Raw genomic sequence first — 57,671 nt, forward strand, 5'->3', positions numbered from 1 at the left:
TGGCTCTGATTCTGCCCCGCATAGTTTGCAAGCCAAACTCACGCAAGGCGCAGCGGGGATTTTTAGCGCACCAAATCTTTTGGCACAATTAGCAGAATTTTTTGATTCTCGCAACGCGCTAAAAAACTTGCAAGCATTTGTGAGCGACAATGCGATGAAAATCTATGGGCTAGAATCACATTTTACGCATTTGCCACGCAAATGTATCACGCTAGAGAGGGCAAAATCTGCTATCCCAAACGCGGTGCGTATAAGTGAAAGCATAAGCGAGAGAGTAAATGATAATGTGGATTTTGATAGCAAAGATTTTTTGCAAGATTTTGCAAAAGATTGCGTGATACCATTTCGCGCAGGGGAGCAAATCAAATGGCAAGTCCGCAAAATCAAAATCCAAAATCCTAAAATCTAAACAAGTCAAAATCTAACAAGGCACGCGAATGAAAGATAATGTGTTTGCAAAAAACCTCTCTATCTTAAGTCAAATAGACCCCGCACTTTTTTACGCGCTTACAAACTGCAAGCCAAACGAAAAATATGAAGTGTTTATGGATAGCGACCCTGCAAATTATAATATCATCGACAAGGGGGAGAATACGCCCAAAAATATCCCCGATAACGCTACTCCAAATAACAAAACCAAAAATAACCAAAATCTAGCCCAAAATCTAAAAGTGTTTGCTAAAAATCAAAATGACAAAATCAACCAACATCTACATTCCCAAAACCAAACTCCGCAAAATCTAATCTCTAAAATCCCAACGCCAATGTATCTCTCCAAACCCATAGATGAAATAATGCAAAAAAATACCGACTTAGTGGGGTATTCTTACTACCCATTTTTGTATATGTATGGACTTGGCAATGGCGTGCTTTTAAAGCTACTTTTTAATGAGCAACGACAGCGCATAGTTGTTTTTGAGCCAGAATTAGAGATTATTTTTATCGTGCTAAATTTGCTTGATTTTTCAAGCGAGTTGCAAGCACAAAAGCTAGTGATTATCCACTCTCCGCAGGTAAATTATATTCGTATAGATTCCCTTTTTGATAGCAACAAATACGCTAGAATCTTTGTCAAAACTTATGATTTGTTGCTATCTTGCAACTATTATGAAAAATATCAAGATGATATTTTGCGTATCAATGGCTATTTTATCAAAGCCATAGAGCAAGCCGTAGTAAGCGTAGGAAATGATGCGCAAGATTCTCTCATAGGCATTTTGCACCATATTATCAACTTGCCAGATTCTTTGCGCTCGCCAAATGTCGATGAGCTATATCGCGCGCTAAAGGGTAGGGACACTGCTATTATCATTTCCACAGGACCTAGCTTGCATAAGCAACTTCCTTTGCTAAAATCTATCGCACCTTATGCGACATTGCTTTGTATCGATGCGAGCTTCCCCATACTGCATAAACACGGAATCAAACCAGATATTGTCATAAGCCTAGAGCGCGTGAAAGAGAGTGCAAAATTTTACACAGATACGCCAAAGGAAGCGCAAGAGGGCGTGATTTTTTGCCTTACTTCTATCGTGCATAATGACACCAAAAACGCCATAACAAAGGGAGTAAAACAATTTAGTTTCCGTCCGTTTGGTTATACAAGCCTTTTTGGATTCCACGAATATGGCTATCTAGGCATAGGAATGAGTGCTGCAAATATGGCGTATGAAATCGCAATGTGTGCGAAGTTTAAGCGATGTGTGTTTATCGGGCAGGATTTGGCTTTTGGACAAGATGGACGGACACATTCACAAGATGCAATCTATGGCACAAAAGAAAAACAATACAAACAACAGGGCATAATGATACCCAAATACGGCGGTGGAGGCGAGGTAGAAACTAGCAAAGTTTGGAAGCTATTTTTGCATTTTTTTGAAAAAGACATAGCCCGCACAAAAGAAATGGAAGTGATAAATTCCACAGAGGGTGGAGCGCGTATAAATGGCACAAAAGAGATTCCTTTTGCTAAAGTCTGCGAGATGATAAAATCTAATTCCACCCCAAAATCTGCGATAAATTTAGCAACCCCAAGTCAAAAAATGAGCGAAAAAAATATCATTTTGGCTTACAAAAAATGCCTAGACATCATCAAATATGGCAAAAATCAAAAAAAGAAAATCGAAGCTGTGTTTTTGCGGTTGGTAAAAGAGCTAGAGAGGGTAGAAAATCTAAACAAAAAAGGGCAGTTAGAAAAAATAGATTTTGATAAGCTAGGCAAGATAAGCGAACAAATCGAGGGGATAAAATCCCTATTTAGCGAGGTAAAATTTACCAACTATTTTTTAGACGCCATTCAGTCTTATATATTTCATCAAGAGCTAGACATAGCAAAAGTAGTCGCCACATACACAAAAGACGAAGAGGGGTTAAAAGCAAAGCAACTAGAGTGGCTTTATTATCATAAATATTGGCTTTTTTCGCTAGCAGGCGGGATAGAATGTGTGATAGAATCTGTGAAGCGTGGGCTAGGGCAGTGGCAAAAAAGCGATTTAGCAATCATTCAAAACGCAGGAGTGAAAACGCTAGATTTACCTAGCGATTAGCCTTATAGTCCGCCTTAGATTGGATTTATAATTAACTTTTAGCCTTAATAAAGTAGCTTTAAGTTATGATACACACGATGAAAAACAAGTATATCACCACACAATAAAAAAACTTTGCAAGAATTTAAGAGGCTAAGAGAATCAAACACAAGAGAGATTTAAAAAAAGATTCTTAAATATGTTTCTACTTCGCTTACACTCTTAACTTTGCAAGAAGTCTTGATATTGAAGCTGTTAAAATTGCAAAATTAAGCAACATTTCTCGTCAAAGTGTCAATAATCAATCAAATCCGCATTTTAATCGCCAAAGAATGTGAGAAAACTTCTAAAATGCAAGGCGAAATTGAAGTTGATGAAAGCAACCTTTTGATATAGATTTTGGGTGCTAAAAGAGTGAGAGGCAAAAGAGGCAGGGGAGCAGGTAAAAAAACACCCGTATTTGGTATGCTAAAACGAAATAATTGTGTTTATACTCAAATTGTAAAACATTGCTCTGCAGATGAGCTGTTGCCTATAATAAGGGATTTAAGCAATATGAATGAAACAGAATTTTATAGTGATTGTTGGGGGGCTTATGATGGATTAGTAGATTTCGGTGCAAAGGCACATTATCGAGTCAAACACTCAAAAAATGAGTTTGCTTTAGGTAGAAAGCACATAAATGGTATTGAAAATGTTTTTGCTTCGCTAATGCTTGCAACTGCAAGCAAAAGTGGCTATGCAAAGCATAGATTAGCTAAATTAAAGGAATCAAAAAAGAGAATTTTTTGCTTCATTTAAAAGAAACAGAATTTAGGTATAATACTCAAATTAAACAGCAAGATTTGTATAAAATCTTGGCACAAAAATGATAAAAAATCAATCGCTTAAGTTGTCTTGAGTCTTGCTTAAATTCTGTATTATAGGCAAAAGTTCATCTGCAGAGCAATGCTTTACAATTTGAGTATAAACACAATTATTTCGTTTTCACATACCTTTTGCTTGCAGTTGCAAGCAAAATAAAGCAAAAAATACAGAAGTTTTTTTGCCAGCTACTCGCCCTCTTTTGCCTCTTACTATTTTAGCACCCAAAATCTATAATCAAAAGATTGCTTTCATCAACTTCAATTTCGCCTTGCATTTTAGAAGTTTTCTCACATTCTTTGGCGATTAAAATGCGGATTTGCTTAAAGATTTTATTGACACTTTGACGAGAAATGTTGCTTAATTTTGACATTTTAGAAGCCTCAATATCAAGACTTCTTACAAAAGTTAAGAACATAAGCGAAGTAGAAACATATTTAAGAATCTTTTTTTAAATCTATCTTGTTTTTGATTCTCTTAGCCTCTTAAATTCTTGCAAAGGTTTTTATGTGTAGCAATATACTTGTTTTTCATCGGCGCAATCGAAACAATCATAACTTAAGACTCCTTTATGTGGGATTAAGTTGGATTGAGCCAAAAAAAAATCAAAAAGCCTAGCAATGACAATCAAAACAAGTTACTATGATTTTTGCATAAATTAAACTTTTTTTTATGATAGTTTTGCTAAAATCGTGGCTTTTATCTTTTAAAAAAACTTAACAAAAAGGTAGTCAAATGAAAAAAGGTATCCACCCAGAGTATGTCCCCTGCAAAGTAACTTGCGTAACAAGCGGTAAGCAAATCGAAGTGCTAAGCACAAAGCCTGAAATCCGCATAGATATTTCTAGCTTTTGCCACCCTTTCTATACAGGAAGTGATAAAATCGCCGACACCACAGGGCGAGTAGAAAAATTCCGCCAAAAATACAATATGAAATAGCGTTTGTGATATTTGATTAAAGCTAGATTTTAGTGCTTAGATTTATCCCCACTCCGTTAGGGAATCTAAAAGACATTACCCTTAGGAGTTTAGAGCATTTAGCCACTGCGCAAGTTATCTTGTGTGAAGATACGCGAGTGGCAAAAAGCCTCCTAAAGAATCTTTTTGAGAGATTTGAGAGGGATTCTCGCTTGCTTTGTGAGATTTTTTGTGGCACGCTAGATTCTAGCGATTCTCCCCCTACGCTAAATCCTAATTCAAAACGATTTATTTCCCTGCATTCTCATAACCAAAAAGATTTCATCTCCACACTTACGCCAGATTTTTTTGCTAAAGAAGTAGCGTATATAAGCGATGCAGGTATGCCTAGTATCTGCGATCCTGGGGCATTGCTTATCCAATATATGCAAGAGCATAATTTGTGCTATGATGTGCTTGTGGGTGGCTGTGCGCTAAGCGTGGCGTTTTGTTTTAGTGGATTTGCGTTTCAGGGGTTTGTTTTTGGTGGATTTTTGCCACACAAGCCAAAAGAGCGAGCGCACAAACTCCAAGAATGTGCCAACGCAACAATGCCAATTATTTGGTATGAATCCCCGCATAGAATCTTAGATACGCTAAATGACATAGCTAGGATTTTGCCTGCTACACGAGTGTTTGCCATAAAAGAGATTAGCAAAATCTATCAACGGCATTTTTTAGGAAGCGCAGATGAGATTTTATCTATGCTTAGTAAAAATACCACAAAGCAAAAATCTACCAAAAATTATGATGATAAAATCTTGCAGGGCGAATGGGTGGTTATTTTAGAGCCTAGCCAAAATCCAAGCGAGTATTTAAAACTAAGTCAAAATGATATTATCGCCCTAGAGATACCCCCCAAAATCAAAGCTAAAATGCTTTCAAGCCTCACGGGCAAAGACACCAAAGAAATCTACTCAAATCTCATAAAAAAGCAAAATCTTAAAAACAAAATCTAAAAATACGCAAAAAGCAAAACACAATAAAACGCAAAACGAAAAATAAAAGGAACATTTAAAATGCCAACGACAAATCCCGCAACTAGCAAAGAAAACACCAAAGAATCCACAAAAAAAGCCACCCAAAAAACTATCAAAACAATTATCAAAAAATCTAGCCCATATTTTAATAAAGATTTTGCCAAAAATGATTCTACCCACAAAAAAAATAGCCAAACAAAAATTAGCAAAAAAAATGCTAGCCAAAATCATTTTAACCAAAATGATTTTAAAAAAGACGATTCTAGCCAAAAAGATTCTAGCCACCCTAGAGAATCCCTTATCATTTATGGCAAGCAGATTTTGCTTTTTGCCATTGCCCATCACGCTGATAAAATCGAGCAAATCTATCTTTCAAAAGAAGTCGATAAAGCAATGTTTGCCAAACTAAAATCTACTCATAAACCTATCATAAAAATCGACAACAAAAAAGCCCAAGCTCTAGCGCGTGGTGGGAATCATCAGGGATTTTTAGCTAGTATTTATCCACCACGCATTCTTAGCCTAAAACAAATCAAAGCCTTTGATAAAATCCTTGTGCTTTGTGGGCTAAATGATATGGGAAATATCGGCTCGATTTTTCGTAGTGGCTATGCTTTAGGCGTAGATGGGATTATATTAGCGGATAATTTTTTAGATATAGATGATAAAAAAAACGCAACAAAAAATGCTCAAAAATTATCCACCATTTTGCGCTCTTCAGCTGGCGCGGCACTTAGTATGCCTTTTTGCATAGTCTCTAGCGCGCTTAGTATCATAAATGAGCTAAAAGAGGCTGGATTTGCTATCTATGGTAGTGGAACAAAAGGCGAAAACATCACAAACGCACAACATTTAGCAAATAACAAATGGGCGTTATTTCTTGGTGGTGAAGCAAGTGGATTATGCGGAAAAATAACAAAAAAATTTGATAAAATTCTAAGCATAAAAATGCACCGTAGTTTTGACTCGCTAAATGTAAGCGTAGCAGCGGGAATTCTTATATCATATTTACTACATTAAAAGGAGTTAGAATGGATAACAATATCCAAAAACTACAACAAATAGGACTTAAAGAAATTTCTAAGCAGACAAGGATTTCAAACTCTCGCTTAAAAGATATTTTTGAGCAGAATTTTTCAAATTTTAAGCGCGTTCATTTGGTGGGATTTTTGCAGATTTTAGAGCGCGAATATAAGTTGGATTTATCAAGCGTGTTGCAAGCCTATGATAATTTCCACGAAAATGGCGGGATACAATATAGCACTGACAACACGCAAGAATCACAATATGACACCCAAAATCTCACAAATACTTCTACCTCGCAAACACCACGACAAGCACCGCACTCCACACAAGAATCTAACACCAAACAAACAAGCCAAAAAGAGCCTAACATAGATACTTCTTTTGATTTTGGAGTAGGTGCTAGCGAGTCTAAAGCACAGCAAGAAACTCCCAAAAAAGAGATTCCACAAATTGATTTGCGACTTAGCATTGATGAGCCACAAAAGCAAGATGAAAAAGAAAGTCAAGAGCCAAAATCTAGCAAACTAGAATCTAGCGAGTCAAAAAAGCCAAAATCTCAAAAATCCAAAAAAACAATCCAAAATGAAGTAAGTTTTGATACGCAAAAAAGGCGATATGATAGCATTGACACACGCAAGAAAGAAGCCATTTCTAAGCAAAGATTTTACCTTACGATTGTTTGCACGATTATTGCGGTGCTGATATATCTTATTTACCAAAATCTATCTAGCAAAAATGAGGCAAAAAACGAATCAAATTATGATTTTGGGCTACCAGAAGACATCACTAAGCCAAACTATAATGAACAATCACAAAGCCAAGAGGGCGATATGATACAAAGCGAGGGAATGCAAGAAATAAAAGAAGAAAACCCAAGCGATACGCAAACTAGCGAGCAAAATATAGAATCTAACACGCAAGATAGCAACGCCCAACAAAATCTTGTAAATGATATATCCACACAAAGCCAGCTCCAATCCTTGCAACCCACACAATCCACGACAAACGCGCAATCTCAAGCTCCACAAATCGCGGGTAAAATGGTAATCAAAGCTGAAAATATGCTATGGTTTGATATTGTGGATTTGGATACTAATAGACGCAAATATCAAGGCGTTACAAGCGATACTTATTCCATTGACAAAGATGATAATCACAAATGGTTACTTGCATTTGGACATAGTAACTTTAGCCTAAGTATGAATGGCGCAGTTGTCGAAGTCCCAAGACTTGATATTCCGCTGTATTTTATCTATGAGCCAGGAAGCGGTTTTAGACGCATAGATAATGTAACTTATAAACGACTATCTGATCAAGCAAGATAGTTTTGATACATAGATTTTTATAGCGTTTTTAGCCCAAATCCACAAAATCTAGCAAAATCTTATTTATGAGTTATAAGATTTTGCTTTTAGATTTTGGTAAATGCTAAGACGCCTTACAACAAACTTCAAAAAGGCAAAAGATGAAAAAGATTTTATGTTGTTTTTTACTATCTTTAACCGTAAGTGTAGCTGATATAGTCGATGACAAAGTCCAAGAAATCATAGGCGAACAATCCTACAACCAAAACAAAAACTTCATAAACAAAATATTCCAAAACAAAGCCCGCTTTATCATCTCTAGCGCAGGGAGTGAGCGCGTAAATATCGCACTGCTACTAAAAGAGCTAAAAGATAATGGGCTATTACAGTTAAAATTTCCCACACCTTTAGAGCTAAGAGCGAGATTTATCTCTGAGACTTCGCCCGTGCTACTAAGCTATACGCTAAATAATGTTTTATCCTCCATTGGCTATTCATTTTTTATCACTTCAAAATCCGCCAAAGCAAAAAATATGTCTATGATAGAGTTTTCGCTCATCACCGAGCACGCTTTGGATCCTATGATTTTGATAGGCGAGCTACAAAGGAGAGGTTTTCGCTTAAATGAAATGAAAAGACTATCTATAAATGAATGGGAATACCACATAAGCGCGACAAATCCACAGCTTTTTAATGCAAAGCCTATAAGCGTGGGAAATACGCTTAGCCTGCGTGAAGTAAGCGGGCAGTATTGGCTAAATACGATTTCAAAAGGCACGCTCATCATCAATGCAAATGGTAGGTGGATTCCCCGCGTGGTATGCTATGATAAAAATTTGGAGATTATCAACCTTGTAGTTGCTAAATCCCCACAAACAAGGCTAAATCTAAAGATTGACAACAAAACTGCGTTTGTGATGATAACCGATGCACAAAATCCAGCGATGATAAAGCAAATCGACATTGCGTTTTCATTTTAGATTTTATAGATTTTTGATTTTGTTTTATTAGATTTTGTGGATTTTAAGAAAAAAATCTAAATAGTAAATATCCCCAAAAAATAAACGCGCTAATAAGGAGCGCGACATAGCATTTTCTAGAAAAAATCGCGCTAAGGCTTAGTGCCACATAGGCAAGTGTGAGTGGCAAAGATAGATAATAATCAATACTTGGAATCTCCAAATTTATCACCATATCTAGCCATTTATCAGCTATCCCGCCAAATCCAAAAATATGCAAAAAAATAGCCAACGGAAAAAACACCACAAATGCCAAACTAACAGGAATGCTAACAAACTGATAAGGCGAAAAATACGGGAAAAAATAATGCACCAATGGTGTAATGCTAAAAAACACTGCCACATTAAACGCCACCCAATACCACAAAACATAAAATCTACTTTGAAATTTGGGAAAATATTTGACAAACAAAAATATATAAAATACGCCTGCCATTGATAAAATAAAGCCTATATTAAACGCTGCGCTAGGAAAAAATGCGATACAAATGCACCCAACTAATGCTAAAAGTTTGAAATTTAATATTTCTAACCCCCAAAAAAGTAGTAAAAATCCCAAACCCCCCATAACAAGCGCGCGCAAAAAAGACGGAGTAAAATCTAGCAAGACTAAATACGCACACATAAAAAACAAAATTATCGCACCTAAGTCGTATAATTCATTGCGATAGCTAAAAAATCTGCGTTGAGCTAGGCGATAAAAAGGCGCAAAAATAGCAAACAAAAATGCACTTAACACACCCAAATGAAATCCGCTAATAGCGATAATATGGGCTAATCCCAAACGATTTGCCACTTCTCGCCATTGTTTATGCAAAGAATCCGCAAAAAAAAGCGCACTAAAAAGGCTTGCGTGGATTTGGCTATCGTGCTGATTTGCAAAATATTGCTTTAGCGGTGCGCTAAATTCTTTTTTAGGCATTAGCGAAATGCTAAACGCAATAAAAAAACAACTCTTAAAATATTCTACAAAACTGCATTGCGTCTTGGTGTTTGGCTTATTGTTTAGCTTGCCATATACGCGGATAAATCGCCCTTGCAAGTCTTTTAGATTTTCTTTGGAGGTAATATAAAAAATATGCCCATCTGATTCTAGCTTCATCACGGTGTAGGGTTTATCTGGCTTATTTTCTTTTGTTTTTTGGTATTGGAGCAGGACTTGGGCTTGTATCTCTGCTGGATTTTCAAAAGGTAGGGTGCTGTATTTGTGGTATTCATACGCGATTTTTGCTATGCAAAGTAGGCTAAGCAAAGCTATGGCGATACACCATTGTTTTGTGCCATCTAGCAGGGGGATTTGATAAGGGGAAAATCTTGCTTTTTTTGTCATAGACGCGGGCAATGCCTTTTATGCGATAAATGATAGAATCTAAAATGAATAAATGTGGCAAAATGATTATCTACGATACCATTTTGGCGGGTTTGATTCTAGTTTTGTGCCTACAAATACCAAATCTTTTTGGATATTTCTGCGGAGTTTATTACCCCAACTGCTAAGGGTTTTGTTAAATTTTTTGGCATTGTGAAACATTTTGGAAATATTGCGGACTTTTGAAACATTCCAATCGCTAATATCCGCGTTAAAAAACTCATTGCCTTCAAACATTGATTGCATATCTACTACCCTGCTTGTATCCCAATCCTCAATCCCCCTAAAATCCTCCCTACAAGACAAAAACGCTTCATTGCAAGCAAACAAATATCCCATATCTGTGATTTTGCTTGTATCGATTTGGCTAAGTTTTATGCTTTGATTTTGCACGAGTGAGACTAGCTCACTATGGGAGGTTGGCTGATATTTTCTAGGCTTTTTTTGCTCTAGCGGGAAAGGCAACATTTCATCTTCTATGACATCTGCATCGTATGGGCTAAGCCCTTGAGGGAGGGTAAAACTGCCTGCTTGAGATAGAGGGTTTAGCAACATTTCATTTTCTTCATTGGTAGTGGGATTGGCATAAGAAGAAGTGAAAGTAAATTCACGCAAATCAACTTCTTTAGTTTTTGGTTTCCATTGTGTTTTTACTTTTTTTCTAGGTTTATTTCCTATGTGGTTGTCTCTAATCTTTTTAAAAGACACTTTTTGCTTATGTTTTGGCTTTTTTGCATCTTGCCTTACTAATTCATCAAATTTTTCAAAATCAAGCCCCGTCATCTTGCCACAGCCACTCATACACACAGCGACAAAAAATAAACAAAAAAGCCAACACAAAGAAGTCATAGATTTTGTGATAAACGCAGTTTTTGTAATGCTTTTGTAGTAATTGCGGGGAGTGTGAGTAATGTTTATAGCCTGCATTGCTATTCCTTATAAGATTGCGATTTGCTAAAATCTAAAAAGCCAAAATCTAGCATAATGCTAAAAATGCCACAAAAATAAATTTTTATGCTTTGATGAGAGTGTGTCGTTGATTTGGTGTCGCGTTTGTTATAGCGTTTATCATTGTAGCAGAATTTTACGCTTATGCCTCCTCTATTCGTATAATAATAGGCTTAGATAGCACAACTTCTAGGGCTTCTAGCTTGATTATGGCGTTTTGGATAGCGGATTCTGTGGTGGTGTGAGTGGATAGCAAGATTTTGGCTTTTTGGTTTATGTCATTTTTTACATTTTGATTGTCAAAGTCCGCATTTGCAATATCTTCGCCACACTCGCTTGGCTTTTGTAAAAAAGTGCTTATAGAAATATGGTTGCGACTTAGCACAGAGGCGATTTTTTCTAGCACGCCATAAGTGTCGATAGCTAAAATCCGCATATAATAGCTGCTTTGTATTTGCTCTTTTGGGATTATGCTAAGGGGTTGTGAAGTATGAAATCCTAGCATATTGCCGCTATTTCCCTGTGCGATTTTGCCTCGCGCTATTTCGATCAAATCACTTATCACCGAGCTAGCAGTCGCTTCCCCTCCTGCCCCCGCACCATAATACACGCTCTCTCCCACACTATCGCCCACTACGGATATGGCATTCATCACGCCATCGACTTTTGCTAAAAGCATTTGTGATTTTATCATCGCAGGGTGGATTCTAAGCTCGATTTGCTCTCCGCGCTTTTTTGCTATGCCAAGTAGCTTTATGGTATAGCCAAACTCCCGTGCAAACTCAATATCTTCTTTTGCTAGATTTTCTATGCCTTCGATTAAAATCTCTTCAGGGCGAGAATCTATCCCATAAGCAAGGCTAGCTAAAATCAAAAGTTTATGTGCCGCATCTGTGCCATTTATATCAAGTGTGGGGTCTGCTTCGGCATAGCCTAGATTTTGTGCCTGCTTTAGTGCGCGTGTAAAATCCCAGCCCTCATTGCACATTTTGCTTAATATGTAGTTGCTTGTGCCATTTAGGATTCCGCGAATGGCTAAGATATGATTTGCGCTTAGCCCATCTTTTAATGCCTTTATGATAGGGATTCCACCGCATACGCTTGCTTCAAAGCCGATTGGCGTTTTTGCTAGCTGTTCTAGCTCGTAGCGATGATATGCTAGCATTGCTTTATTTGCTGTTACAAACGCTTTGTGTTGGCTTAGGGCGATTTTTGCGATATTATAGGCGTCTTGCACTCCCCCCATTAGCTCGACTATGACATCGATTTCATTATCATACAGGACTTCATCAGCATTATCACTTAGTGGGATTGTCGCGTCTTTGTGCTTGGATAAATTTTTAACGATTCCTTTTTTGATTACGATTTCTACGCCCGTGCGAGCAGTGATGATTTTTTTATTTTGTTGCAAGATTTTAGCAACTGCACCGCCGACTACGCCTACGCCTATAAGCCCGATTTTAAGCTGTTTTTGCATTATTTCCCTTTAGGTTATTTCGCTCTAATATAAAAAATTCCATTACTGCCATTCGCACCGCCACGCCATTTCGCACTTGTTGCAAGACTTTGCACCGAGAATCTTTTAGCAATTCATCTTCTATGTCAATATTATGATGCACGGGTCCGGGGTGCATTATGACTATGTTTTTATCGCCGATTAGATTTCGCGTTAGGCAAAAATTATGCGCATAATCTCTCAAAGAGCCATAATTTTGCTTACTATGTCGCTCCGTTTGCGTGCGTAGCGAGATGATAGCGTCTAAATCTTTTAATGCCTCTTTTAGATTGTGTGTGCTTTTTAAGCGATGATTTCCTAGAAAATGAGGCGGGGCAATCAGTGTCAAATCCACGCCATATCGACTTAAAAGCTCGATATTGCTATTTGCTACGCGAGAGGATTTTATATCGCCTACTATGCCGATTTTTTTGCCCTCTAGTTTGTCGCTAAAGCATTGTTTTAGGGTTAGCAAGTCTAGCAAAGCTTGCGTTGGGTGGGCGTGTGCGCCATCGCCACCATTTATGATTGGGCAAGATACGGATTTTTTTAGATGCACAGGCGCACCAGAGCTTTGATGACGGATAATGATTGCATCAGGGCTCATCGCATTTAGATTTGCAGCCGTGTCGCTTATGGTTTCGCCTTTTGTGGTGGAGGAGCGCGAGACATCTAGCCTTGTAACCGCTCCGCCTAGATTTTTTATCGCGCATTCAAAGCTACTAAGCGTGCGCGTGGAGTTTTCAAAAAAAATCGTAATGATATTTTTGCCAAATAAACTTTGTTTGATTTGCCCTTTTGTTTCGTTATTTTTCTTGCTAGATTCTTGCGTATTTGTTCTTAGATTAGAATCCAAAAATGGCAAAAATCCCTTAGCCTTTGTCAAAATATGCTCTACTTCATCTTTGCTTAAATCATTTGTTTGGATAAGGTGTCGTGTATCTGCGTTTTGCATTGTTTTCCTTAAAGATTTTGGTGCAAGTTTTTGTGTGATTTGGTTGTTTTGGTTTGTTTTTATGGGATACAAAAATGGATTTGGTTTATTTATTTTGCAAGTGTGGCTATAATTTTAGCTTATTTTTAGCAAATAATAAAATCTAAGGGCATTTACATAAACAATAAAATAAAAAAGAAAATCTAAAAATTTTAAGATGATTAGGAGAATCTATGCGCTTTTTGCTATCCCAAATCCGAGTTTTTTTATCTCAAAATCTTTTGTTTATTGCTATGTTTTTTGCGTCATTTTTTTTCACTTCTTGTTCGACTTATTTTTTGCGCCCATTTGCTCCACAAACCTTAGAAGAAAAAAAAATCCAAGCAACAAGAAGTGTCCAAATCATCAAAGACAATCAAGTAGAAACAATGGTTTTTGCGACTTTTCTAAACGATATAGAACATTCGTTTTATCCAAATTTAATGTATTTTTTTGTAGAGATTACCGATGCAAATCATAGACAAATAAATCTAGCTAGATTTTCGTTTTCTCTCATCGATAAACAGGGCAATAAGCACGCTCCAAACTACATAAAAGAATTTTCCAAAGATGAGTTTGATGAAATCATTAGCCCGCTAAATAAATGGTCGCAATGCTACTTAGTAGCATTTGATAAATCTAGCAATATTGATGAAAAAAATATTTCTTTGCAAATGATTGTCGATGATGAATCTTACGCGCTAGATTTTAGTTTTTATATCTTGCCTTTTTCGATTATATAACGCATAATGGAATCTGCTAACAATGAGGCTAGATATTGCGCTAGTAAAAAACGGCTATGTTGATAGCAGGCAAAAGGCTAGTGAAGCGATAAAAGCGGGGTTTGTCAGTGTGGATTTTGCTACTATCATAAAACCATCTTTTGAAGTGGGGGAAAATGCAAATATCTCTCTAAGCGATGATAAAATCTATGTTTCGCGCTCGGCATTAAAACTAAAAGGATTTTTGGTAGATTTGGGGTTTAGTAGTGATTTTGGCAATGGCAAAAAAGCCATTGATGTGGGGGCGTCTAGAGGTGGATTTAGCGAGGTTTTGTTAGATTTTGGATTTGAGGCAATATGTTGCGTAGATGTAGGTAGTAACCAACTCCATAATAAACTAAGGCAAAATCCACGCATACAATGCTTTGAAAACTGCGATATAAGGGATTTTGCAACGCGATACAATGCAAAATCTTGCACAAATGATTTGAGTGCGCACAATCTACAAAATACAGATTTTCAAGATTTGCAAAATCTAACAAAAACAAGTTTGCAAGATTTTAGCACGCAATCTAAGCCATTTGACTTGCTAGTATGTGATGTCAGCTTTATAAAGCTAGATAAGATTTTGCATTCATTAGAAATGCTAAGCGATGAAATGATATTGCTATATAAGCCACAATTTGAAGTAGGCAAAGAGGCAAAACGCAATAAAAAAGGCGTGCTACTTCAAAGCAACGAAAATGACACAATCAAGCAAAATCTAGCGCGATTTAGTCAAAAACTAGAGCAAAAAGGATTTTGTATCATAAACATTTCAAAATCTCATATCAAAGGAAAAGAGGGAAATGAAGAATTTTTTATCTATACCAAAAAATAATACGATTTCAAGTGTTGCGATTGGGAAATTTGATGGATTGCATTTAGGACACCAAAGCCTCATAAACGCGCTTTTAGATTCTGCTTTGAGTGCGGGAGAAATCGGAGCAAAATCTAGCCACAAACATTGCGCGATTATCATTATAGATACGCATTCAAGCGAGTTTTTGACTTCGTTGCAAGATAGATTTGAAAAAATAGCAAAAATTGATTCTAGACTGCAGGCTTTTAGGCTAGATTTAGAATCTGTGCGGGATTTTAGCGGGGTAGATTTTGTGGCATTTTTGCAAAATCTATTGCCAAATTTAGAGCAAATTATCGTTGGCTATGATTTTGCGTTTGGTAAAAATCGTTTATTTGGAGCGGAGGATTTGCGTGAGATTTTTCAAAACAAACATAACAAAAGCAAAAAATACAAAAAAAGAGAGGTTATCATAATCCCAAAAGTATCTCAAAATGGCGTGCCACTGCACTCTAGCGTAGTAAAAGATTTGATAATGCACGGGGATATGCTAGTGGCAAATACAATGCTAGGGTGGAAATATAAAATAAAAGGCAATATCATAAGTGGGCAGGGTATAGGCAAAAAAGAGATTTTCCCCACGATAAATCTGCAAGTAAATGGCTATATCTTGCCTGCAAATGGCGTGTATGCTACGCGCACAAATGGGCTAGATTCTGTGAGCTTTATAGGGACTAGGCTTAGCACTGATGGGAATTTTTCTATTGAAACACACATTTTGGGGGATTTTAAGGATTTTGTAGATTCTAGCAATGTGACAGATTCTGCGGATTTTGGAGGCGTTTTGGAATCTAGTTTTGGGGATTTTAGGGGTTTTATGGTGGAGGATTTTATGGTAGAAGTAGAGTTTATAAAAAAGCTAAGGGAAAATCGCCATTTTGACTCGCTACCCCTGCTAAAATCCCAAATCAAACAAGACATTTGCAACGCCAAAGAGGTGCTAAAGAAATGCTAAAGAGGTGCTAAAAAACTTTGCAAAAATCTAAAATAATAGATTTTGGATTTGCCATAGATTTGCAAAAAGTAATCAAAAATTTTATGCTACAATTTTGTTTTTTAAATCTCACCTTAAAAGGACAGACAATGAAAAACACATTCAAACGCACATTTCAACCGCTTGAAATCGCGGTAAAAAAGGCACTTGGCATTCGCAAAAAGCGCAAAGGGCAGATTTTTGACTCAAATGGATTTGCAATAAATTCACGCGAAAAAATCACGCGCTACGCTCTTTCTCTCCCGCTTTTTGTAAAGATTCGCACTCTCACAAATGCCACCGAATTTAGCGCACAAATAGGGGGGGGGGAAATAGCACTAAATCGCTACTCTACACAATAAAAACGCACTACAAAATCTTTGGCATTACCATTTGGCGCAAAACTACCACGCGAATTTATAAAGATTTAGGCAACTTCTTTGGCAAATCCCCGCTAAAATTCAAACTCCAAAATACGCCTGATGATTTTTATCTAGCATTTCGGGGTGGAGGTATCGGCAAATATATCTCCACAAGCCCAAATATTGAAAGCGAAATTTTTGCGCTATGTGCGGGATTAAGCGTAGAAAATCAAATTTGGCTACTTCGGCAAATTTACCGCGAAAAGTTTGCTTACGAAACTAACTCTTGGCGCGTTGATAATCTCACGCAAGATGAGCGCGATGAACTCACAAAAATCTACACAGAGTTTTACCCAAATATTTTCAAACTTGCTGAAAATCTTTACAGCTACGATGGTTACTTTTTCCCTACGAATTTTTGCGAAATCTCTGTAATGTGGCACAAGCATAGTTTGCATATTTTAGAGCCACAGACTTTGGAGCGAATGCGAAGCAAGGATTTTATCGATGTGGGCGCGTGTATCGGCGATAGCGCGGTGCTATTTGAGAGAGAATTTTGCGATAAAAATATTTACACTTTTGAGCCGACAAGAGAAAATTTTAGGCTTCTTAAACGCACTTTGGAGCTAAATAATTCAAAACGCATAATCCCTGTAAATAAGGCTTTGGGGGCGGAAAAAGGCGAGATAACAATCAATTATCGCCCAGAATGTATCGGTGGTAGTAGCGCGATTTTTGGCGATGATAGCGCGATTGCTGAGAGTGTGGAAGTAACGACACTTGATGATTTTGTGCGTGAGCATAATATCGAAGTTGGCTTTATCAAAGTCGATATTGAGGGCTTTGAAATGGAGTTTTTGAAAGGTGCGAAAGAGACAATTTGTGCGCAAAAACCCGCAATGCTTTTAAGTATTTATCATCAGCCAAGCGATTATTTTGGGATAAAGCCACTAATTGAAAGCTGGAATTTGGGATATAAATTTAAGATTCACAAAGGCGTAGATTTATCTTTGACAACCGAAACTGCGCTATTTTGTGAAGTAGTGGAGTAGATTTGTTTGATTTGGATTGCTTTGTGTGAATCCTTGCGCAAATTTAGACTTTAGATTTTGTATATCGTTAAATCACGCAAAAACAATCGAAGTAGTTGCGGTGGTGCTTGCGGAGTTTTTGGCATTTTGACACAAGGTTAGCGCACTGCTCGTGCGTGCCTTGTGGGAAAATGCCAAATCTCTGCAATGATTACCCAAATACAAATTGCTACCACGCAAAACACTTACGATTGCCTAACGACTCTCACCGCCTCTACCATATTTTTTAAGCTGGGCTTTACTTCCTCCCATTTGCGTGTTTTTAGTCCGCAGTCTGGGTTTATCCATAGTTGTTCTTGTGGGAGCACTTCGAGCAATGCTTTGATTTGCACCACGATTTCCTCTACGCTAGGGATTCTAGGGCTATGAATGTCATACACGCCCGGTCCCACTTCGTTTGCATAGCCCACGCTTTTAAAGACTTTGAGCAATTCATTGCCACTTCGCGCCGTTTCAATGCTTATCACATCAGCGTCCAACGCCTCGATTGTCTTAATAATGTCGTTAAACTCGCTATAACACATATGCGTGTGAATCTGCGTTTCGTTTTTTGCCACCGCAGTGGAGATTTTAAAGGATTCTAACGCCCATCGCTCATATTCTTTGATATTTTCAGCGCGCAATGGATAGCCCTCTTTGAATGCGGCTTCATCGACTTGAATGATTTTTACCCCTGCGTTTTGCAAGTCGTTGATTTCATCAGCGATGCCTAGCGCGATTTGCTTACATACCGCTTCACGCGCTAAATCATCACGCACAAAGCTCCAATTTAGAATCGTTACAGGACCTGTCAGCATTCCTTTCATTATCTTGCTTGTGAGACTTTGGGCGTAGGTTATCCACTCTACCGTCATAGCCTTTGGGCGACTCACATCGCCATAGATGATAGGGGGCTTCACACAGCGAGAGCCATAGCTTTGCACCCACGCATTTTTAGAGAAAACAAAGCCCTCCATTTGCTCGCCAAAATACTCCACCATATCGTTGCGCTCTGGCTCGCCGTGCACAAGCACATCTAGCCCCACTTCCTCTTGGAATCGCACGCAATCAATGATATAATCTTTTATGCCCTTTTCATAGTCGCTTTGGCTTATCTCGCCTTTTTTATACCCTAGTCGCAACGCGCGGAGTTCGGGCGTTTGCGGGAAGCTCCCGATGGTGGTGGTGGCAAGGTTTGGATAGCCTAAAATCTCTCTTTGAATTTTAATGCGCTCTTTAAATTTTAAATCGCGTTCTTTTTTGCTTATCCCCGCTACGCGCTCGCGGATTTTTGGATTATTTGTGAGTGTAGATTTTGCTCTGGCGAGATTTGCCTCTTTGTTTTGCTCCCACGCGGATTTTGTCTCTTCTGTGATGCCATTTCTAAACACTGCATTTAAGAGCACGATTTCGCTTAGTTTTTCCTCTGCAAAGCTAAGCCAAGAGAGGATTTCGCTAGGAATCTTACCACTTTCTTCGCCTTGTTTGCTAAAAGGCGTGTGGAGAAGCGAGCAAGAGCTCGCCACTACGATTCGCTCTTTTGGGATTTTTTGCGCGATTTGTTCAAGCAAAGCAAGTTTAGATTCCAAATTTGCCACCCAAATATTGCGCCCATCGATTACCCCTGCAAAAAGCACCTTATCGCTTTTAGCTATTGACTCTAGTGCGTCAAAATTTTTGCTCCCTGTGAGAAAATCTAACCCGATTCCATAGATTTTGCTCTCAAGCAAGATGTCGGTAAGTTCGTTGCTATGCTCAAAAAATGTGCTTACAATCGCTTTAACACCCTTATCGCTGATAGAATCATAAATGCACTTAATCGCACTCCCGCCTTTACCGCATTCTAACCCAAAGATTTGCTCATCAAATCCGCGCACAAAGATAGGCTCGCTAAATTCGATGATGATTTCAGAATCTAGAGCCCTTAACCCCGCGACAATTTCATCGATTAAATCCAAATACGCGCTTTTTAGCTTTTTGAAAATCGCGTGAGAGTCGCCACTTTGGATTTTGCTCAACGCAAATAATGTAAAAAGCCCAATAAGGCTAATTTTGGGCGTGTGCCCTAGCGATTTTGCCTCTTTATATTGCGCGATTATACCCCGTGCGTCTGCCTTATAGCTGTCATCAATGCTAAGTTCAGGCACGACATAGTGATAGTTGGTGTTAAACCACTTTGTCATCTCGCACGCCACGCCACTTTTGTGCCCTCGTGCTAGGGCGAAGTAGCCCTCTAATCCGTTGAGATTTGCAAATCTTGCGGGCTTTGCGCCAAGTGCGAATGCCAAATCCAACACATTGTCATAAAAGCTAAAATCATTGACACAGACAAAATCTAGCCCTTTTGTCGCGGTTGTGCCACCTTTTAAATCGCCTTTTGCGTTGCTTGGCGCGATGATAGAGGCATTTGCTTGTAAGCCCCAATGCTTTGCGCGTAAGTCTTTTGCGACTTGTTGTAATTCATTTTCGCTTGCTTTCCCAGCCCAAAAGGCTTCTAACACCTTTTTTAGCTCTCTATTTTGCCCGATTCTAGGGAATCCTAATATGCTTGTTTGCGGATTACTTGTTTTGCTCATAAGTTGTCCTTTTGTCGTGTAGAATGTTGTTTTGAAATGTATAAAAAACACTTTTCATAGAATCCAAAACCTAAAAAAGCTAGAATTATATACAAAATTTATTAAACACAATATGTGTTTATGCAAAAAATAGCAAATTTTGCAATTTCTATAAAAATAATATTTCCAAATATTTGCGTTCATTTAAGTTTTTAAATTAGCAAACACCAAAATAAAATCCAAAAATATATAAAATCTACTAAGACTTGCAAAATCTTATGTGTGGCTTAAGAGATTTTATAAGTTTTTTTTGGCACAATTACATAGAAATTTTATTTTTAAATGTATGTTTGCAAATGTGTTTTGCGTGATTTTGCGCAAGACATTTTGCAAAAAACTTTTAATCACAAACACTTCTAATCAAAGGTAATGTCAAATGCAACTCTCTAAAAAATCTAAAAACAACATAAAATCTAGCAACGCTAGTAACGGTTCTCTACCAAAAAATGCAAAAACTACTACCAAATCCCCAAAAATACTGACGAAACTATCCAAAGAAAACGAGCCATTGCTAAAACAAATGGCAAAAGAGTTGCGGTTTTTGTGCGCTGATATTGTAGAAAATGCAAATAGCGGACACCCAGGGACCCCTATGGGGCTAGCAGAAGTCGCCACCACTCTAAGCTACCACATCAACCTAAATCCAAAAAATCCAAAATGGCTAAATAGAGATAGGCTTGTATTTAGCGGTGGGCACGCGAGCGCGCTATTATATTCGCTACTACATTTATGGGGGTTTGATATTAGTTTAGATGACTTGCGTGCTTTTCGCAAGCTAGATTCAAAAACGCCCGGACACCCAGAATACCCATTAACGCAAGGCGTAGAAATCACCACAGGACCGCTAGGACAGGGCATAGCAAATGCGGTGGGGTTTGCCCTAAGTCAAAAGCACGCAAATCACATTTTAGGCAAAAATGCGCAAAATCAAAGCGTGCTAAATCACAAGGTTTATTGTATTTGTGGCGATGGGGATTTGCAAGAGGGGATAAGCTATGAAGCCTGTTCTTTAGCGGGGTTTCATAAACTAGATAATTTGATTTTAATCTATGATAGCAACAATATTACCATTGAAGGCGAAGTGGGGCTAGCATTTAGCGAGAATGTCAAAGCGCGATTTGAAGCGCAAGGCTTTGTCGTGTATGAATGCGATGGACACGACTTTTTTAGCATAGATTTAGCTTTGTCTAAAGCTAGGGCAAATGAAAACTCCCCTACGCTTATCATCACTCACACCACCATTGGCAAAGGAGCTAGCACGCTAGAAGGTAGCCACAAAACGCACGGCGCACCGCTTGGGAAAGAGATTTTAGCGTGGGCAAAAAAAGAAGCGGGGTTAGATTCTAGCAAGACATTTTTTATAAGCGATGAAGTGCGGTTTGCTTTTTTGGCGACAAAAGAAGTGGGAGCTAGCCTAGAAGTGCTATGGGAGCAACAACTAACCAAACAAAATAAAGCGATTTTAGATTCTCTTGTCTCGCCAAATTTTAGCGCGATAACATATCCTAGCTTTGAGGTTGGCTCTAGCATAGCCACGCGCTCAAGCAATGGCAAAATCTTAAATGCGATTAGCAAGGCGATTTTGGGATTTGTAGGAGGGAGCGCGGATTTAGCCCCGAGCAATAACACCGCGCTAGAAAATGAGGGGGATTTCCCAAATGGCAAAGTAGCGCATTTTGGGATACGAGAGCATTCGATGGGGGCGATATGCAATGGAGTGGCAAATTACGGGCTATTTTTGCCTTTTTGTGCGACTTTTTTTGTATTTAGCGATTATATGGCAGCAAGCGTGCGTGTGGCAAGCATTATGTGCTCTAAAGTGTTTTATATTTGGACGCACGATTCTATCGGTGTGGGCGAAGATGGCGCGACTCATCAGCCCATAGAGCAGCTTAGCCATTTTCGCGCTATGCCAAATCTGCTTGTGTTTCGCCCTGCAGATGCAAATGAAAATATTTTGTGCTGGCAAGTGGCTCTAGAAAATAGTGTGCCTTGTGCATTTGTGCTATCGCGTCAAAATCTGCCTGTTTTGGATTGTGCGCTTGAGCCTGCTAGTAGGCTAAAATCTATAAAAAAAGGTGCGTATATCATCAAAGATTTTTCTAAAAATCCACAAAATACCACCCAACAAATCACACTTTTAGTAAGCGGTAGCGAAGTGTATACCTGCCTAGAATCCGCACAAATCCTAGAATCTAGCGGGATTGCTACTCGCGTGGTTAGTATGCCTTGTTTTGATTTAGCATTGCAAAACAAAGAGTGGGTAAAATCTCTGCTTGTAGGCAAAGTCCTGTGCGTAGAGGCTTCACGCGGTTTGGAGCTGTATGTTTTTGCTGAAAATGTGCTAGGAATAAATAGTTTTGGGCATTCTGGCAAGGGCGATGAGCTGTTTAAATACTTTGGATTTAGCCCGCAAAATATCGCAAATCGCGCTAAAGAGTTATTAAACAATACCAAAAAGTGCTAAAATCGCATAAAATCTACACAAAATCCAAAATGGAGATTTTATAAGTAAATGAATAAACGCGTCCTAAATCCAAAAAAGCACGATACAGCGCGACTAGCAAATGAAAACAACCACGAAATAATATGTGCTAGGGGATTCCCAAGCCATAGTCCAAAAAAAATGATTTGCAAAAATGATTTTCATCAAAGCATACATAGCACACGCTACGCGCACAGCGCACGCACACAAAAAACCACCTCAAATGTGCTTGTGCTAGGGATCGGCGCAAACATAGGCGATAAAAATAAAATCCTAGCTAGATTTTGGCATTTGCTTTGCTTTTTTGCCCTGCATTCTAGGATTTTTAGCATCGCTACAAGTCCTATTTATCGAAATCCACCCTTTGGCTACACCAATCAAGCGCATTTTTATAATGCTATTATCGTGCTTAGCACCTCGCTTAGCATTTTGCAAGTTTATGCGCTTGTTTTTTATTTGGAGCGTAGGTTTGGCAGGGGGCGAAAAAGGGAGTTTAAAAATGCGCCAAGAATGCTTGATATTGATATAATTTTTTATAATGATTTGTTGGTAGAGAGGACTTACCTAAACTTACCTCACAAAAATTACCATAAACGCGCTAGCGTGCTAGTGCCTATGCTACTTTGCGGGTATATATTTGGTAGATTTTATGATGGGGCAAATCGCTTGCAAGGCGCAAGCAAAATGGATTATTACAAAATGTGTTGCAAGGGGCAAAGATGAAAACTTTTACTTTTAGTGGCGAGACGCCAGCAGAAGCGTTAAAAAAAGCACGAGATGCGCTTGGCGATGACGCGATGATAATCCAAACCAAAGAAGTCCGCAAAAAAACGCTAAATCAAGCAGGGCTATATGAACTTGTAGTGGGGGTAAATGATGATGTGATTTTGCCTAGCGAAGCGGATTTGACGCCACAAAATCCTACTTTTTTAGAAAACAAAAATGATGAAACAGATATAAAATCTCTGCCAAAAAATAGCATAAAACGAAGGCTTAGCGAGATAGAAGAGAGGGAATTTGCCGAGAAAAAACGACAAAAAAATCTAAGCAAAATGCTAGATGATGATGTAACCATACAGCTTTCAGACGCAGTGCGCGAAATCCGCGAAGTGATGGGAACTCCTAGCCCTGTAAATCGCATAAATCCTACAAAAAGGCGGGGAAGAAAAAGCGAAAAACTTATCTTGCCTGAGACTTCACAAATCGAGTTACGCGAAGATGATGAGGAAAATCTAGCAACATATCCGCAAAATCCACAAAATGCTTACCTCCAAAACTCATACCAACTAGAAGCGCAAAATCTAGCCAGCCTAGATTCTGCCATAAACCCAAACACGCAGGCAAATACGCGCTTTGGGAATGATGAGGAGTGGGAGTATGGTTTTGAGGATTTGGATAATGAATTTAGCAAGGCAAATGCTTATACGCAAGCTAGGGCGTATAATTCCCTAGAATCTATCAAAGACATAAATAACAACGCGAATAACAACACTGCCCCGCAACAATTTGCACCCAAAAAAATAGCCCCAAAAAGTGCTAATCCTACGAATAAAGAAGCCCTAAAATCCGCGCTAAAAAAAATCAAAAATGCAAAAAAAACGCTAGATTTGACAAGCGTAGAATCAAAGCAGGCAAACTCTCAAGCAAGCCTAGAATCTAGCGCGTTTAAAGAGATTTATAGCGAGCTAAAATCGCTAAATGACAAAATCAAACTTATCCAAAATACGCTTTGGGAAGAGAAGCGTCCAAATATGGCAATCGAAGTGCCAAAAGAATTTGCCGAAATCTATCGCATAGCAAAAGCAAGTGGTATGAATAAGGAACATATTGAAGAAATTATGCGATTAAGCACAGAATTTATGCCTCTTAAAATGCGCTCACAAAGCGCGACTATCAAGCGATATTTTCGCGAAGTGATGCGAAAAATGATTTATTGTCGCAAAGAAAATAGTGTGGGCAAAAAAATCATCATTTTTGTGGGACCAACAGGAGTTGGCAAAACCACAACCATCGCAAAGCTAGCCGCTAGATTTTCACAGATTTTGCCACAAAAGAAAAAAGTAGGGCTTATCACTCTAGATGATTATCGTATCGGTGCGCAAGAGCAGCTTGCGTGGTATGCTCGCAAAATGCGAATTAGCATTGATTCTGCAAGCGATGTTAGCGATTTTTTAAGCAAAATCGAGGCGATAAGGTATTGTGATTATATTTTTATCGACACTGCTGGGCATTCTCAATACGACAAACAAAAAATCAACGCGCTTAAAAAGTTTGTCAAAAATGACGAATATAAGATTGATGTATCGCTTGTGCTATCTGCTAGCACAAAGTATGAGGATTTAAAAGATACTTACTTAGCTTTTAGCGAGCTAGAGATAGATACTTTTATCTTTAGCAAGCTAGATGAAGCGCGCGGGCTTGGCAATATATTCTCGCTTGTGTATGAGACAAAAAAGCCTATAAGTTATCTTTGTGTGGGGCAGGAAGTCCCAAGCGATGTTATTGTAGCGGACAATAATTATCTCGCCGATTGTTTGATGGGCGGGTTTTTTTACCCCGATAAGGAAACAAAATGAATCAAGCACATAACTTAGAATCTATGATGAAATCCCCTAGAAAAACTACGGCGAAATTTATCGCCGTTACTTCGGGCAAGGGTGGTGTAGGCAAGTCAAATATTTCTGCAAATCTTGCGTATTGCCTGCATAAAATGGGCTATCGCGTTGGGGTTTTTGATGCGGATATTGGGCTAGCAAATTTGGATTTGATTTTTGGCGTAAAGACAGAAAAAAATATTTTGCACGCATTAAAAGGCGAAGTGGATTTTAGAGAAGTCATCTATGAAATCGAAAATGGCTTGTATTTGATTCCCGGGGATAGTGGCGAGGAGATTTTACGATATTCATCTACAAATATGATTGAGGATTTTGCTGGGGATACGGATATATGGAATCTATTTGATTATGTGGTGGTGGATACGGGTGCTGGGATAAGTAATATGACGCAGGCATTTTTGCGTGCGAGTGATTATATCATCGTTATCACTACGCCTGAGCCCTCATCAAAAACCGATGCTTACGCTATGCTAAAGGTAAATTCTAAATTTACAAATGAATGTATGATGCTAGTAAATATGGCAAATACCCAAACACAAATCACGCAAGTATTTGACACTATTTATAAAGTGGCGCAAAAAAATATCCCAAATTTGCGCTTGCAACTTTTGGGCGGATTTACGATAAACAACGCTTTAAAGCAAGCGATTTTGCGCAGAAAAATAATGTGCAAAGTCGAGCCAAATAATGTTTTTTCGACTTCTATGCAAACGATTGCCAAACGGCTTGTAGATAAAATGGAACATAATATGCTTGAGAGACCCACAGACACGATTGGAAGCTTTTTCAAGCGTATTTTGGGCTATTTGTAGGCTTTGTGCTTGTTAGATTTTTGGTAAATTTGCCTAAAATCCAAAAAAGACAAAAATCAAAGTTTGCAAAATCGTGCAAAATAGCGGCAATATCTACACATAAACCACAACATAAAAGGGGTTAGCGATGCGTATGTCAAATTTTATCAATCTCTCTGTTGTGGCAGGATTTTTTATCGGGCTAACGATAGGTTTGATAAAATTTAACGAGCCTGAATTAGTGCTGTTTTTGCTTATCATCGTTACGATTTGTATGTATCTAATCTCCCTTACAATGGCAGCAGTTTATACTTATATCCAAGACCCAAAACCTAGCTCTATGCTTGCAAATAAAGACTACATTGAACAGCAACTTGACTATTTTGATGGTGAGTTTGACCACACAGAAAAAGAAGCGAGGGCGATTGCTAGATTTATCGCTAGCTTTGAGCTAAGCGAGCAACAAGAATCAATCGCGCAAGCCAGCACCATAAACAATGTCCAAAATCCAGCCCAAATCCCTGAAAATCCCGCATAAACGCAAAAAGCCCATAAAGGTTGCCAATGATACCTCAAGCCTACCAAGAAGTAAAACAAACAAACCAAGATGAGCTAGCCGTAGCCTACCTCCCCGCTGTCAAAGCGATGGCATATCGTATCAAAGAGCGATTGCCTGCGCATTTGGAGGTAAGCGAGCTGATTTCTATTGGCACAGAGGAGCTACTAAAACTAGCAAGGCGATATGATGAAAATCTAAATGACTCATTTTGGGGCTATGCAAAATCTCGCGTATATGGTGCTATGCTTGATTATTTGCGTGCGCTTGATGTAGTCTCTCGCTCTTCGCGCAAACTTATCAAAGCTATTGATGCAGAAGTAAGCAGGTATTTTAACGAGCACGAGGAAGAGCCTACTGATGAATACCTCTCAAAAGTGCTAAATGAAAGTGTGGAAAAGATTAGAGAAGCAAAGATAGCCTCTGATATTTATGTGCTTGTGCCAATCGATGAGCAATATAATATTATGGAGCCTACAAATATTATCGACAAACTTGAAAAAGAAGAGCTAGTCGATAAAATCCAATCCGTGCTAAAAACTTTCCCTCAAAGAGAGCAGCTTATAATCCAGCTTTATTTTTTAGAAGAGCTAAGTCTAAGTGAAATCAAAGATATTTTACACATTACAGAATCTAGGATTTCACAAATCGCAAAAGAAGTGATAAAAAAGATTCGATATTCATTAGGAGAACAAAATGGCTGATATACTAAGTCAAGAAGAAATAGACGCCCTCCTAGAAGCAGTCGATGATGGCAAAGATGATGATACGCTTAGTCGAAGCGATATACTCCCGCAACGACAAGTAACGCTATATGACTTCAAACGGCCAAATCGTGTCAGCAAAGAGCAACTCCGCGCCTTTCGCTCTATCCACGACAAAATGGCGCGTGCGCTATCTAGCCAGATTTCAGCGGTTATGCGCTCTATCGTGGAGATTCAGCTCCATAGCGTAGATCAGATGACTTATGGTGAATTTTTGATGAGTTTGCCAAGTCCTACGAGTTTTAATGTATTTTCGATGAAACCACTTGATGGCACGGGCGTGCTAGAGATAAATCCTAGTATTGTATTTCCTATGATCGATAGGCTTTTGGGGGGCAAAGGCGATCCTTATGACAATTCGCGTGAATTTAGCGATATTGAGCTAAATTTGCTTGATACGATTTTGCGTCAAGTGATGCAGACGCTAAAAGAAGCGTGGAGCTCTATCACGGATATGTATCCAAGCATTGACGCAAAAGAATCAAGCCCAAATGTCGTCCAAATTGTCGCACAAAATGAAATTGTCATAATGGTGGTTATGGAGCTTATCATCGGGCATTCTAGCGGTATGATAAATTTTTGCTACCCCGTGATTTCGCTAGAATCGATTTTGCCTAGACTTGGCAGTAGAGATGTAAATCTAGGCGAGACAAATTCCAAAAAATCACGCAACAAAGAACTACAAGCCCTAATCGGTGGCGCAGATGTGGGCGTAGAGGCATTTATCGGCGGGACAAATCTCACGCTAAAAGAAGTGCTTGATTTACAAGTGGGCGATGTGATACGACTAAATGAACCTGCTAGCGATGATGTGGTGGTAAGTATCGATGGGAGGGATAAATACCGCGCAAATATCGGCTTGCAGAGATTTCGCAAATCTATCAAAATCCAAGAAGAAATCCTAACCGAAAAAGACAAAGTCAAAGAAATCCTTGAAATGCTCGAAACCCAGCGCAAAAACAAAATCGAAGATGCCGAAAACGAGGAAGAGGAAGAAGACTAGATGTTCAAAAAGTAAAATCTAAAACACCAAAATGAATAATCTACAAAAATTGAACAATACAATAAATAAGGAGGAATGCAAATGGATAGCCCATTTTTTAAGCTACTAATCGCTGAAATCATCTCTACGATTGAGGGTTTGACAGGAAATGCTCCAAGCGTGGAGTTTAAAAAAAGTGGTAGTGTGAGCGAAATCGTTACGGATTTTCCTTGCGCGCTTACTACGATAAATGTCAGTGGCGATGTCAATGCAAAAGCGGGGATAATAAACCCCATAGAATTAGTAACGGCATTAAGCGATTTGATGTTAGGAGGGGAGGGAAATAGTGGCACGGAGGCAAGTAGCGATGATTTGGATGCGACAAAGGAGATAAATTCTAATGTATTTGGTGCGATTGCCACTTCGCTAAAATCGCAAGGGGATTTGCCAAATTTAGATTTTGAGGTGGTAGGGATTGAACTAATTGATGATGTTTCAAAACTAGCAGATTTTAGCAATGCCTATGAAGTGTCTTTTTCGCTAAATAGGGCAAATTCTAGCTATGTGGGCGTAATTTCAAAAGAGTTAGTTCCTTATTTTGAAGGTGGCAACTCTACACCTGCGGCAGCTGCTAGCCCAGGAGCGCACTCCTCGCTAAGCCCAGAGGAAATCCGCAATATCGGTATGCTTTTAGATGTAAATCTAACCGTAAAAGTTCGCATAGGACAAAAGAAAATGCTACTAAAAGATGTCATCTCTATGGATATAGGCAGTGTCGTAGAGCTAAACCAGCTTGCAAATGATCCGCTAGAAGTGCTAATCGACAACAAAGTCATAGCCAAAGGCGAAGTAGTAATCGTTGATGGAAACTTTGGAATCCAAATCACAGATATTGGCACAAAACGCGAGAGATTAGAGCAACTAAGAGGCGGGTGAGATTTTGTCTAGCGGGCAAAAATAGCCTAGCGGGCAAAAACCCGTCTAGCGAGTGAGATTTTGCCTAGCAAAAATCACAAATTTTTCATCAATCAACATTATTAGTCAAATATTACTCAAAAAATATGGAGGCAAAAATATGAGAAAAACCCCAGCGCATTTTTCACTAGCACTTCCTGTTTTTGCGGAGGATTTAAGCGGGGATTTAGCTAGTGATTTAGCCAAGATAAAATCACAAACTGCAAAATCTAATGAAAATTCTAGCCACGATTTTAGCGAGCAAAAAAGTAAAAATCCTAGCAAAAAATCTAGTGTAGATTCTAGCCAAGATGACTTAAAAAAGGGGGCATTAGAGACTAAAAAAGCGCAGATTATTGACATTCGCCAATCTAGCGACTACGCTAAAAAACACATAAAAAATGCAAAAAATATCACAGATTTTGAGAGTTTGTCGCGTGAGGTTTTGTCTCACAGGGACACGGATTTTTTGCTTTATTGTTATTCGGGCTATACGGTGGCGATGATAGGCAGTGAGCTAGCAAAAATGGGCGCAAAAAATGTGTTTTTCTTTGATGAGAGTTTTGAGATATTGTGCGATAGATTAGAATCCACTACTTAAAGGGCGATAATGTCAGCGACACAAAAAAGCAAAAAAGATATTATTTTAATACTAGGCTATGGAAATATGGCTTCTGCTATCGCTTTAGCATTAGATAGGCAGGGCAAATACGCGCTTGAAATCTGCGGGCGAGATGTCCAAAAAGCGCGAGATTTTATCACCAAACATAGACTAAAAAACGCCACCGCGATAGAATCAAAACAACCCAATTCAAGCAAAAATGACAGCAAAGATTCTAGGCTAACAATTAAAATCCAAGATAAAATCTTACTTTTGTGCGTAAAGCCAAAAGGGCTATCTAGTTTTTGCTATGAAGGCAGGGCAAAAGGCGTTTATAGCGCACTTGCGGGGGTAAATATCGCTACGCTAGAATCTCATATAAGCTCAAAATATGTTGCAAGACTTATGCCAAATGTAGGTGCTAGATTTAGCCTATCAGCCACAGCGGTTTTTATCGCTAGCAAAGATGACAAATCTAGCGAAAACGCATTTAAAAACGAAGCAAGGCAAATCATAGAATCCTTTGGGAACGCGGTATTTGTAGCAAGCGAAAATCTTATTGATAGCTCTATCGCTACAAGTGGCTCTTCGCCCGCATTTCTAGCACTTGTAGCACAAAGCCTAATAGACGCAGGCGTGCAAGAGGGGCTATCTAGGGTAGATTCTGCCTTGCTTGTAAAGCAGACTTTTAAGGGGTTTGCTTCTCTTTTGGACTTTGCTACGCCTCAAGAGATTATCGAAGCGGTTACTAGCCCAGCAGGCACGACAGCGCGAGGACTAGCTGTGCTAGAGGGCAAAGCCGTGCGCGGTGCATTTCTAAAAGCCTGCAAAGCAAGCGTAAAAAAAGCGCGACAAAATAGCCCAAAATAAGCAACACTTTTTCAAGCAAAATTTTAAAAGTAAAATCTAAAAAGGAGTGCTTTTTATGCCAAAAATACAAAATCAAGCGATAAATGGGTATTTTGGGGAATATGGAGGGCGGTTTATCCCTGAAACGCTGATGAATGCAATCTTAGAGCTAGAATCTGCTTATGAAAAATACAAAAATGATATAGATTTTAGCACTGAGCTATCTAAACTGCTAAAAACCTATGTAGGACGCCCATCACTATTGTATTTTGCAAAATCTATGAGCGAACATCTAGGAGGAGCAAAAGTCTATCTAAAAAGAGAGGATTTAAACCACACAGGCTCACACAAAATCAACAATGTGCTAGGGCAGATTTTGCTAGCAAAAAAAATGGGCAAAACCCGCGTGATAGCCGAGACAGGAGCTGGACAGCATGGAGTGGCTACGGCTACGGGTGCTGCGCTTATGAAAATGGAATGCGAAATATTTATGGGCGAAGAAGATGCCAAAAGACAAGCACTAAATGTCTATCGTATGAAACTACTAGGCGCAAAAGTCAATGTTGTCTCTAGCGGGACAGCCACGCTAAAAGACGCCGTAAGCGAGACTATGCGCGAATGGACTTCACGCATAGATGATACACACTATGTGCTAGGCTCGGTTATGGGACCACACCCATTTCCTACGATTGTAAGGGATTTTCAAAGCATAATTTCACTCGAGATAAAATCTCAAATATTAGAGCTAGAGGGCAGACTGCCAAATGCCCTGCTAGCCTGCGTAGGCGGGGGGAGTAATGCTATCGGTGCGTTTTATCATTTTTTAGGCGATGAGAAAGTTAGGCTTATCGGTGTAGAAGCAGCAGGGCTAGGCATCGATACTAGCCAAACCGCCGCGAGCATTAGCACGGGCAAAGTCGGCATTTTTCACGGAATGAAATCATATTTTTGCCAAGATAGTTTTGGGCAAATCGCGCCTGTATATAGCATAAGCGCGGGGCTTGACTATCCGGGGATAGGTCCAGAGCACGCATATCTAAATGACATAAAAAGAGTAGATTTTGTGGCTATCAGCGATGATGAAGCAGTCAAAGCGTTTGAATATCTCTCAAAAACAGAGGGGATAATCCCAGCCATAGAAAGCGCGCACGCCATAGCCTACGGGCTAAAAATAATCCCCAAAATGCCAAAAGATAATATCGTAGTGATAAATCTATCAGGCAGAGGGGATAAAGATTGCGCGGCTATGGCAAGGTATAAAGGGGAGGAAATCTATGAGTAAAAAACTAGAATCCAAATACGCGCTCTCTAGCGCATTTAGCCAAAATCCTAAAAATGCCACAAAAAAAGCGTTTATCCCATTTATCACTTGTGGCTATCCTAGTATCGCGCTAAGCGAGCAGATTTTATACGCGCTAGAATCAAATGGCGCGGATATTATCGAAATAGGGATTCCTTTTTCTGATCCTATCGCAGAGGGCGAGACTATCCAAAAATCTAGCGCAAAAGCCTTGCAAAATGGCGTGCATTGCGAGGAAGTATTTGATTTTGTAAAGCGCGTGAGAAGCAAAAGCGAAATAAAGCTAGCATTTATGACTTATGCAAATATCATCTTTGCTTATGGTGTAGAATCATTTGTCGCCAAAATGGCTAGTTTTGGCGTAGGAGGGCTAATCCTAGCTGATGTGCCTTATGAGGAAAAAGGCATATTTGTCCGTGCGTGTGAAAAATATGGCGTAGATTTTATCACGCTAGTTGCCCCTAGCTCCAAAAATCGCGTGGATATGGTAGCAAAAAACTCAAGCGGATTTATTTATTGCGTTAGCTCACTAGGCGTAACGGGCGTGCGAAGCGGGTTTGATAGCGCATTAGAATCAATGATAAGCAAAATCCGCAAAGCCTCTAGCACGCCTATCGCCGTTGGCTTTGGTATATCAAACCCCACTCAAGCAAAGCAAATCGCCTCTTATGCAGATGGGGTAATCATCGGTAGCGCGATAATGAAAATCTGTGAAAAAAATGAAAAAGATGAAAAAAAATGCCTAGAAGAAGTCGCTAAATTTGCCCGCGAGATAAAAGAAGCGATTAGCTAAGATTTTGGTTTTTTAAAACTTTGCGTTATTTGTAGATTTTTTAGATTTTAGCATTTTTAGATTTTGATATGTTTTTTTTTTTTTTTTTTTTGGATTTTGTAGTTTTTGTGTTGTTGTTAGATTTTGCTTTTTTTATATTTTTGCGTGTTGTGTAGTTTTTGTGCATTGATTGGATTTTAGTTTTTTAGATTTTGGTTAGATTTTAGTTTGTTGCAAACATTTGCGTTATTAGTATGGAGTTATGAGTATGGCAAGTAAATCTATACTTGCCATACGATTTTGCTAAGCAAAAACATTTACTAGCAAAATCTTAACCCCCCAAAATCTACTAGAAACTATATGTGTAGCGCACATTAAAATTCCAAGTGTTTCGTATTTGTTGAGTTACTTTCATTGAGTTGCCTTGAGAGGAAACGCTATAATCTGCGATTGTCGCAGGTAAAAATGGCACTTTTGCTACCGCTTCGATTCCGTGGTGTTTGGCTAGATTTGCCCTCAAACCTACATTTAGATGCGCATCAAAGCTAGCTGCAGGCGTGCTTATAGAGCTACTTACACCTTCAACCCCTTCAACTTGCTTGATAATTTCTTTCGCATAGTTTCTTATACTATTTATATCAGTGCCTGTGAGTGAATTTGCACCAATCCCAAGCCCGATAAACCCACCAATATCCAAACTTTCAGCACTATAAAAATTGCCTAGAAAATCCACATTCACGCCGTAGTTAAACAAATTACCGATATTTCTACCATTGCCAGCACCTATTTCTCCGTGTATGTGGTTGAAATTTGCATACCCGCGCAAGCCTAGTTTTGGGGTAAAGAAGTGTTTATAACCCACTGTGATTCCATATCCAAAGCTATTTGCACCGCCATCAGTTCTTCCTTTTGTTTTTTCAGTTGTGCCATTTGTTGTAGTTTCGTCGTTGTATTCATAGTTTAGATTTCCATAGCCTACACTTCCAGCCTCTAGCCCTACAAATACCCCGCTTTCCTCGGCAAATACACCATTTGCTAGCACGCTAGCCACCGCCACGCTTGTAACCATTTTTGACAATTTTTTCATTGTCTTGCTCATTATAAGGTAAAATTTCGCTCCGCTTTTTAATCCATTTTTTAAAAAAGCATAAATCTTAAGATTTTGCATTTTTTAGGCATTTATCACAATGTATAAACGCTACATAAAACGCGTTCAAACACCCAAAATCCGCAAAATCTAGCAAAAAAACGCATTTTTTAAAAACAAAAAAAAAAAAAAAACAAAAGCGTGGCAATATTCTACCCCCCCCCCCCCCTAATTAAGATTTGCTTAAAAGCAAAAAAATTTTTGAACTTTTTAAAAATTTTTTGGGTGGTAGAAAATTTTTTTAAAAAAAGTTAATTTTTCACAGTCGCATTTTTGGATTTTTGCATTATTGCATTTTTGGGGCTATTGTTTTTTTTGGTATTCTTTGGATTGTTGGTTTTTTTGTGTTTTTGGATTGTTGCATTTTTGGATTTTTTGAATTATTGTTATTTTGGATTTTTTGGATTATTAGTTGTTTTGTGTTTTTTTAATTATTGGTTTTTTTGCCTTTTTTTTGGATTGTTGGTTTTTTGTGTTTTTGGATTTTTTTGCTTTTTGTGGATTGCCACGCAGATTTTGACAAATCCGCTCGCAATGACGGCATTATTTCCCCCTCCCTTGCGGAGGGGGTTAGGGGGAGGGTATCCTACCATTGCGAGCGTTGCAGGGCAACGCGTGGCAATCTATAGCTATATCCACAGCTCACAGCTAAAAATGTCGTGTGAGTAGAGTTTATGTAAATATAGTGGTTATTTGCCATAGATTTATGGGAATTTTAGACGCAATACTCAAATCGGACAGCAAGGCTGACATAAAATCCTAACAAAAAATAATAAAAAACCAACTATTGAGTCTGCTTCACGCATTTTTATCTTTCTCCACAAAAACTTCCTTGCAAAGTTTATCATAAGCCATTTTTGCTTCTCTTGGCGTGATTGTGCCATCGGGATTTGGTCCAAATGCCATATCCAATCGCTCTGCGATTCGCGCTCCAAGCGCATTTGGCAAAATCGCTTTTATCGCCTTTAAGATTCGCGCAAAATTCTTTTGCTTAAATTTTATCTGTCCTTTTACGCCAAAGATTTTAAATCGATATATGCGTTTTGTGCAGATTGCCCTTTCGCTCAAAGCGGGAAAAATGTTGTAGTATTTATGTAGTGGCGAGTGCAAGTAGCGCGGACAGATATATGGCTCACTTGTGCCGACAAGGACATTTGCGCTTTTGCCTAGCGCAGCACAAAGCGTTGCCGTGCCTGTTACAAAGCAATAAATCGCCTTTGCCGAGTAAATCAAATCGCAAAAGTCCTCCAAAGTGGGCGTTGTGATAAACTCCGTGTCAATATCATAGTCAAAACACGCTCTTTGTGGATTGCTATTTTTGCCTGTGGGCTTTTTTGCCATAACGGCGTCTATTTTGACATTCATTTCTTTGAAAAAGTGCAGTATGTCGGCAAATTCACAGCTTGATTGCGTAACAAAATTTGGGTCAAAAATCACTTTATGAAATTCAGGGTGAAATTTGGGCTTATAATAAATCTCTGGCTCGTGCATTCGCACCCCATCATCAAGCCCAAAGAAAAGCATAATCTTATCAAGCAGATTTTCACCGCGTGTAAAAGGGAGGTTTTTGTATGAGAAAAAGGGAGCTGATTGAGGGCTATTGCAGGGAATTTTGGCGTTTGGATTTTGTTTTTGCCCTGTTGAAGCAATGTAGTAGTTTTCTAAAACGCCATCGACATAAGGATTCACCTCCCAAATAAGCCTTTTGTAATCATCACTGCGGAAGTTAAAAAAGGGCTGAATATAGACTTTATCGTAATTCCCCCCCCCCCCGTTTATGTTTGCAGTTTTGGCGATGCGTGGCAAGTGGCTAAAAAATAAACTATCGCCTAACCCTGCGTAAGAGAGATAAATAATTAGCGTTTTTGGCGAATTTTGCTTTGAATCGTGTAAATTTTGTTTTGAATCTTTTGTCATAATCAAATCCTTTTTTAAAAATTGCATAGCATTATAGCAAAAAATCGCATTATTTATAGTTGATGTTTATAAGCAAAACATTTGATATAATTTTGCAAAAATTTTATAACTTAACAATGAATATCAAAAATATTAAGGGTAAAAATGGCAAAAGTAGATAAAATCACTATACAAGGCTATAAATCCATCAAATCTTTAGAAAATTTTGAGCTCAAAGACTTAAATATACTAATCGGGGCTAATGGAGTTGGTAAAAGTAATTTTATCTCGGCATTTAGACTTCTTAAAGAAATGTATAACAAAAGATTACAGCTTTACACTCAAAGCAAATCACCTGATAATCTTTTATATTTTGGCAGAAAGCATACGGAGAAAATTTATTTTCAGTTTGAATTTGAGCGCAATGCTTATAGTTTTACTCTCATTCCAACAGCAGAAAATAAGTTTTTTTGTTAAAAATGAAATGACCATTTTTTATGGATTTTACGGAGCAAAAAAAGAAACTATTGGCGAAAATTTAGAAGAATCTCGTATTGGATAGGTTGAAAAATATATCAGTTATAAACCAATGATTCCATACTTAAAATCAATCAACAGCTGGAAAATCTATGACTTTCACGATACCAGCGACACTTCAAAAGATGAAAGGCAAAAGCGCGAGTATTGATAATCTTATTTTCAAACAAGATGTTCAAAATCTAGCCCCTTATCTAAAAATGCTTAACGATAAATTTAAAGAGCATTACGAACAAATTATCTCTACGATTCAAATGGTTGCTCCATTTTTTGGTGGCTTTGTGTTAAGAGATGATGAATATATCCAGCTTGAATGGTTTGATAAAACAGACCCAGATACACCTTTCAAGGCACATTATTTGTCCGATGGGACACTTCGCTTTATCGCTCTTGCGACTTTGTTATTACAGCCATTTGAGCTTATGCCAGATACGCTTATTATCGATGAACCAGAACTTGGGCTACACCCATTTGCTCTTTGTGTTTTAAGCGAACTAATTAAACGAGCAAGCAAAGAAAAGCAAATTATTATTTCTTCGCAATCCGTTGAGCTTATCAATTATTTTGAGCCACAAGATATTATAGTCGTTGATAGAGAAGATAATCAATCCATATTCAAAAGATTAGAAGCAAAAGATTTGCAGTCTTGGCTTGATGATTATTCTTTGGGCGAAATGTGGAATAGTAATCTCATAGGTGGTCGCCCCAAATGATTTTATATATACTATGCGAAGGGCAAAGCGAAGAGGCATTTATCACGCAAGTTTTAACACCTTATTTTAAAAACATAAAGCCATATTTATATTTAAAACCCATAATTACAAAAACTTCTGTTGGGCATAAGGGCGGGGGTTTAAATTACCATAGGATAAAAAAAGAAATTCTTAACTTGCTCAATCATAAAGAAGTCTTTGTAAGCACATTTTTTGATTATTATGCCTTACCTAGCGATTTTCCAAAATACAACGAACAAAAAGGCGATATTTACGAAAAAATAGGCATTTTAGAGCAAGGTTTGTGTGATGATATAAATACCAACGATTTATATAAACAAAGATTTTTTCCACACATTCAACCTTATGAATTTGAAAGATTACTTTTTAGTAATATTGATAAAATCAGTCAAGCCGATGCAGAATGGAGAAATAATCAATCCTGCTTAAATGAACTTAAAAAAATTATCCAAGAATTTAATAACCCCGAATTTATCAACAATTCTCCACAAGCAAGCCCATCTCATAGACTAAAAGACATATTTCCAAAATACAGAAAGGTAATTCACGGCAAAATCATAACTCAAAATATAACTATCACCCATATAAGAAACAAATGTAAGCACTTTGATGAATGGTGCAAGAAAATTGCTTCATTGCAAAGTTTGTGATAATTATAGGTTTGTATGATTATAAAAATGTCTTTTATACATTTACAAAGGTTCAACATTTTATATTACTCAAAGTGTTTGAGGTTTTATTGTTTTTTGTATTTATTTATGATTTGCAAATTTTTCATTTAGGATTTTTCTATAACTTCAATCTATTTTTTGCTTAATTTTTTAGGTAGCAAGGGTGGAATCGCGTGGCAGTCTATCCTATAATACAAATGAAAAAGATTGCTGCGCGGATTTTAACTTGTCAAAATCCGTTCGCAATGATAGCAATGCCCAAACTCTCGCAATGACAAGATACTTCGCCTGCGTTTAAGTATGACAAACATTGCTAAAATGTCGCGCTTATGTGGCTAAAAACCACGCATTGCGCTTAAAACCACGCAGTCCATTTGATAGATAAAGAGTTTGCAAAGCCTTGCAAAGATTGCGGGGAAAATCCACCTACAAAGTAGATTCCGCCATAGCCTAGTGTGATTTCATTATTTTTTGCCACGCTCCACACAAAATCCAAATCCAAATTCGCATAAAGCAATGGCAAGTTTATATCGCCTTTGCTTTGTAGATTTGCTATGGTAAATCTCGCATTTTGTTGATTTAAAATATTGTATTTTCCACCTAGTAGCCAAAACATTTTAAAACTACCACTTTTGCCAAAACTTTTGCTTCCTTTGAGGTGTAGGCTTACCTGCGGCAAATGCCAAAGATGCAATGGATAGTCCTCATTTGCTTGATTCATAAATTCTTTGTTAAGGCTAAAGCTAGGCAAAAGTAGCAAATCATAGCTAACACCTAGCTCTGGTGCGACATAGCTAGCGGCTTTTTCTTGATAAAAGGCTATGCCGATTTTGCCCTCTGTGCCAAACCCGTAGTTAAAAAGCTGGGTTTGTAGCTTGCCCGCGTAGGTGTTTGTCTCAAAATGAGGTGCGTTTATATCGCCTCGTAAAATACCTTTGAAATAAAACTCTTTTAGGCTTTTTGATTTTAGGGCTTTGGAGGCAAAATAAGTCGCACCAACTTGCGCGCTATGGGTTTGCAATAATATGTTTTGCACATAGACATCTGCTAGCGTGTGAGTGTATTCATAGCCTACATATCCGCCTAAGATTCCGCTATTTCCCAAATTTCGCTGTATCCCCCCGATAATCCCTCCGCTAAATTCGTGCGCCCTAGACACACTAGAATCACTAAAGTAGCTATGCCCACCATAAGGCACGACAAATCCTATGTGGTTTTTGTTTTTTTCATAGGATAAAAATTTTTTCTCCAATCTTGCCTTGCCTCTATTTTGCCTTGAGCTTGTGGCTAGTTTTCGCATTTGTGGGGCATATCTAGGAGATGCGCCCGGTGGCGTGGCAGCGGAGGGTTTTTCAAAGATTTGGGGTTGTTTTGATTTATTAGGCGTAGAGCGGAAGTTTTTTTTCATCACAGAATCTAGCACGGTTTGTGCCATCGTATTTCTGCGCATATAGCCTAGCGTCATTGTTTTTAGGATAGTTATGCCATACGAGCTAGACACATCGGCTTGCAGGCTAAATCCTGTGCCTCTATCTTGCAATTTTATACCCGGAGTTGGCGATAGATTTTCAAAGCTTGGAGTTAGGCTACCTGCGGCAGCACCTTGAATGATTTTGCTGTATTTATACACATCGCTATCGCTTGCGCCACTACCGCTCTCACTTATGCCTACGCCTATGATGATGGCTTCTTTTGCGATAGAAGAGACTTTTATACTGCCGTTTGCATCGCTTCGTAGATATAGGTGCTCTACGGGAGTTTTTGGCATCCCTGTGTAGCCTTGATTTTTAAAAGTATGTTGTGTTGTTTTTTCCCAATCTGTCTTTCCGCTAGAGATAGCAATCGTCCATTTATTTACATTTAGGTTATTGATATTGCCATTTAGGTGGTAGCCAAAATTTAGCCCGATTTGCCCGTCATTTAGGTTCATTGTGCCTATGGTTTGGTTATTGTTATTTGCCATATTATCAAAATACAAAATATTCCCGCCATTTAGATTTATGGTATTTATCGTCCCGCCTGAATGATTTAGCGATAGAGAGCCACCGCTATTTATGGTGATATTTTGCACAGTTCCACCGCTAATGGTGTAGTTTGTGATATTTCCCCCGTTATTTACTTCGACAAGTCGCACATTGCCATTATTTGTAGTGAGGTTGCCGATATTTCCTCCCCTATCGACATAGAGAGAATCCGCATTCCACGCTTTGCTAGGGATATAAGAGGTGATATGCTCATCTGCGCTATATAGATTTTGGTAAGAGGTGATAAGGCTTGCAAAAATCGTTAATTTGCAAACACGAAATTTGCAAATGCTATGTAAATTTTGTATTTTAGAGTTTGTCATAATATTTCTCCTTAAAAAATTTTGCGCTAAATGTGTTGCATATAAGCGCGAATAGATTAAAAGTTAATGATTATATAACAAAATCTATCAAAACACGCAAAAATCGCGTTTTTGTATGTGATTTTTGCGTTTTGTGGCAGGCGTTTTTGACATATTTTTACACATTAGCACATAAAGCAAATCAAAAATATGTGTAAAATCGATACTATAATGAGAATTTATACGCGTAATTCTTATAAGGTTAAGTATTTTTTAATCACTTTTGGTTATAATCCAAAGCATTACAAGCCACGCAAAAACATAGATTTGCAATGGCTTAGACGCGCTACACAGCGTAAAATCACAACAAAACACAACACAAAACAACACGCAAAAACGCAAAAATGTAAAAAAACTTAAAAAAGGTAAGATAAATGCCAACGATTCAAAATCAAATCCAACTAGCCACTCAAAATCTAACTTCTAAATATGTAGCTTTTAATGACGCAGCTTCAAATACTTCTCAAAATACCACACAAAATACTACTCAAAATATTTCTACTTTTAACGCGGACTATCCGCTAGATTCTACTATGGATATGACTGCGGATTCTGCTATAAATTTTAATATGTATTCTGCTTTGTCTAGCAATTCATTGGATTTTGCTCGTAATTTGGAAAATGTAGATTTTGCTATGTCGCACGCATTTTTTGGGGTGTTTGTGCTTTTTGTGCTTACATTTGTGGCGTTTAACTACACGCTAAAAATCCAGCGATTTATCTCGCGCGAACTCGCTACAAAATCCCGCGACAAACTAAAACTCGCCCCTTATGAATGCGGTCCTACTCCGCTAAAACAGCCTGCCAAAATCCCAAATCAGTTTTTTATCATCGCACTATTGTTTGTGCTATTTGATATTGAGGTGGTGTTTATGATTCCGTGGGCTATCGTGTATAAAGAAGCGATACAAACTAGCGGATTTGGAATCCTGCTTTTTATAGAGATGATAAGTTTTATATTATTGCTTGTGGTGGGGCTAGTGTATGCGTGGAAAAAGGGCGCATTGCAGTTGCAAGAGCATAGCCACAAAAATACGCTAACAATGTCCAACAATACGCAATCATAAAACGATAAAAACTTTTAAGGAATAACAAAATGAGTCAAAATTTTCTATCGTCAAATTCTGCAAACCTAGCAAAATCTAGCATAAAGCAGCCCGCGCATTTTAACCCTATGACGCCCTTAAGAGATGCTAGCCTGCCTATCGCGCTAACTACGATTGATAAATTGCTAAATTGGGGGCGAAGCAATTCGCTTTGGCCACTCACTTATGGGCTTGCGTGCTGTGCGATAGAGATGATGGCGACAGGGGGGAGTCGTTTTGATTTTGATAGATTTGGGACGATTTTTCGCGCTAGCCCTAGACAAAGTGATGTGATGATTATCGCGGGAACGCTTACCAAAAAACACGCCGAATACACACGCAGGCTATATGACCAAATGCCAGAACCAAAATGGGTAATCTCTATGGGGAGTTGTGCTAATACAGGTGGAATGTTTAATACCTATGCCACCGTGCAAGGTGTGGATAGAATCATACCTGTGGATATTTATTTGCCCGGGTGCGCTCCTCGCCCAGAGACTTTGCAATACGCCCTGCTTGTGCTTCAGCGAAAAATCCGCTCAAATAAAGCAATCCCACAAAAAGCAAGACGAATGATTTAGTATCTTGCCACGCGCAAAGAATCAAAAAGCAAAAAAGCCAAATGCAAGCTAGAATCTAAAAAACTAGAATCTAAAAAAAAAGAGGATAAAAAATGTCGCAAGAAACACTTTTGCAAACGCCACACCAAAATCTATCCAAAAATCCACATAAAGATGTCCAAAGGCAATCTTATCATACGCCTAGATTTTATAAGCCAGAGCTAACGCCAAAGCAAGATATACAGGGCAGTGCGTGGGAAGTGATTTACAATCACATTAGCTATTTTCATAAAGTGGATTTTGCATACATTGAGCTAGGTTGCGCGGTGTTATGGGTAGAATCTAGCGAGATTTTCCCTGTGCTAAAAAGGCTAAAATCGCTAGGCTATGAAGTGCTAAGCGAAATGAGTGCCATAGATAAATTAGCATTAGATTCTAGCGATTTTGGTGAATCTAGCGAAGAGTGTGGCATAAAAAGTGCGGGTAAATTTGAGCTTTTTTATCAGCTTCACTCATTAGATTCTAGCTATGCAGACAAACGCAGAATCCGCATAAAATGCACGCTAGAAGAGGGAGAAAAAATAGAATCCATACATTCCCTTTTTGCGCTTGCGTTGTGGAGTGAGCGTGAGATATATGATATGTTTGGGATTAGGTTTTTAAATCACCCAAATTTATCGCGCTTGCTTATGCCACGCGATTGGGTAGGACACCCGCTTTTGCGCTCATATCCATTGCAGGGAGATGAAAATGCTAGCTGGTATGAAGTGGATAAAATCTTTGGCAAGCAATATCGAGAAATCATCGGCGCAGAGCAAAGAGATAGCGCAAGGATAGATGAGAGTGAAGTGAGGAATTTTGCAAGAATCGATGAAATAGGCAAGAGTAGCGACCCGCTATATATGCAAGCCTCAAAAACGCTTTTTGTGCGAAATATCTCAAAAGAAAAAAGAAAGATTTTGCAAAAACGCAAATAAACGCAAAATCTACATTAGTATGTTTATGTAAGGATATGCAAAATGGCACAAATCTACACGAGACTAAAACCACAATTTGAAAATATCGCCTTTGAAAAGCGAGATGATAACGAAATGGTGCTAAATTTTGGACCACAGCACCCTAGCACGCACGGGCAGTTGCGACTTGTGCTAGAGCTAGAGGGCGAGCAAGTCAAAAAAGCTAACCCAGAAATAGGCTACTTGCATAGAGGCATAGAAAAGCTAGCAGAAAATATGATTTACAATGAATTTATGCCGACAACTGATAGGCTTGATTATATCGCTGCAAGTAGCAATAATTACGCTTACGCGCTTGCAGTTGAGCGACTTATCGGGCTAGAAATCCCGCGCAAAGCCCAAGTAATCCGCACCACGATTTTGGAGCTAAATCGTATCATTTCGCATATCTTTTTTATCGCTGTGCACGCTATGGATGTGGGTGCTTTGTCGATGTTTTTGTATGCGTTTAAAACGCGTGAGTATGGGCTTGATTTGATGGAGGATTATTGCGGGGCTAGACTTACGCATAATGCCATTCGTATAGGTGGTGTGCCACTAGATTTTCCACACAACTGGCTTGAAAATCTGCAAGCATTCTTAAAAGAAGTGCAAAAATCTATCGAGCTTTTTGAAGGATTGCTAGATAATAATCGCATTTGGAGGGCAAGGCTTGAGGGCGTGGGCGTGATAAATGCAGAGCGGGCAAAATCTTGGGGCGCAAGCGGGATAATGCTCCGCGCCACAGGTATTGTTTATGACATTCGCAAAGAAGAACCTTATGAGTTGTATGATGAGCTAGATTTTGCCGTGCCTGTGGGGCATAGTGGCGATAGCTATGATAGATATAGACTTTATATGCTTGAGATTAGGGAGTCTTGCAAGATTTTAGAGCAGTTAATCACGCTTTACCCACAAGCTAGCAAAGAATGTGAAAATCTGCGTGGTGGCGGGCTTATGGCGGATGCACCTAGTTTTATTTCCGCACCAAAAGAAGAGATAATGACGCAAAATTATTCGCTAATGCAACATTTTGTGCTTGTTACGCAGGGTATGCGACCACCAAAGGGCGAAGTATATGTCCCCACAGAATCCCCGCGTGGTGAGCTAGGATTTTTTATCCATTCGCTAGGGAATCCATATCCTCAACGCGTAAAAATCAAAACCCCTAGCTTTGCCCATACGGCGTTGCTTCAAGAAATGCTAGTGGGAGAATATATCGCAGATGTGGTTACCATAGTTGGCTCGTGCAATGCGATTTTTGGCGAAGTGGATAGGTAGTTTTTGCGTGATTTTTGCGCTTAAGATTGGTTTTGGTAAATAATAAAACACAAATAACAAAACAAAGGAAGCAAAAAATGAAGCGATTTGATTTGCGACATTTAAAAAATGATTTTTATACCAAAATGGGCGAAATTTTAGAATCTAGCCTGCAAAATGGCGAAGTTGGGATTTTTCTTTACGAGCTAGGGGATTTTAGCAATGTCGCTAAAAGTGCGGAATTTATGCGCTCTAAAGGCTGTGAGATTCTAAATTCTGTGCGGTTTAACCACTGCGATTGGACGCTTGTGGTGCGCAAAGGTGGCGAAAATCTTGCAAACCAAAATCTACAAGATACACAAAGCACAAACGCGCAAAATCCACAAAATCCAAACATTTCGCATAATACGGAGCAAGCATAATGAAAAATTTGCTTCTTGTGCTAGGCGAAATGGCGTGTGATATGCAAACTCTATGTTCGCAAGATTTTTGCGCATTGCAAGATTTGCAAGATTTAAAAGATTTGAAAGATTCTCACACTATCATTTTGCACCCCATAGCTGATACTCGCTATGAAAGCACGCAAATCCAATATGAAATTGGTGCGGAATTAGGCGTGATGATTTTGCTAGCAAACGCGCTTTTGTCAAACGATATGAAACAAAATGAGGTAGATAAAAACCAAACAAGACATATTTTACAAATCTTAGAGAAAATATCTAGCTTTGATTTTGGGCATATTTCTAGCGAATCTTCTTTGAGCGAAGAGGAAATAAACGAAATTGCTAGTAAGTTTAAAATAGCCACAAATCGCTATATCTTGCTAGGTAGGGCGTTTGCATACCATAGCGACAAAGAGAGTATTTATAAGATTTTAGGACTGCTTAGCAAAATCCCAAATACGCATATTATCGATAATGAAAAAAATAAAATGCTAGATTTTACGCAATGTTTGGATAGTGATTTTTGGGATAATATAGAATCTAAACTAGAAAATTTGCCAGAGAGTAATGGCGCGTTTATATATTTTGCCCCGCAAAATCCCACAAAAACCCAAAATCCAACACTAGAAGCAACAAAGCAATTTTTAACACTAGCAAAAAGTAAAAATGGCGATACAATCACGCTAAAAACCCCTCACATAAGCATAGCTTGCAAAATCATAGAATCCCCATATTTGCGCGGTGTCGTGGGTATCACTAGAGATTTTGCAGATATAAATGGCTATCCATTTGTCCCATTGCAAAATCTAATCGCATAAGGAGAAAATATGAGCCAAACAAATCCACAACAAAATCAATCCACCCAAAATCTAATCACTATCAAAATCAACAACCGCTCCTTGCAATGCGAGGAGGGAGAGAGTATCATCGAAGTAGCGAGGGCAAATGGCATATTTATCCCTACGATTTGCTATTTATCGGGCTGTTCACCCACGCTTGCGTGCAAAATGTGTATGGGGGAAAATAGCGAGGGCAAGCGCGTCTATACCTGCAATACAAAAGCAAAAGATGGTTTAGAGATTTTCACAGATACGCCAGAACTACGCAAAGAGCGACAAGCCATAATGCAAACTTATGATGTAAATCACCCGCTAGAATGCGGAGTATGCGATAAAAGCGGGGAGTGCGAACTCCAAAATCTAACGCTTTATACGAAAGTATCCCACCAAGATTTTGCCTTGCCTGATGATGAAAAACATTCTAAATTTTGGGCTCAAGCTGAATATGACCCAAATCTTTGTATCGTATGTGAGCGATGTGCTACCACTTGCAAAGACAACATAGGCGAAGCAAAACTAAAAGCAAATAAGGCAGATTTGCATTCCCCTGATGAGTATAAAGACAAAATGGCAAAAGACCCATATAGCGTGTGGAGCAAGAAGCAAAAATCTTTAATCGAATTTGTAGGCGAAACGCCCTGTGTGGATTGTGGCGAGTGTATCGCGGTTTGCCCTGTGGGAGCGCTAACTTATAAGGATTTTAGCTACACTGCAAATGCGTGGGAGCTAAAATCGATTTTTAGCACTTGTGCCTACTGCTCTGCAGGCTGTCAAGTCATCTATGAAAAGCGACATTTTGATATGGAGGGCGTAAATATCACAAGAGCTGATAAAAAAGGTAGCGTAACAAGTGGGGAAAAAATCTATCGCGTAAAAAATGATTTTCACTTCGCACCGATTTGTGGGGCGGCTAGATTTGGTTTTGGTTTGCGCTCTCAAGGGGATTTGCATATAGATTTTGATGTTAATCAAAGCAAATCTAGCACTCATAAAGATAGCGTGTTAAAAAATGCCCTAAATGCCCTAAAAATAGCAAAAGGCATTAACTTAGGTTCGCAAGCTACCAACGAAGAAGCCCTAATCGCACAAAATCTAGCCACGCATTTTGGGCTAAAAATCTACAATGATGAGGCGTATGCTTATCAGCGACTTTTTGGCAAACTCCCGCTAAATCATACTTTAAGCGAACTAAAAGACTCTAGCGTGATTATCGCGTTTGGCGCGAGTGTGAGGCTACATATCCCACATATTCAATACGCGCTAAACAATGCCATTCGTATCCAAAAGGGTGTAAAACTTTTTTATGTAAATCCTATTTTTGATTCGCTTATTTCTAGCTTTTCGCGCTCGGTAGAATCCATCTCTTATGGCGCAAATTGTGAAAGGGAGGCATTGCTTAGTTTGCTACTTGCGCTACAAGAAATTTGTGTGCTTGATATAGAGGCAAGCATCATTCAAGATAGCGAGCAAAAAACTAAAATCAAAAACGCGCTAACACAAATAACACAAACAAAAGAAGAAATAACGCAAGAATCTAGTAAAGAATCTAATAATGTAGATTCTGCAAATCAAGAAAATGCAGAATCTAGCGAGCAAGAAACGCAAGATTCTAGCCCAAAATCTACAAGCAAAATCATTTACAAAGCATTGCAAGAAGCGGGGATAAATGCGGAGGATTTTAGCAAAATCGCCACTGCTTTGCTTGAAAAAAAATCCACCCAAGAACCTAAAACAAACTTTTGTCAAACAAGCCTTATAGTCGGCACAGAAGTGCTAAATGCGATAAATAAAGATTCTATCATAGCGGATATATTAGCGATTTTAGAGCATTTAGGGATAAAGGTTTTTGTCCTGCCAAATGGCACAAATGTCGCAGGTATCGCACGAATCTGCACGCTAGAGCCTAGCCAAATCGCACAAGCGCATAATGATTTTGCAAAAACTACAAATGATTTTATAAAAGATTTGATAGGAATCCGCGCTAACGGGGAGTGGGTATGGGATAGCTATTTTTGCGATAATGATGGGGAAATACTGCAATTTAGCAATGTTGCTAAGCCTGATTTGATTTTGCCTACTTTTTCGCAAATGAATGCCACGATAACAAACTATGAAAATCGCGTATTGCCGATAAATCGTGCGCTAGATTTTGTGGGGTTTGATTTAAGCGATATTGCTAGATTTGTAGCAGGCGTGGATAGGGATTTTGCGCTAAGTTATGCGGTTTGTAAGGATTTAAGCGATTATGGGCTAGAGCTACCAAAAGAGAAGGGATTTTATCCATTTTTGCACTCTGCGCTAAAAAATCACTACACACAAGGCGGGGAGGACAAACGAGGCTATGCCCTAGAATCCGCTATAAAACTACAAAACGCGCAAACTAATACTACCACCAAACAATCTAGCCCAAAAGCACGCGAGTTTAACGCCTATCTTTCATACCCACAAAATCTATTTGGCACACAAACCGTGCTAGATAAAAATATGCAGCAACAAGATGGATTTTATACTTCAAAAGCGCATTTTGAAGAGCTAGGTTTAAGCGAGGGGGAGGAAATCTGCCTAGAAATCGCGCATAATGTAAGTGATTTTGGGGGGAGTGATTTTGGCACAAATGGTGTTGGAGCAAGCAAAAAATCCGCGCAAATAAAGGGTAGGGTGTATATTGATTATGGATTGTCTCAAAATATTTGGCTTATTAGCCCATATATTTTTGGTAAAAATATTTTGCAAATTAGTCAAAGCAATTATTTGCAAGCTAGGATTTTAGGCAAATGATTGCAAAATCTGCCACAAAGAATTAACTAGAGGAGTAAAAATGAGCGAGTTTGTCATCGAAACGATTATAAAGATTTTGGTTGTGGTGCTGGTATTTTCGTTTTTGGGGGGGTTTGGCACATATATTGAGCGCAAAGTGCTTGGGCGATTTCAGCGCAGACTAGGACCTAGCTATGTGGGACCTTTTGGTTTGCTTCAATTTCTAGCCGATGCGATAAAACTTTTTACAAAAGAAGATATTTGCCCACAAGGTGCAAATAGAATCATTTTTATGCTAGCCCCTGTCATAGCGATGATGAGCGCGTTTATCGCAATGGCTCCGATTCCATTTTTTGGCGAAGTGGAGATTTTTGGACACACGATAAAACCTATCATTTCTGACATAAATGTAGGGCTTTTGTTTTTTTTATCTGTGGGTGCGGTAGGTATTTATGCCCCGCTTTTAGCAGGTTTATCAAGCGGTTCAAAATATTCTCTTTTAGGTGCGGCTAGGGCGTGCGTGCAGTTGCTTAGCTTTGAGGTAGTCTCGGTGCTTAGTGTGTTGCCGCCGCTTATGCTTGTGGGTTCTTTATCCCTCATAGCGATAAATGACTATCAAGCAGGGGGAATTTTTAGTTGGCTAATCTTTAAACAACCTTTGGCGTTTTTGCTATTTCTTGTGGCTAGCTATGCGGAGCTAAATCGCACGCCTTTTGACTTGCTAGAGCACGAAGCAGAGATAGTGGCGGGATTTTGCACGGAATATAGCGGGCTAAAATGGGGAATGTTTTTTCTAGCAGAATATGCGCATTTATTTGCGTTTGGCTTTGTGATTTCACTGATTTTTTGTGGCGGGTATGAGCCGTTTTATTTTATCCCGGGCGGACTTGCTATCGTGCTAAAAGTATGCTTTTTTGTATTTTTGGCTATGTGGGCAAGGGCGACATTCCCACATATTCGCCCTGACCAGCTTATGAGTATGTGCTGGAAAGTGTTGCTACCACTCGCGCTATTAAACTTAATGCTTACAGGCGTTATAATGTTGCTATAATAATATGACAACTTAAGGAGAATCTATTTATGAAAAATACATATCACAAAATCCCCTATACAAAGCCACCTACAAATGCTTTTGGCGTGTTTGCAAAAAGTATAAAACGCATTTGTGGGCTTGATTTGGCAAAGGGGTTAGCACTTACTTTGAGGGAATTTTTTTCCCCACCTGCTACGATTCATTATCCAGCCCAAGTGATTCCTTTTTCGCCTCGATACCGCGCTGTTCATAGCCTGCAACGATTGCTAGAATCAGGCAATGAGCGGTGTATCGGCTGTGGGCTTTGCGAAAAAATCTGCACGAGTAATTGCATACGAATCATCACTCATAAAGGCGAGGACAATCGCAAAAAAATCGATTCTTATAGTATTAACTTAGGGCGGTGCATTTTTTGCGGACTTTGTGCGGAGGTGTGCCCTGAGCTAGCTATCGTTATGGGAGAGAGATTTGAAAATGCGAGCGAGGCAAGAGCGCAATTTGCTACCAAAAAAGAATTGCTTGTAAGCGAGGATGAGGCAAAAGCACATAGTTTGGTGGAGTTTAGTGGGTTTGGGAGCTATACAAGTGGAGCGGATAGGAGGCTAAAAGGCACGCCTGTTGCATTTGATTTTTGTGAATTAGATTCGTCTTTGGGTAGTCATTGTATAGATTCGACAAATTTTGAGGGCTCGCAGGCGAGCCAGCCTAGCTTACCCCCAAAATCTGTCGAAAACTCCACAAGCGCCACCACAAATACTAGAATCTTAGATTCTCATAGTGTGGATTCTAGCAAGATAAAATCTAATAGCGTCAATTCTAATGCAGAATCAAATCTAGCCACGCCACAAGGAGAAAACTAATGTTTGAAGCAATCGCATTTTATTTGTTTGCGTTTTTGACACTTGGAGCATTTTTTGTAGTCATTAGCACAAACAATATCCTTTATGCCCTAACAGCCCTTGCAAGTGGAATGATTTTTATCTCTAGCTTTTTTTTCATACTTGGAGCGGAGTTTTTAGGCACAGTCCAAATCGCAGTCTATACGGGTGCAGTTATTGTGATGTATGCGTTTGGGCTTATGTTTTTAGATATTTCTCGCACCATAGATGAGCATCATCAAGGGCAAGTTCGCCTTTGTGTAATGGTGTTTTTAATCGCGCTTTTACTGCTAGCAATTTTTGCATTTCCTATTTATCATAACAATGTCTTGCTAGAAAAATCCACCATTATCATCAATGAGCCAAACACTTTTGGAATCGGCAGAGTGCTTTTTAGCAAGTATATAATCGCATTTGAAATCACAGGCGTGTTGCTTCTAGTCGCCCTTATCGGTGGTGTGGCACTTGGTATGAGAGAAAATCTAAGCGCGTTTTTAAAAGCTAGCGCATTGCTAAAAGCAAGTGTTTTGCTAAAAGAGGGTGGAGAATCTCAATTTTCTAGCAACGCACAAAAATCTAGCAATACGAATTTTTCTAGCAATATAGATTTTGCAAACAATAGCGATAAAAAAGATAGCGCGATAAAAAAGAGAGCAAAAAATACAGCAAAATCTAGCATAGATTCTAACGATTTATTAGAATCCACAACCTCTATGCAACCACTCAAAACACGCAAACAAAGCAAAAAGGAGGAATAATGGAGGCTATTTCTACAAATTTTGGAGCATATCTAAACATTCATCATTTTTTATTTTTAGCCACGCTAGTTTTTGCGCTTGGGCTATTTGGTATGCTTAGACGCAAAAATATTTTAATGCTATTTTTATCAAGCGAGATAATGCTAAATGGGCTAAATATCGCCCTTGTGGCGATTGGCAGAATGTTTGGCGATGCAAATGGTGAGATTTTCGCGCTTTTTGTAGTTGCCATCGCAGCTAGCGAAGTAGCTATCGGGCTTGGGCTAGTGCTACTATGGTATCGCAGTAAAATTAAGGGGGCAAAATCCCTTGATATTGATAATCTTAAGAGTATGAGAGGATAAAATGGAAATATTTAATATCGGTGTTTTTGCCCTGCTAGTCGCGCTTTTTGCGCCATTATGCGCGTGCGTAGTTGCCGCATTTTTTGCCACTCGCTCGCCCAAAGTCGCGCTAGGATTTCTAAATTCGTTTTTTGTTAGTTTGTCGTTTGTAGCTAGTGCGTATCTTTTGTGGCTAGTGTGTGGTGCTTCTTTTTTCTCGCAAGCAAATGGGCTAGATTTTACACAAACAAACGCGTTAGAATCTAGCGTTGATTCTGTCTCGTTTGTTAGTATTTCTCTTTTTGAATGGCTTGTTTTGGGGAATTTTGGAGTGGATTTTGGATTTCGGGTAGATAGTATTAGCGCGATTATGATTTTTGTGGTTTCTTTTGTGTCAAGCCTAGTGCATTTTTATTCGATTGGCTATATGAAAGGCGATGAGGGGTTTAATCGCTATTTTAGTTTTTTAAGTGGTTTTGTGTTTTCGATGATGTTTTTGGTGCTAAGTGATAATTTTTTGGGACTTTTTGTCGGCTGGGAGGGCGTGGGTGTTTGCTCATATTTGCTCATTGGATTTTGGCATCAAAGGCAAAGCGCAAATTTTGCAAGCATTGAGGCGTTTATTAGCAATCGTATTGCGGATTTGGGAATGTTGCTAGGGATATTTTTGATTTTTTATGCGTTTGGTTCGCTAGATTTTGAAGTCGTATTTGATAGTATCTTACACCAAAGCGGGCAAGCAAGCACTTCCCAAACTATCTTATTATGGATTGGGATTTTGCTTTTTATCGGCGCTATGGGGAAATCTGCACAATTTCCATTTCACACTTGGCTAGCAAACGCGATGGAGGGTCCTACCCCCGTATCCGCCCTTATCCACGCCGCTACAATGGTAACTGCGGGTGTTTATTTACTCATTCGGGCAAATCCTTTGTATAGTGAGATTTTATATTTTGGCGAGATTATCGCGTATCTTGGGACATTTGTGGCGTTATTTGCCGCGTCTATGGCGGTGGTAAATAATGACTTAAAACGAATCATTGCTTATTCTACGCTATCCCAACTTGGCTATATGTTTGTAGCAGCAGGGCTTGGGGCGTATTCTATCGCGCTTTTTCATCTTTTTACCCACGCGTTTTTTAAATCGCTATTATTTCTTGGAGCGGGCAATGTAATGCACGCGTGCAATGATGAGCTAAATATCAAAAAAATGGGTTATCTTGCTCGCCCACTAAAATACACGATGATTTTTATGCTGGTGGGTAATCTCGCGTTGTGTGGGATTCCACCTTTTGCGGGGTATTTTTCTAAAGATTTGATTTTAGAATTTAGCTTTAATGCAGAATATAAGATTTTGTGGATTTTGCTCATATTTGGAGCGTTTCTTACGGCGTTTTATAGTTTTAGGCTTTTTATATTGGTATTTTTTCAAAGCCATTCACTAGATTTTGCTTTGCAAGAATCCCATAGCGACAAACACTCCGCCCCGCACGAAGCAAGCAAACTAATGCTTTTTTCTATGTTGCCTTTGGCATTGCTGGCAGTTATTGCAGGGTTTTTTCATACGAGTTTTTTTGAGATTTTATCTCATACTATTCCTTTTAAAATGCCTCATAGCGATTTGGGAGAAGAGATTTTAGCCCTTATTGCGCTTGGTGCAAGTGCGTGTGGGATTATTTTTGCGATTTTGCGATATGGTAGGAAAAGTCCTAAAAAAGTAGATTCTAGCACGCAATCTAAATGCGATAATTTTATTTACAACTTGCTTTATAACCAATACTATATTCCTAAATTGTATGAATGGATTTTCGTGCGTGGATTTACCAAAATCTGTGAAGTGGTAAATGAAAAAATCGAAAAAGGCATTCTGCTAAAAATCATTGATATATTTAGCAGAATTTTGATTTTGCTTAGCAAGGTGCTTTCATTGTTGCAAAATGGCTCGCTTAGTAGCGCGCTTAGGCTTATGGGTTTTGGTGTGCTAGTGCTACTATCTAGCGTGGTATTTTTATTTATTGGAGGTAGGTAATGGAATATTTACTATCCGTGATTATTGCATTTCCGCTCATTGCAAGTGTTATTGGGTTTAATATCGAAGAGAGAGTGGCAAAAATCTTTGGTATTGTCGCTAGTGGCATAGAGCTAGCATTAGTGCTTGGGCTTTGGGTTGGGTTTGATAGCGCAAGCCATCAGTTGCAGTTTGAGCATTTATTTGTGTTGGTAGAATCTTTGGGGATTTTTTATCATATAGGAGTTGATGGGATTTCGCTATTTTTGATTGTGCTAAGTGCGATAGTGGTGTTTTTAAGCGCGATTTACATAGGTAGATACAAGCTACAAAATCATTTTGTCGCTTCATTACTTGCATTAGAGGGCATACTTATGGGCGTATTTAGCGCGCAAAGCGTGCTTTTGTTTTATATTTTTTGGGAATTATCGCTGTTGCCATTGCTATATATGATAGGCGTTTGGGGTAGTGGCTTGCATAGTGAAAATATCAAATCCGCGCTTACATTTTTTCTTTATACCTTTTTTGCCTCGCTTATTATGTTGCTTGGGATTATTTATTATGCGTATTTATTTTTCTTGCACAATAAATTTTGGAGTTTTGAGCTTAGCGATTGGTATGCGCTTAGCCTGCCTAGCGAGTATCAAATCTGGCTATTTTTGGCGTTTTTCTTTGCGATTGCTGTGAAAATCCCTATGATTCCGTTTCATTCGTGGTTGCCAAAAACCTATGGCAATGCCCCAACCATTGGCACAGTGCTACTCTCCGCGCTATTGCTAAAAATGGGGACTTACGCGCTTGTGAGATTTAGCGTGCCGTTATTTCCTGATGCGAGCGTGGATTTTGAGCTGTTGATATTAAGTCTTGGGCTAGTGATGATTATTTATGGTGGCATAATAGCTTATGCAAACAAAGACATAAAACAAGTAATCGCTTATAGCTCGATTTCGCATATGGGCGTGGTGGTGCTTGGAGTGTTTTCTTTTAGCGTAGTTGGGGTAGGGGGCGCGGTGTTTATGATGTTTGCGCACGGGGTAGTGAGTGCTATGCTTTTTATGCTTGTAGGAATCATAGAGGACAAATACGCGCAAATTTGCAATGAGGATTTTAGCAAATCTAGCGCAGAATCTAAACATAGCCTAGCTAGCAAAATCATCGAGGGTAGAAACATTGCAAATTTTGGAGGGTTAGCACGATTTGCGCCCGTGCTTTGTGGTGTATTTGGCATAGCGATGATGGCAAATGTGGGACTGCCTTTAAGCATAGGATTTGTAGGAGAATTTTTTAGTTTGCTAGGTGTTTTTAAAAACTACCCCATTATTGCTTTTTTGGGGGGGCTTACGATTATTATCTCTGCTGTGTATATGCTAGTGCTGTATAAAAAAATCTTTTTTGGTGAGCTAAAAAATACAAAATTAGAGATTTTCACAGATTTAGATTCTACGCAAAAAGGCATTATGGCGGTGTTTGTAGGGCTAGTGATTTTTTTTGGTATATATCCTAAGCCACTGCTAAAATCCATAGAAGCAAGCGCGCAATCAACTCTTCAAGTCGCTTATGAACGCGCACATAACGACAAAAGCAAGGAGCGCATAGAATACAATCTCTATCCTTACTCGCGCAAAATGGAGATAATTCCAACAATCCCAAATGATGTCCTAAATCTGCAAGAGGGGATACAAGAATTTGATGAGTTTAGGGAGATTAGAGAATCTTTGAATCAACATACAGAGGATTTGAGTGAATCCTCTGCCAAGCCAAACCCCCAAAATGACACACAATCTACCACACAATTTGGGGCACAACCTAACCCACAATCTAGTGCGCAACCCGCTACGCAATCCACCGCACAGCCAACTACGCAACTTGACATAAGTCCTGCTACGCCCGCTATACAAGAGATAAAAACCCAAATGGAGTAATAAAATGAACCTAGATATACTTGAATTAAAAATATATGCGATTTTGCCTGTGTTGATTTTGATTTGTGGTGGCTTATGTTTGCTACTTATCAATGTATTTTCTAGCGCGTTTTCAAAAGGGCTAAATGTCGCTTTGAGTGCGCTATTTTTGGGCGTTAGTGCGGTGTTTAGCCTAAATCTAAAAGTAGGGGAGAGCTTTTTTGGGCTTATCAATATCAATGGCATTACTGCGCTTGGGCAGTTTAGTATGGAAGTATGCGCGCTTATTTTTATCGTGCTTTTTGGTAGCAATGCTTTAGTCAAAAATAAAGATACTATTGATAAATCCTTTTTTATAAAAGAATTTTATCCATTGTATTTGTTGATGATTGCGGGGTTTGATATTATGGTTTCAAGCACGCATTTGGTGGTGATTTTGCTTGGGTTAGAGATAGGCTCTCTTAGCCTATGTGTGCTTATCGCGCTAAATGGCAGAAGCAAGGGAATCGAAGCTGGAATCAAATATTTTGTAATGGGAGTTTTAGCTAGCATATTTTATATTTTTGGTGCGGTGTGTTTGTATTATGCGTGCGCGAGTTTAGATATTGCCCATATCCACGATATTTTGGTAGATGATAAATACACTTCTGTTTTTGCTGTATTTGGCGGAATCGTATTTATTTTAGCTGCCGTGTCTTTTAAAGCCTCTGCTGTGCCATTTCATAGCTGGATGCCCGATATTTATGAAGGCTCAAATTCTATTATGGCAGGTGTAGTGTCGATTATCCCAAAAATCGCTGCTTTTAGCGTGGCTATTATTTTACTTGGGGCGTTTTTAAAAGTCGGCATTATATGGCTAGAATCCGCGCTATATATTATCGTTGTTTTAACCATAACCCTCCCAAATATCGCAGCCCTTATCCAAAACGATGTCAAGCGAATGCTAGCGTTTAGCTCGATTTCACATAGTGGATTTGTGCTAGCGTGCGTGCTTGTCGGCACACAGATGAGCCTAAGTGCGCTATATTTGTATTGGTTTATGTTTATTATCACAAATGTCGGGGCGTTTGGCTTACTCTGGCTAAAAGAGCTAAATAGCGGGGCAAATGCCACAAATACACAAAGCACGCAAGAAGTTAGCGAAAAAACGCTAGAATCTAATAAGACTTCCTATATTGCTTGCGATGAGACAAAATGCGTATTTGCAAAACTTTCACGCAAAATAAATGCCCTAATTTCAAATAATATTTCTACAAAAACTTCTTATGATATTCCATTTAGCGCGTTTAATGGACTTGTTCGCATTTCGCCACTTAAAGCATTTTTGGGTGGGATTTTTATGTTTTCTTTGGCTGGGATTCCACCTTTTGGTGTGTTTTGGGGCAAACTTTGGGCGATTATGAGTGTGTATAGCGTGGGATTTGTGGGGCTTGCACTTGTGATGATGATAAATAGCGCGATTGCTGGATTTTATTATTTGCGCTTAGTGGTGGCTATGTTTTTATTGCCACCAAACACAAATAACACGCATAATGCGGACAATACTGACAATGCCAATTCTGTGATAGATTACGCAAATGGTATGCAAGATTCTATGCTTAGCAAAATCATTATTGGGATAATGGGGATTTTGTGTGTTGGTTCGATTTTTATGGCTCAATTTTTGCTTGATTTCATAGGAAAATATGTTATCGGGGCTTACTAAATTGCGCATAAGATGCTTATTGATATGTTTGTTGTTTGTTTATTTTGCGGAGGCGTTAGAGATTTCTACGACTTTTGGCAAGCAAGATAATGAGGGGTTTTCTGTCCTCACGCTTAAAAACTCTAAACCCTTTGCGTGCAAAGAAATATTTGATGCTGCAGGGACAGATGTATCCATAGAATGCAAAATCGATAGCGTGCCTGATAGGGGGTTTGCAGGACTAGAAAATGACTTTTTTAAAGTTACTTACAAAATGATAGAAAAGCAGTTTTATCTCTATATCTATCCAAAATATCGCCAAAAACTTTTTTCAATCCCCAAAAATCCAAAACAAGGCTTTGTGCTTGATAAATATCCTTCTATGATTGCAGATGCGTGGCAGATTGTGGGGTATAAAGAACACATTCCGTTTTTATCACAAAACTCCCAAGAGGAGCAAAGGGGAGGGCTAGATTTTCCTGTGCGTATAGAAGGGGAGGCTATGCCTATGATGCCCGAGCTAAATTCTGATAATCGTCCATTGCAAGCGACTAGAAATAGGGATTTTGAGGCGTATTCTGATGTGATAAAACTTATGGAGCGCAAAGCCTATATCACCGCTATCAATGACATAAATTACGCCCTAAAAGAAAATCCAGATTCTGTGTTTCGCAGGGATTTGACTTATCTTAGAATTATTGCGATGATAAATTTGGATTTAGAAGAGCAAGAGCCTATTATCAATGCCGCACAAGATTGGGTTAGGGCGTTTTCTGCTGACCCAGATGTCCCAGAGATTTTATACATTCTTGCAAATTCTTATAACAAAGAAAATATTCCCTCCGAAGCAGAGCATTATTATAAACGCATTAGCGATGAGTATCCAAACTCTCGCTTTTCGCCATTAGCAAAAATGCAGCTTGCAGTGATGTCGCGCACAGGTTCTGCGCCCATTTATGTGCGTATGAATTTTCAAAGTGCTTACACGGCGGCAAAAGATTTGC

Annotated in this window: 47 protein-coding genes and 7 pseudogenes (2 of these 54 cut by a window edge); 44 read left to right on the plus strand and 10 right to left on the minus strand. The window is 38.8% G+C overall.

The genetic code is table 11. The features are described 5' to 3' along the window. The 3 genes and pseudogenes from pyrC to ACWIX0_RS00300 all read left to right on the plus strand — a co-directional run. A protein-coding gene (gene pyrC / locus ACWIX0_RS00290) for a dihydroorotase (RefSeq protein WP_454170932.1) crosses the window boundary here: on the plus strand, positions 1 to 409 show its 3' portion. 782 nt of this gene lie to the left of the window's left edge; the window shows 409 of its 1,191 coding nt (coding positions 783-1,191); the start codon falls outside the window, past its left edge; the stop codon is at positions 407 to 409. Positions 410 to 437: 28 nt separating this feature from the next. Further along, on the plus strand, positions 438 to 2,546 hold the full coding sequence (locus ACWIX0_RS00295; RefSeq protein ID WP_454170934.1) for a motility associated factor glycosyltransferase family protein: 2,109 nt from the start codon (positions 438 to 440) through the stop codon (positions 2,544 to 2,546). A 176-nt stretch (positions 2,547 to 2,722) separates the two neighbouring features. Next, positions 2,723 to 3,426: pseudogene (locus ACWIX0_RS00300) on the plus strand (IS1595 family transposase). Positions 3,427 to 3,606: 180 nt separating this feature from the next. Here the strand turns inward: ACWIX0_RS00300 and ACWIX0_RS00305 are convergent. Further along, a complete protein-coding gene (locus tag ACWIX0_RS00305) occupies positions 3,607 to 3,762 on the minus strand; it encodes a hypothetical protein (protein WP_454170935.1) in 156 nt (51 codons plus the stop codon). A 362-nt stretch (positions 3,763 to 4,124) separates the two neighbouring features. Between ACWIX0_RS00305 and rpmE the strand changes: the two genes are divergently transcribed. The 5 genes from rpmE (at position 4,125) to ACWIX0_RS00330 (ending at position 8,636) form a co-directional block, all read left to right on the plus strand. Next, on the plus strand, positions 4,125 to 4,328 hold the full coding sequence (rpmE, locus tag ACWIX0_RS00310; RefSeq protein ID WP_023928028.1) for a 50S ribosomal protein L31: 204 nt from the start codon (positions 4,125 to 4,127) through the stop codon (positions 4,326 to 4,328). Between the two features lie 32 nt (positions 4,329 to 4,360). Beyond that, positions 4,361 to 5,305 carry a 16S rRNA (cytidine(1402)-2'-O)-methyltransferase gene (gene rsmI, locus ACWIX0_RS00315; RefSeq protein WP_454170937.1) on the plus strand — a complete coding sequence of 315 codons (945 nt, stop codon included), beginning with the start codon at positions 4,361 to 4,363 and terminating at the stop codon, positions 5,303 to 5,305. 321 nt (positions 5,306 to 5,626) lie between these two features. Next, positions 5,627 to 6,346, plus strand: a complete 720-nt coding sequence (gene rlmB / locus ACWIX0_RS00320; RefSeq protein ID WP_454171064.1) for a 23S rRNA (guanosine(2251)-2'-O)-methyltransferase RlmB — start codon at positions 5,627 to 5,629, stop codon at positions 6,344 to 6,346. Between the two features lie 11 nt (positions 6,347 to 6,357). Continuing rightward, positions 6,358 to 7,677, plus strand: coding sequence for a hypothetical protein (locus ACWIX0_RS00325; RefSeq protein WP_454170939.1), 1,320 nt, complete (start codon positions 6,358 to 6,360; stop codon positions 7,675 to 7,677). Between the two features lie 140 nt (positions 7,678 to 7,817). After that, on the plus strand, positions 7,818 to 8,636 hold the full coding sequence (locus ACWIX0_RS00330) for a hypothetical protein (protein WP_454170941.1): 819 nt from the start codon (positions 7,818 to 7,820) through the stop codon (positions 8,634 to 8,636). A 43-nt stretch (positions 8,637 to 8,679) separates the two neighbouring features. Here ACWIX0_RS00330 and ACWIX0_RS00335 read toward each other — a convergent pair whose 3' ends face one another. The 4 genes from ACWIX0_RS00335 to ACWIX0_RS00350 all read right to left on the minus strand — a co-directional run bounded on the left by ACWIX0_RS00335 (position 8,680) and on the right by ACWIX0_RS00350 (position 13,442). Then, positions 8,680 to 10,005 (minus strand): ComEC/Rec2 family competence protein, encoded by a 1,326-nt coding sequence (locus ACWIX0_RS00335; protein ID WP_454170943.1) that lies wholly within the window; start codon positions 10,003 to 10,005, stop codon positions 8,680 to 8,682. 66 nt (positions 10,006 to 10,071) lie between these two features. Further along, on the minus strand, positions 10,072 to 10,971 hold the full coding sequence (locus ACWIX0_RS00340; RefSeq protein ID WP_454170945.1) for a BspA family leucine-rich repeat surface protein: 900 nt from the start codon (positions 10,969 to 10,971) through the stop codon (positions 10,072 to 10,074). Positions 10,972 to 11,134: 163 nt separating this feature from the next. Further along, positions 11,135 to 12,469 carry a homoserine dehydrogenase gene (locus tag ACWIX0_RS00345; RefSeq protein WP_454170947.1) on the minus strand — a complete coding sequence of 445 codons (1,335 nt, stop codon included), beginning with the start codon at positions 12,467 to 12,469 and terminating at the stop codon, positions 11,135 to 11,137. After that, the gene (locus ACWIX0_RS00350) at positions 12,453 to 13,442 is read right to left on the minus strand and encodes an aspartate carbamoyltransferase catalytic subunit (RefSeq protein ID WP_454170949.1); all 990 of its coding nucleotides are present in this window, start codon (positions 13,440 to 13,442) and stop codon (positions 12,453 to 12,455) included. Before ACWIX0_RS00350 ends, ACWIX0_RS00345 begins: the two co-directional genes overlap by 17 nt. Before the next feature lie 212 nt (positions 13,443 to 13,654). On the opposite strand from ACWIX0_RS00350, the gene ACWIX0_RS00355 reads away from it, so the two are divergent. From ACWIX0_RS00355 to ACWIX0_RS00370, 4 genes are all read left to right on the plus strand, one after another. Beyond that, positions 13,655 to 14,203, plus strand: coding sequence for a hypothetical protein (locus ACWIX0_RS00355; protein WP_454170950.1), 549 nt, complete (start codon positions 13,655 to 13,657; stop codon positions 14,201 to 14,203). A 22-nt stretch (positions 14,204 to 14,225) separates the two neighbouring features. Further along, positions 14,226 to 15,062, plus strand: coding sequence for a TlyA family RNA methyltransferase (locus ACWIX0_RS00360; RefSeq protein WP_454170951.1), 837 nt, complete (start codon positions 14,226 to 14,228; stop codon positions 15,060 to 15,062). Then, positions 15,031 to 16,038, plus strand: a complete 1,008-nt coding sequence (locus tag ACWIX0_RS00365; protein WP_454170952.1) for a riboflavin kinase — start codon at positions 15,031 to 15,033, stop codon at positions 16,036 to 16,038. The genes ACWIX0_RS00360 and ACWIX0_RS00365 overlap by 32 nt, the downstream gene beginning before the upstream one ends. Positions 16,039 to 16,166: 128 nt before the next feature. Further along, positions 16,167 to 16,418 carry a hypothetical protein gene (locus tag ACWIX0_RS00370; protein WP_454170954.1) on the plus strand — a complete coding sequence of 84 codons (252 nt, stop codon included), beginning with the start codon at positions 16,167 to 16,169 and terminating at the stop codon, positions 16,416 to 16,418. Between the two features lie 239 nt (positions 16,419 to 16,657). On the opposite strand, the gene ACWIX0_RS00375 is transcribed toward ACWIX0_RS00370, so the two are convergent. Next, on the minus strand, positions 16,658 to 16,876 hold the full coding sequence (locus ACWIX0_RS00375) for a hypothetical protein (protein WP_454170956.1): 219 nt from the start codon (positions 16,874 to 16,876) through the stop codon (positions 16,658 to 16,660). On the opposite strand from ACWIX0_RS00375, the gene ACWIX0_RS00380 reads away from it, so the two are divergent. After that, positions 16,853 to 17,470 carry an FkbM family methyltransferase gene (locus ACWIX0_RS00380; protein ID WP_454170958.1) on the plus strand — a complete coding sequence of 206 codons (618 nt, stop codon included), beginning with the start codon at positions 16,853 to 16,855 and terminating at the stop codon, positions 17,468 to 17,470. The two genes, ACWIX0_RS00375 and ACWIX0_RS00380, sit on opposite strands and share 24 nt — an antisense overlap. A 224-nt stretch (positions 17,471 to 17,694) precedes the next feature. On the opposite strand, the gene metE is transcribed toward ACWIX0_RS00380, so the two are convergent. Then, the gene (gene metE, locus ACWIX0_RS00385) at positions 17,695 to 20,064 is read right to left on the minus strand and encodes a 5-methyltetrahydropteroyltriglutamate--homocysteine S-methyltransferase (protein ID WP_454170959.1); all 2,370 of its coding nucleotides are present in this window, start codon (positions 20,062 to 20,064) and stop codon (positions 17,695 to 17,697) included. 415 nt (positions 20,065 to 20,479) lie between these two features. On the opposite strand from metE, the gene tkt reads away from it, so the two are divergent. The 12 genes and pseudogenes from tkt (at position 20,480) to trpA (ending at position 32,793) form a co-directional block, all read left to right on the plus strand. Beyond that, the gene (tkt, locus tag ACWIX0_RS00390; protein ID WP_454170960.1) at positions 20,480 to 22,570 is read left to right on the plus strand and encodes a transketolase; all 2,091 of its coding nucleotides are present in this window, start codon (positions 20,480 to 20,482) and stop codon (positions 22,568 to 22,570) included. A 189-nt stretch (positions 22,571 to 22,759) separates the two neighbouring features. After that, positions 22,760 to 23,227 (plus strand): annotated as a pseudogene (gene folK / locus ACWIX0_RS00395) (2-amino-4-hydroxy-6-hydroxymethyldihydropteridine diphosphokinase); the annotation flags it as partial. Between the two features lie 878 nt (positions 23,228 to 24,105). After that, positions 24,106 to 25,164 (plus strand): annotated as a pseudogene (gene flhF / locus ACWIX0_RS00400) (flagellar biosynthesis protein FlhF); the annotation flags it as partial. After that, positions 25,161 to 26,015 (plus strand): P-loop NTPase, encoded by an 855-nt coding sequence (locus tag ACWIX0_RS00405; protein ID WP_454170962.1) that lies wholly within the window; start codon positions 25,161 to 25,163, stop codon positions 26,013 to 26,015. The pseudogene flhF and the gene ACWIX0_RS00405, both read left to right, overlap by 4 nt. Positions 26,016 to 26,142: 127 nt before the next feature. Further along, positions 26,143 to 26,532 carry a hypothetical protein gene (locus ACWIX0_RS00410; RefSeq protein WP_454170963.1) on the plus strand — a complete coding sequence of 130 codons (390 nt, stop codon included), beginning with the start codon at positions 26,143 to 26,145 and terminating at the stop codon, positions 26,530 to 26,532. A gap of 26 nt (positions 26,533 to 26,558) precedes the next feature. Next, positions 26,559 to 27,254, plus strand: a complete 696-nt coding sequence (locus ACWIX0_RS00415) for an RNA polymerase sigma factor FliA (RefSeq protein WP_454170965.1) — start codon at positions 26,559 to 26,561, stop codon at positions 27,252 to 27,254. Beyond that, positions 27,247 to 28,317, plus strand: a complete 1,071-nt coding sequence (gene fliM / locus ACWIX0_RS00420) for a flagellar motor switch protein FliM (RefSeq protein ID WP_454170967.1) — start codon at positions 27,247 to 27,249, stop codon at positions 28,315 to 28,317. Before ACWIX0_RS00415 ends, fliM begins: the two co-directional genes overlap by 8 nt. Before the next feature lie 81 nt (positions 28,318 to 28,398). Further along, positions 28,399 to 29,232: a flagellar motor switch protein FliY gene (gene fliY / locus ACWIX0_RS00425; protein ID WP_454170969.1), complete on the plus strand. Its 834-nt coding sequence runs from the start codon at positions 28,399 to 28,401 to the stop codon at positions 29,230 to 29,232. A 139-nt stretch (positions 29,233 to 29,371) separates the two neighbouring features. Then, the gene (locus ACWIX0_RS00430; protein WP_454170971.1) at positions 29,372 to 29,851 is read left to right on the plus strand and encodes a rhodanese-like domain-containing protein; all 480 of its coding nucleotides are present in this window, start codon (positions 29,372 to 29,374) and stop codon (positions 29,849 to 29,851) included. Positions 29,852 to 29,860: 9 nt separating this feature from the next. Next, a complete protein-coding gene (locus ACWIX0_RS00435) occupies positions 29,861 to 30,721 on the plus strand; it encodes a pyrroline-5-carboxylate reductase (protein ID WP_454170973.1) in 861 nt (286 codons plus the stop codon). A 55-nt stretch (positions 30,722 to 30,776) separates the two neighbouring features. Continuing rightward, positions 30,777 to 31,982 (plus strand): tryptophan synthase subunit beta, encoded by a 1,206-nt coding sequence (gene trpB, locus ACWIX0_RS00440; protein ID WP_454170974.1) that lies wholly within the window; start codon positions 30,777 to 30,779, stop codon positions 31,980 to 31,982. Next, complete coding sequence (trpA, locus tag ACWIX0_RS00445) at positions 31,975 to 32,793, plus strand: tryptophan synthase subunit alpha (protein WP_454170976.1); 819 nt, start codon at positions 31,975 to 31,977, stop codon at positions 32,791 to 32,793. The genes trpB and trpA overlap by 8 nt, the downstream gene beginning before the upstream one ends. Before the next feature lie 328 nt (positions 32,794 to 33,121). Here the strand turns inward: trpA and ACWIX0_RS00450 are convergent, their stop codons facing one another. Continuing rightward, positions 33,122 to 33,859: an outer membrane beta-barrel protein gene (locus ACWIX0_RS00450; protein ID WP_454170978.1), complete on the minus strand. Its 738-nt coding sequence runs from the start codon at positions 33,857 to 33,859 to the stop codon at positions 33,122 to 33,124. A gap of 548 nt (positions 33,860 to 34,407) precedes the next feature. Between ACWIX0_RS00450 and ACWIX0_RS00455 the strand changes: the two genes are divergently transcribed. Beyond that, complete coding sequence (locus tag ACWIX0_RS00455) at positions 34,408 to 34,548, plus strand: hypothetical protein (protein ID WP_454170980.1); 141 nt, start codon at positions 34,408 to 34,410, stop codon at positions 34,546 to 34,548. A gap of 169 nt (positions 34,549 to 34,717) precedes the next feature. Here the strand turns inward: ACWIX0_RS00455 and ACWIX0_RS00460 are convergent, their stop codons facing one another. Next, entirely contained in the window at positions 34,718 to 35,836 is a 1,119-nt protein-coding gene (locus ACWIX0_RS00460) for a hypothetical protein (protein ID WP_454170982.1), read from the minus strand. Positions 35,837 to 35,980: 144 nt separating this feature from the next. Here ACWIX0_RS00460 and ACWIX0_RS00465 point away from each other — a divergent pair, with 144 nt between their 5' ends. From ACWIX0_RS00465 to ACWIX0_RS00475, 3 genes are all read left to right on the plus strand, one after another. Then, on the plus strand, positions 35,981 to 36,292 hold the full coding sequence (locus ACWIX0_RS00465; RefSeq protein ID WP_454170984.1) for an AAA family ATPase: 312 nt from the start codon (positions 35,981 to 35,983) through the stop codon (positions 36,290 to 36,292). 152 nt (positions 36,293 to 36,444) lie between these two features. Then, entirely contained in the window at positions 36,445 to 37,065 is a 621-nt protein-coding gene (locus tag ACWIX0_RS00470) for an AAA family ATPase (protein ID WP_454170986.1), read from the plus strand. Next, entirely contained in the window at positions 37,062 to 37,736 is a 675-nt protein-coding gene (locus ACWIX0_RS00475) for a DUF4276 family protein (RefSeq protein WP_454170988.1), read from the plus strand. The genes ACWIX0_RS00470 and ACWIX0_RS00475 overlap by 4 nt, the downstream gene beginning before the upstream one ends. 376 nt (positions 37,737 to 38,112) lie before the next feature. Here the strand turns inward: ACWIX0_RS00475 and ACWIX0_RS00480 are convergent, their stop codons facing one another. Continuing rightward, positions 38,113 to 40,104 (minus strand): hypothetical protein, encoded by a 1,992-nt coding sequence (locus ACWIX0_RS00480; protein WP_454170990.1) that lies wholly within the window; start codon positions 40,102 to 40,104, stop codon positions 38,113 to 38,115. A 653-nt stretch (positions 40,105 to 40,757) separates the two neighbouring features. Here ACWIX0_RS00480 and ACWIX0_RS00485 point away from each other — a divergent pair. From ACWIX0_RS00485 to ACWIX0_RS00555, 15 genes and pseudogenes are all read left to right on the plus strand, one after another. Continuing rightward, positions 40,758 to 41,210 carry an NAD(P)H-quinone oxidoreductase subunit 3 gene (locus ACWIX0_RS00485; protein WP_454171066.1) on the plus strand — a complete coding sequence of 151 codons (453 nt, stop codon included), beginning with the start codon at positions 40,758 to 40,760 and terminating at the stop codon, positions 41,208 to 41,210. Between the two features lie 107 nt (positions 41,211 to 41,317). Further along, positions 41,318 to 41,809 carry a NuoB/complex I 20 kDa subunit family protein gene (locus ACWIX0_RS00490; RefSeq protein ID WP_454171067.1) on the plus strand — a complete coding sequence of 164 codons (492 nt, stop codon included), beginning with the start codon at positions 41,318 to 41,320 and terminating at the stop codon, positions 41,807 to 41,809. A 92-nt stretch (positions 41,810 to 41,901) separates the two neighbouring features. Further along, positions 41,902 to 42,765 (plus strand): NADH-quinone oxidoreductase subunit C, encoded by an 864-nt coding sequence (locus tag ACWIX0_RS00495; RefSeq protein WP_454170992.1) that lies wholly within the window; start codon positions 41,902 to 41,904, stop codon positions 42,763 to 42,765. A 42-nt stretch (positions 42,766 to 42,807) separates the two neighbouring features. Continuing rightward, positions 42,808 to 44,064, plus strand: coding sequence for an NADH dehydrogenase (quinone) subunit D (gene nuoD, locus ACWIX0_RS00500; protein ID WP_454170994.1), 1,257 nt, complete (start codon positions 42,808 to 42,810; stop codon positions 44,062 to 44,064). A gap of 77 nt (positions 44,065 to 44,141) precedes the next feature. Then, positions 44,142 to 44,363, plus strand: a pseudogene (locus ACWIX0_RS00505) (NADH-ubiquinone oxidoreductase subunit E family protein); the annotation flags it as partial. A gap of 101 nt (positions 44,364 to 44,464) precedes the next feature. Continuing rightward, positions 44,465 to 45,304, plus strand: coding sequence for a hypothetical protein (locus tag ACWIX0_RS00510; RefSeq protein ID WP_454170996.1), 840 nt, complete (start codon positions 44,465 to 44,467; stop codon positions 45,302 to 45,304). 9 nt (positions 45,305 to 45,313) lie between these two features. Continuing rightward, positions 45,314 to 47,887: pseudogene (locus tag ACWIX0_RS00515) on the plus strand (NADH-quinone oxidoreductase subunit G); the annotation flags it as partial. A 256-nt stretch (positions 47,888 to 48,143) separates the two neighbouring features. After that, complete coding sequence (gene nuoH / locus ACWIX0_RS00520; RefSeq protein WP_454170998.1) at positions 48,144 to 49,133, plus strand: NADH-quinone oxidoreductase subunit NuoH; 990 nt, start codon at positions 48,144 to 48,146, stop codon at positions 49,131 to 49,133. A gap of 29 nt (positions 49,134 to 49,162) precedes the next feature. After that, positions 49,163 to 49,741 (plus strand): annotated as a pseudogene (gene nuoI / locus ACWIX0_RS00525) (NADH-quinone oxidoreductase subunit NuoI); the annotation flags it as partial. A 233-nt stretch (positions 49,742 to 49,974) separates the two neighbouring features. Next, positions 49,975 to 50,472, plus strand: a pseudogene (locus tag ACWIX0_RS00530) (NADH-quinone oxidoreductase subunit J); the annotation flags it as partial. A 278-nt stretch (positions 50,473 to 50,750) separates the two neighbouring features. Further along, the gene (gene nuoK, locus ACWIX0_RS00535) at positions 50,751 to 51,095 is read left to right on the plus strand and encodes an NADH-quinone oxidoreductase subunit NuoK (RefSeq protein ID WP_454170999.1); all 345 of its coding nucleotides are present in this window, start codon (positions 50,751 to 50,753) and stop codon (positions 51,093 to 51,095) included. Between the two features lies 1 nt (position 51,096). Beyond that, positions 51,097 to 53,103: an NADH-quinone oxidoreductase subunit L gene (nuoL, locus tag ACWIX0_RS00540; protein WP_454171001.1), complete on the plus strand. Its 2,007-nt coding sequence runs from the start codon at positions 51,097 to 51,099 to the stop codon at positions 53,101 to 53,103. Beyond that, positions 53,103 to 55,004 (plus strand): NADH-quinone oxidoreductase subunit M, encoded by a 1,902-nt coding sequence (locus ACWIX0_RS00545; protein ID WP_454171002.1) that lies wholly within the window; start codon positions 53,103 to 53,105, stop codon positions 55,002 to 55,004. Before nuoL ends, ACWIX0_RS00545 begins: the two co-directional genes overlap by 1 nt. Positions 55,005 to 55,008: 4 nt before the next feature. Further along, positions 55,009 to 56,688 (plus strand): NADH-quinone oxidoreductase subunit N, encoded by a 1,680-nt coding sequence (locus ACWIX0_RS00550; protein WP_454171004.1) that lies wholly within the window; start codon positions 55,009 to 55,011, stop codon positions 56,686 to 56,688. A 31-nt stretch (positions 56,689 to 56,719) separates the two neighbouring features. After that, positions 56,720 to 57,671, plus strand: the beginning of a protein-coding gene (locus tag ACWIX0_RS00555; RefSeq protein WP_454171006.1) for a tetratricopeptide repeat protein. Its footprint extends 1,424 nt past the window's final position; only the first 952 of its 2,376 coding nucleotides appear in the window; the start codon lies at positions 56,720 to 56,722; the stop codon falls past the right edge of the window.

The sequence above is a fragment of the Helicobacter sp. T3_23-1059 genome, from assembly GCF_053654515.1.

Coding starts and splice junctions, on each gene's coding strand:
- ACWIX0_RS00295 (WP_454170934.1), top strand. CDS start 438: ATGAAAGATAATGTGTTTGCAAAAAACCTCTCTATCTTAAGTCAAATA.
- ACWIX0_RS00305 (WP_454170935.1), bottom strand. CDS start 3,762: ATGTCAAAATTAAGCAACATTTCTCGTCAAAGTGTCAATAAAATCTTT.
- rpmE (WP_023928028.1), top strand. CDS start 4,125: ATGAAAAAAGGTATCCACCCAGAGTATGTCCCCTGCAAAGTAACTTGC.
- ACWIX0_RS00325 (WP_454170939.1), top strand. CDS start 6,358: ATGGATAACAATATCCAAAAACTACAACAAATAGGACTTAAAGAAATT.
- ACWIX0_RS00330 (WP_454170941.1), top strand. CDS start 7,818: ATGAAAAAGATTTTATGTTGTTTTTTACTATCTTTAACCGTAAGTGTA.
- ACWIX0_RS00335 (WP_454170943.1), bottom strand. CDS start 10,005: ATGACAAAAAAAGCAAGATTTTCCCCTTATCAAATCCCCCTGCTAGAT.
- ACWIX0_RS00340 (WP_454170945.1), bottom strand. CDS start 10,971: ATGCAGGCTATAAACATTACTCACACTCCCCGCAATTACTACAAAAGC.
- ACWIX0_RS00345 (WP_454170947.1), bottom strand. CDS start 12,469: ATGCAAAAACAGCTTAAAATCGGGCTTATAGGCGTAGGCGTAGTCGGC.
- ACWIX0_RS00350 (WP_454170949.1), bottom strand. CDS start 13,442: ATGCAAAACGCAGATACACGACACCTTATCCAAACAAATGATTTAAGC.
- ACWIX0_RS00355 (WP_454170950.1), top strand. CDS start 13,655: ATGCGCTTTTTGCTATCCCAAATCCGAGTTTTTTTATCTCAAAATCTT.
- ACWIX0_RS00360 (WP_454170951.1), top strand. CDS start 14,226: ATGAGGCTAGATATTGCGCTAGTAAAAAACGGCTATGTTGATAGCAGG.
- ACWIX0_RS00365 (WP_454170952.1), top strand. CDS start 15,031: ATGAAGAATTTTTTATCTATACCAAAAAATAATACGATTTCAAGTGTT.
- ACWIX0_RS00370 (WP_454170954.1), top strand. CDS start 16,167: ATGAAAAACACATTCAAACGCACATTTCAACCGCTTGAAATCGCGGTA.
- ACWIX0_RS00380 (WP_454170958.1), top strand. CDS start 16,853: ATGTGGCACAAGCATAGTTTGCATATTTTAGAGCCACAGACTTTGGAG.
- ACWIX0_RS00375 (WP_454170956.1), bottom strand. CDS start 16,876: ATGCAAACTATGCTTGTGCCACATTACAGAGATTTCGCAAAAATTCGT.
- metE (WP_454170959.1), bottom strand. CDS start 20,064: ATGAGCAAAACAAGTAATCCGCAAACAAGCATATTAGGATTCCCTAGA.
- tkt (WP_454170960.1), top strand. CDS start 20,480: ATGCAACTCTCTAAAAAATCTAAAAACAACATAAAATCTAGCAACGCT.
- ACWIX0_RS00405 (WP_454170962.1), top strand. CDS start 25,161: ATGAATCAAGCACATAACTTAGAATCTATGATGAAATCCCCTAGAAAA.
- ACWIX0_RS00410 (WP_454170963.1), top strand. CDS start 26,143: ATGCGTATGTCAAATTTTATCAATCTCTCTGTTGTGGCAGGATTTTTT.
- ACWIX0_RS00415 (WP_454170965.1), top strand. CDS start 26,559: ATGATACCTCAAGCCTACCAAGAAGTAAAACAAACAAACCAAGATGAG.
- fliM (WP_454170967.1), top strand. CDS start 27,247: ATGGCTGATATACTAAGTCAAGAAGAAATAGACGCCCTCCTAGAAGCA.
- fliY (WP_454170969.1), top strand. CDS start 28,399: ATGGATAGCCCATTTTTTAAGCTACTAATCGCTGAAATCATCTCTACG.
- ACWIX0_RS00430 (WP_454170971.1), top strand. CDS start 29,372: ATGAGAAAAACCCCAGCGCATTTTTCACTAGCACTTCCTGTTTTTGCG.
- ACWIX0_RS00435 (WP_454170973.1), top strand. CDS start 29,861: ATGTCAGCGACACAAAAAAGCAAAAAAGATATTATTTTAATACTAGGC.
- trpB (WP_454170974.1), top strand. CDS start 30,777: ATGCCAAAAATACAAAATCAAGCGATAAATGGGTATTTTGGGGAATAT.
- trpA (WP_454170976.1), top strand. CDS start 31,975: ATGAGTAAAAAACTAGAATCCAAATACGCGCTCTCTAGCGCATTTAGC.
- ACWIX0_RS00450 (WP_454170978.1), bottom strand. CDS start 33,859: ATGAAAAAATTGTCAAAAATGGTTACAAGCGTGGCGGTGGCTAGCGTG.
- ACWIX0_RS00460 (WP_454170982.1), bottom strand. CDS start 35,836: ATGACAAAAGATTCAAAACAAAATTTACACGATTCAAAGCAAAATTCG.
- ACWIX0_RS00465 (WP_454170984.1), top strand. CDS start 35,981: ATGGCAAAAGTAGATAAAATCACTATACAAGGCTATAAATCCATCAAA.
- ACWIX0_RS00470 (WP_454170986.1), top strand. CDS start 36,445: ATGACTTTCACGATACCAGCGACACTTCAAAAGATGAAAGGCAAAAGC.
- ACWIX0_RS00475 (WP_454170988.1), top strand. CDS start 37,062: ATGATTTTATATATACTATGCGAAGGGCAAAGCGAAGAGGCATTTATC.
- ACWIX0_RS00480 (WP_454170990.1), bottom strand. CDS start 40,104: ATGACAAACTCTAAAATACAAAATTTACATAGCATTTGCAAATTTCGT.
- ACWIX0_RS00490 (WP_454171067.1), top strand. CDS start 41,318: ATGACGCCCTTAAGAGATGCTAGCCTGCCTATCGCGCTAACTACGATT.
- ACWIX0_RS00495 (WP_454170992.1), top strand. CDS start 41,902: ATGTCGCAAGAAACACTTTTGCAAACGCCACACCAAAATCTATCCAAA.
- nuoD (WP_454170994.1), top strand. CDS start 42,808: ATGGCACAAATCTACACGAGACTAAAACCACAATTTGAAAATATCGCC.
- ACWIX0_RS00510 (WP_454170996.1), top strand. CDS start 44,465: ATGAAAAATTTGCTTCTTGTGCTAGGCGAAATGGCGTGTGATATGCAA.
- nuoH (WP_454170998.1), top strand. CDS start 48,144: ATGAGCGAGTTTGTCATCGAAACGATTATAAAGATTTTGGTTGTGGTG.
- nuoK (WP_454170999.1), top strand. CDS start 50,751: ATGGAGGCTATTTCTACAAATTTTGGAGCATATCTAAACATTCATCAT.
- nuoL (WP_454171001.1), top strand. CDS start 51,097: ATGGAAATATTTAATATCGGTGTTTTTGCCCTGCTAGTCGCGCTTTTT.
- ACWIX0_RS00545 (WP_454171002.1), top strand. CDS start 53,103: ATGGAATATTTACTATCCGTGATTATTGCATTTCCGCTCATTGCAAGT.
- ACWIX0_RS00550 (WP_454171004.1), top strand. CDS start 55,009: ATGAACCTAGATATACTTGAATTAAAAATATATGCGATTTTGCCTGTG.